This window comes from Bradyrhizobium sp. (assembly GCF_030654605.1).
GTDB lineage: Bacteria > Pseudomonadota > Alphaproteobacteria > Rhizobiales > Xanthobacteraceae > Bradyrhizobium.
This window is the reverse complement of the sequence record NZ_JAURXB010000258.1, coordinates 55,144-111,573: the sequence shown is the minus strand read 5'-3', so window position 1 is coordinate 111,573 and position 56,430 is coordinate 55,144. Positions and strand designations below refer to the sequence as shown.

The following is a 56,430-nucleotide window of genomic DNA, read 5'->3' as shown; positions in this document are numbered from 1 at the left end:
ACAATACAACCCTGCAATGTATAGAATTTACCGAAAGGAAACGGGTTAGCCGTTAAGTTCCCCGCGGGGAACTCCCTCCTGCCGGGGCGATTCAGCCAATCTTAGCGTTTTGGCCGCATATTGAGCGCATCGCGGCCGATTGCCCTGCGAGCCGATCGAACATGGACGGATCGCGACGGGCAACTCACTCGCGACCATCGTGACCGCAAACGGCGCCGGCACCGGTTCCAGCGTCAATTCACGTCGATCAACACGTCGCTGAAATGAGTAGATACCCCGCGAGGATTTACCTTTGTCAGTCGAAGCATTTCTCAAGCAGCGAGCCGTGAAGGTTGCCGTGATCGGCAACTACACCTTGCCGAACTGGTACGATCCCCAGGGCAAGCTGCGCACTTTCGCCTGCCGAACCACCCGCGTCTCGCCATTCCGGTTGATGGCCGATGTGCCTGTGGTCGGTAAGGTCGGAGACCGCCTCAGCGCCTATTTCCAGGATTTCGGTAAATTCGACGCCAGCGTCAGCGAGACCCAGACAGGTCGATTCCTGATCGAACTCGAGATGACCCGCCCGATGCGGGAAAAGTTTGCCAGCAAGCTCACCTGGCTGGAAAAGAAGCAGAAAGAGCCGGGCCTTGCCGAGCTGCGCAGGGACGCGCGCATCATCCCGACAACTCCCCATTCCATCATGACCCTGGCCGACGGCACCACGCAGCCATGCCTGGTGATCGACATGTCGCCGTCGGGTGTCGCGGTCTCGGCCCAGCTGCAGCCGCAGATCGGAACGCCGCTGGCGGTGGGCGCCTGCATTGGTCGCGTCATCCGGCTGCTGCCCGATGGCTTCGCGGTCAAATTCGTCGAACCGCTGAACCGCCACGAACTCGAGCGGCGGCTGGTCACACGATTTACCCCGCCGGCTTCGTCCGGCCAGGCCCCCGCGGTGACCCGCAGCAGCGGCGGCGTCTTGCTGGCCAGTGACTCCATCCTGGTCTAGCGCGCTTTCACGCCTTTCCGGTTGGCGCCGGGGCGGGCCAGACAGGCCTTTGATTTTAAGCATGTCCTTGGTAACGCTTTGATCCGGCTTGCTTTGCCTTGCCGCCGCCATATCGCTAGGGTATCGCCGCCGCCACGCGGGGATTGGCGTTGAGGCGGAATACGCGGATTGGCGCGCTCCATCGGGGATGGGATAACTCTAAGTGTCTGAATTATTTGATGAAGTCGACGAGGATGTACGTCGCGACCAGCTCAAGAAGATCTGGGACAAGTATTCGATTCTGATCATCGCAGGCGCGTTTTTGATCATCGCCGCGGTGGGCGGCTGGCGTGGCTATCAGTATCTGGAAGCCAAGAAGGCCGCCGAGGCCGGAGCGGCCTTCGACAAGGCCTCCGAGCTCTCCGAACAGAACAAGCATACCGAGGCGGAAGCCGCCTTTGCCGATCTGGCCGCCAAGGCGCCGTCGGGCTATCGCGTGCTGGCGCGGCTGCGGGTCGCCGCGGAGGCCGCATCGCGCGATCCGCAGGCGGCCGCGAAGCTGTACGACGACATATCGGCCGATCGCACTGTCGGCACGCCGGAGCAGGATCTGGCCCGGGTGCGCGCCGCCGGATTGCTGCTGGAAACGTCGACCTATCCCAACATGCTGCAGCGCCTCGAGCCGGCCACCGTACCGGGAGCGACCTTTCGCCATACCGCGCGCGAACTGCTCGCGCTGTCGGCCTGGCGCGCCAACGATACCGCCGCGGCGCGGCAATGGCTGGATGTGATTGCCAATGACGGCGAGACGCCGGCAAGCCTGCGCTCGCGCGCCGAAGCGCTGCAGGCGTTGCTTCCGCCGGTTGCCAAGAGCTGAGCCGAGAGCTGATGCCGAGAGCTGACGGCGGGAAGACAAGTTGAGTGAGAAACCGACCATGCGCCGCTCGCAACGCCTGATCGCCACCGCCGTCGTCATCGCCCTGTCGGGCGTGCTGGCCGGCTGCGCCGGCGGCATGAGCAGTTTCGACCCGTCCGATATGCTCGACTTCCTCGACACCAAGAAGAAGCTGCCGGGCGAGCGCAAGCCGGTTTTCCCCGACGGCGTGCCGGGCCTCGAGCAGGGCGTGCCGAAGGACTTGTACAAGGGCTCGCGCCAGGAGCAGATGGACCAGCAGAATGCCGCGGTAGCGGCCGCCGCCGCGCCGCCCGCGGAGGAGCCGAAGTCGAAGCGCGGCGCCAAATCCGCGAAAGGCAAGCCGCCGGCGACCGCCAGCCGCGCGCCGGAGCCTGCCGCCGATGCCGATGCGTTGCCTGAGGAAGAGGGCAGTACCGCCGCCGCGCCGCCGCCGCCCAAGCCGGCCAGGATCGTGCGCCGGCGCACCACCGCGCCGCCGCCGGACGCGCCGGCACAGCCTGCGCCATCGCAGCAACAATCCGCTTCACCGTTCCCGGCGCCATTGCCGAGCGGTACCTTCGCGCGCTGATTTGGTTTTTCATTTTATCGACACGCGCTTCCTAGACGGCGCAGGGATCGCTCATGTCTTTTACCATTGCTATCATCGGCCGGCCCAATGTCGGAAAATCCACGCTGTTCAACCGGCTGGTCGGGCAGAAGCTCGCGCTGGTCGATGACACGCCCGGCGTCACGCGCGACCGCCGCGAGGGGCAGGGGCGCCTCGGCGATCTCGAATTCACGCTGATCGACACCGCCGGCCTCGACGAGGGTGCCAAGGGCTCGCTGACCGCGCGGATGCAGGAGCAGACCGAGACCGCGATCGCGCTGGCCGACGCCCTGATGTTCGTGATCGATGCGCGGGCGGGCCTCACTCCGAACGATCGCGGCTTTGCCGATTTCGCGCGCCGCGCCAACAAGCCGGTGGTTCTGGTCGCCAACAAGAGCGAGGGCAAGCACGGCGAGGCCGGTGCGATGGAATCCTACGCGCTGGGCCTCGGCGAGCCGATCCAGATCTCCGCCGAGCACGGCGAGGGCCTCAGCGATCTCTACGACTCGCTGCGCGCGATCATGCCGGAGCCGGTCGAGGAGAGTGAGGAATTCGACGATGACGACGTCATCGAGACCGACGAGGAAATCGCGACGCGTCCCATCCGCGTCGCGATCGTCGGCCGTCCCAATGCAGGAAAATCCACGCTGATCAATCATCTGCTCGGCGAGGAGCGGCTGTTGACCAGCGCCGAGGCCGGCACCACCCGCGATTCCATCTCCGTCGAGGTCAACTGGCAGGGCCGGGATTTTCGGGTGTTCGATACCGCGGGATTGCGGCGGCGCTCGCGGATCGAGGAGAAGCTGGAAAAGCTCTCGGTGTCGGACGCGCTGCGCGCCATCCGCTTCGCCGAAGTCGTGGTGCTGATGATGGACGCGCAGAACAAGTTCGAGGAGCAGGACCTGCGCATCGCCGACCTGATCGAGCGCGAGGGCCGCGCGCTGGTGATCGCGGTCAACAAATGGGACCTGATGGGCAAGCAGTCCAGCCTGATCGCCGGCTTGCGCACCGACGCCGATCATCTGCTGCCGCAGGTCAAGGGCATGCCGATCGTGGCGGTATCAGGCCTGATGGGCGAGGGCATCGACCGTCTCATGAGTTCGATCGAACAGGCTTATGCGGTGTGGAACCGGCGGGTGCCGACGGCGACGCTCAATCGCTGGTTCGAGCAGGCGGTCGACGCCAATCCGCCGCCCGCGGTGTCGGGACGGCGGCTGAAACTGAACTACATCACCCAGGCCAAGGCGCGGCCGCCGAGCTTCATCCTGTTCTGCTCGCGCGCCGACGCGGTACCGCAGTCCTACCTGCGCTATCTCGTCAATTCGATGCGTGAATTCTTCGAACTGCCGGGCACGCCAGTGCGGATCAGCCTGCGCGAAAAGGCCAACCCGTTCGCCCACAAGCGCAAGCGCCCGTCATGAGCGAGGCGAAATCCGCGGATACCGCCGCCGCGCCTGCGGCGCGCGGCGGCGCGGTCGCCTTTATCTTCGTCACCATCCTGCTCGACATGCTGGCGCTCGGCCTGATCATGCCGATCCTGCCCAAGCTGGTGGAAAGCTTCGTCGACAACGATACCGCGACCGCAGCGCGATACTTCGGCCTGTTCGGCACCGCCTGGGCGCTGATGCAGTTTTTCTTTTCACCCATCCTCGGCGCGCTGTCGGACCGGTTCGGCCGGCGGCCTGTCATCCTGCTGTCGAATTTGGGGCTGGCGCTCGATTACGTGTTGATGGCGCTGGCGCCGTCGCTGCTTTGGCTGTTCATCGGCCGGGTGATCTCCGGCATCACCTCGGCCAGCGTTTCCACGGCATTCGCCTACATCGCCGATGTGACGGCGCCGGAGCGGCGCGCCGCGATGTTCGGCAAGATCGGCGTCGCGTTCGGTGCCGGCTTCATCCTGGGACCTGCGATCGGCGGCCTGCTCGGCGACATCGATCCCCGGCTGCCGTTCTGGGTCGCGGCGGGTTTGAGCTTTGCCAATACGTTATATGGCTTTTTTATCCTGCCGGAATCATTGCCAGCGAAACGCCGCTCGCCGCTGCGCTGGAACAGCGCCAATCCGGTCGGCGCGCTGCAGCTGCTGCGCTCCGATCGCGTCCTCGCGGGACTGTCGGTGGTCAATTTCGTCGCGCAGACCGCGCACGTGGTGTTGCCGAGCACCTACGTGCTCTACGCGACCTACCGTTACGGCTGGGATACCACCACCGTCGGCCTGACGCTGGCCATGGTCGGCGTCTGCGCGATGGTGGTGCAGGGTATGGCAATCGGCCCGATCGTGCGGCGCGTCGGCGAATGGCGGGCGCTGATGCTGGGGCTCGGCAGCGGCGCCCTTGGCTTCCTGATCTTCGGGCTTGCGCCGACCGGTCCGCTGTCCTGGCTCGGCATTCCCGTGATGGCGTTGTGGGGTGTGTCGGGCGCGGCGATCCAGTCGCTGATGACGCAGCTGGTTGCGCCGAACCAGCAGGGCCAGCTGCAGGGCGCCAACACCAGCGTGCAAAGCGTGGCGCAGATGGTCGGGCCGTTCCTGTTCACGCTGACGTTCGCGTATTTCATCGGCGCGCAGGCGCCGCTGCAATTGCCCGGCGCGCCGTTCCTGCTGGCATCGGCGCTGCTGCTGCTGGCGCTGGTGATCGCGGCGAAAACATTATCGTCCGCCCGGGTCCGGTAGGTTCCCGTCAAGGGTACATCCTGCCGGATCCCCGCGAATCGCTTATGCTCGAATCCCTGACGTCAGGAGGCCGACATGGTCGCAGACAGCAACAGCCAGATCGCGTGGCACCGGGCCCAGATCAGGAAGCATCGAGCGGCGCTGAGACAGATCGAAACCGCGCGGCATAATTTCGGCGAGATCGCGGGCTCGAAGACAACAGTTCAAACGCCAAAGACGGTCGCCGAACTGAAACGCAAGATCAGGGATTCCGAACGGATCGTCGCGGCTTACGAGCGGCAAACCCGACGGCCGCTGACGACCGATTTTGGAACGCTCGCCAGCGCTCCCTGGAGCAAGTGGAACGGCTCCGACTCGCCGAACCGGCGATAGAACGGGCGGCGTGCCGGGTTCGGGTCCGCCGACTCCTTCAGTTGAATTCGCTGTCGGCCGGACCCTTGCAGGTCCGGCCGGCCGCGTTTCTCTTTACTTCTTCACCAGCGGACACTCGCTCGCCGACAGCGGCTTGGCCGCGTCTTCCGCCGAGATCGTGGCGATCTGCTTGTAGTAATCCCAGGGATATTTCGACTCCGCGGGCTTCTTCACCTCGAACAGATAGGCCGGAATGATGCGGCGTCCGTCCGCGCGCAGCGGACCCTTGCCGAACAGGGGATCATCGGTCGGCAGTTCCTTCATCTTGGCGACGACCTTGGCGCCGTCTTTCGGATTGCCGCCGAGCGCTTCCATCGCCTTGAGATAGTGCAGCGTCATGGCGTAGGCGCCGGCCTGGGTCATCGACGGCATCGCGTTCTTGCTGGCCAGGGCGGCGAACCGCTTCGAAAAGGCGCGCGTCTGGTCGTTCATGTCCCAGTAAAAGGATTCCGTGAACGTCAGGCCCTGCGCCGTCTTCAGGCCCAGCGAATGCACGTCGTTGATGAAGAGCAGCAGTGCTGCGAGCTTCTGGCCGGCTGCCACGATGCCGAACTCAGCCGCCTGCTTGATCGCGTTGGTGGTGTCGCCGCCGGCGTTGGCAAGGCCGACCACCTTCGACTTCGAAGCCTGCGCCTGCAGCAGGAACGACGAGAAGTCCGAGGTATTGATCGGATGCTTGACGCCGCCGAGCACCTTGCCGCCATTGGCGGTCACGACCGCGGACGTATCGCGCTCCAGAGCGTGGCCGAAGGCGTAATCGGCGGTCAGGAAGAACCAGCTGTCGCCGCCCGCCTTGGTCAGCGCCTTGCCGGTGCCGTTGGCGAGCATGTAGGTGTCGTAGGTGTAGGAGATCGTGTTCGGCGTGCAGGCCTTGCCGGTGAGATCGGCGGAGGCGGCGCCGGAATTGAGCAGCACCGCGTTCTTTTCCTTGACGAGGTTGCTCACCGCCAGCGCCACGCCGGAGTTCGGCGTATCGGCGATGGCATCGACCTTGTCGCTGTCGAGCCACTGCCGCGCGATGTTGACGCCGACGTCGGGCTTGTTCTGGTGATCGCCGCTGACGACGTCGATCTTCCAGCCCTTCTTGAGGAGGCCGGAATCCTCGACCGCCATCTTGATCGCGACCACCGAATTGGGTCCGCCGATGTCGGCATAAAGGCTCGACATGTCGTTCAACACGCCGATCTTGACCGCCTTGTCCTGGGCGAAAGCCGGCGTGGCAAGGCCCAGCGCGGCGAACGCGATGAGCGCGGTGGTGCCCAGCGCGAGCGTTTTCTTCTTCATTGAATTCCTCCTGAGGTTAACACCCGGGAGGCTCTCTTTTCGGAGCCTCGCCAAGGGCTCCCGTTAGTACGTCCGGCCCCGCGCGGCAATGCACCTATGGTAGCGCGTCTCGGCGGCAGGTAATTGTCGCTGGCGGGTTCCTGAGCTAGGTTGGAACCATTATCAATCCAGGCAAGATCAATTTTGGGGGGTACTCGTGGGAATTTCAGGTTTTCCGGATTGGCCGTAGCGATCCTGTTGTTCGGGCTGACGGCCAATAGCCCGGCGGCGAATGCGAGCTGGGACGAGGCGACCAAGGCCTTTGCGAAGAAGCAATATGCGGCGGCTGCCAAACTGTTCAAGCCGCTGGCGGAGAAGGGCAATGCGCTGGCGCAATACCAGATCGCGCTGATGCACCGGATGGGCCTCGGCATGATCAAGGACCAGAAGGAAGCGAAGAAGTGGAGCCGGCTCGCCGCCAAGCAAGGCAATGCCGACGCCCAGCTGATGCTGGGCAGCCTTTACGCCAAGGCTGAAGGCGGAGAATCGGCCGACGTCGTCAATGCCTACATCTGGTACGAGGCATCGGCCAAGGAAGGCAACGCCGAGGCCAGGAAGGAACTGGTTTCCCTCGAGAAGGAGATGTCGCCGCAGCAGCTCACCGATGCGCGCGCCAAGGCGCAAAAATGCGTCACGTCCAAATACGAGCTATGCGACTGACCGAACGCGCCGGTGCTTAAGCCGGCGCGCGAAAGCTCTGCAGCGTCCGGGTCGGGTAGTCATACAGCCTGCCGGTCTCGGTCCAGGCAGGCGCGCACATCGGAAGGATCAGTTCGGCGACCTGGTCCGGCGTCTCCAGCGTCGACGGGTCCTCGCCCGGAAACACGGTCGCGCGCACGCGGGTCCGTGTCGGGCCGGGATTGAACAGGTTGACGCGCAGCGGCGTGCTGGCGGTTTCGTGCGCCCAGGCCCGCGCCAGCGTCTCCAGCGCGGCCTTCGAGGCGGCATAGGGGCCGAGATAGGCATTGGCCTGGCTCGCCGCGGCCGAGGTGATGAACACCGCGCGGCCGGCGTCGGACTGCCGCAGCAGCGGCTCCATGCAGCGGATCAGCTGGAAGTTGGCCGACAAATTGATCGCCATCACGTCGTTCCACGACTTCAGCTCGATATGGCCGAGCGGCGACGAGGGGCCTGCGACCCCGGCATTGCCGACGAGAATGTCGAGCTTGCCATGGCGCTCGTGCAGCGCAGCAGCGAGCCGGACGATGCCGTCGGAATCCGTGAGATTGAGTGGCACCAGCGTCGCACTGCCGCCGTCCTTGCGGATTTCATCGTCGAGTTCTTCGAGGCCGCCCTGCGTGCGCGCCACCGCGATCACATGGGCGCCGGCCTTTGCCAACGCACGCGCGGTAAAATAGCCGATGCCGCGCGAGGCGCCGGTGACGAGAGCGATGCGGGAGGAAAGGGGTTTTGTCATCGAAATAAACTCTATCGTCGTCCCTGCGAACGCAGGGACCCATACGCCGTGCAGGTTATGATGGGGGAAGGTGTCCGCGTCCAGCGGTGTTCGCAACAGGAACGCCGGTGGCTATGGGTCCCTGCTCCCGTGCGCAATTGCGCACTAGGCAGGGACGACACCGTTTATGCTGCCCGATCGCTAGCTCGCCTCCGCCAGCAACGACAATTGCCGCGGCTGCGGCTCGACCTGGGTCTGGTCGGTGAGGTGGGTGGGGTAGACGCCGGTAAAGCAGTGGTCGGCGAATTTCGGATTGGCGGGATCGCGGCCGGGCTCGCCCATGGCGCGGTACATGCCGTCGATCGACAGGAACGCCAGCGAATCCGCGCCGATGGCTTCGCGCATCTCTTCCAGCGAATGGGTCGCCGCCAGCAGGCCGCCGCGGTCCGGCAGGTCGATGCCGTAGTAGTCGGGATACAGGATCGGGGGCGAGGCGAGGCGGAAGTGCACTTCGCGGGCGCCGGCGTCGCGCATCATGCGCACGATCTTTTTCGACGTGGTGCCGCGCACCAGCGAATCGTCGATCAGGATGATGCGCTTGCCTTCGATCGCGGCGCGGTTGGCCGAATGCTTCATGCGGACGCCGAGTTCGCGCACGCTCTGGGTCGGCTGGATGAAGGTGCGGCCGACATAGTGGTTGCGGATGATGCCGAGTTCGAACGGCACCCCGGAGTGCTGGCTGTAGCCGACCGCGGCGGGCACGCCGGAATCCGGCACCGGCACCACGACGTCGACTTCGACATGGCTTTCTCGCGCCAGTTGCGCGCCAAAGGCCTTGCGGACGTCGTAGACCGAGCGACCGCCGACGATGGAATCCGGCCGCGAGAAATAGATGTATTCGAAGATGCAGGGCCGCGGCGGTTTCGGGGGAAACGGCTTGTGGCTCTGCGCGCCTTGCTCGTCGAACACGATGATCTCGCCGGGCTCGATGTCGCGGACGTATTTGGCGCCGATCATGTCGAGCGCGCAGGTCTCCGACGCCAGGATCGGACAGCCGTCGAGTTCGCCCAGCACCAGCGGGCGAATGCCGAGGGGATCGCGGGCGCCGATCAGTTTCTTGTTGGTCATCGACACCAGCGAATAGGCGCCCTCGATGGCGCGCAAGCTCTCGATGAAGCGATCGATGAAGCGGCCGCGCTTCGACTGTGCCACCAGGTGCAGGATCACTTCGGTGTCGGTGGTGGATTGCATCATGGCGCCGTTGCGCACCAGTTCGCGGCGCAGGCTCAGTCCGTTGGTGAGGTTGCCGTTATGGCCGACCGCGAAACCGCCGGCATTGAGCTCGGCGAACAGCGGCTGCACGTTGCGCAGGATGGTGGCGCCGGTGGTGGAGTAGCGCACATGGCCGACGGCGAGGCTGCCGGGCAGGCGCTCGATCACCTCGCGGCGGGAGAAGGTGTCGCCGACCAGGCCGAGCCGTCGTTCCGAGTGAAAGCGGGAGCCGTCGAAGGAGACGATGCCGGCGGCCTCCTGGCCGCGATGCTGCAGGGCGTGCAGCCCGAGCGCGGTGATGGCGGCGGCTTCCGGGTGGCCGAAGATGCCGAACACGCCGCATTCCTCGCGCAGCGTGTCGCCTTCCAGATCGTCCTGCATCTCGATCGCCGCAGCGTCGAGTTTCTCGATCGCGGTGGGGTTCAGGTCAAGGTGGTCGGCGGGATCGGAAGGGTTTTTCATCTCGTCCATCGCGCCTCTCTGTTGGCCTGTATCAACGCCCGACCTTGTCGATCTGCTTTTTCAAGCCGTCGCGGGCAGCCTTGCTATAGCCGTCGGCCGGGGCCGGCGTCGCCGGCTCCGCGTCAGTCTGCTCATCGTCTGGTTTATTCTTCTTGAATCTCTTCAAGATGGTGTTCTCGGGGTCATCCGGCAAGAGCGACATCAGCCATTGGCCGGTTCCATCCAGCACGGTCCGGGACTTCGCCGCGGTGACCCAGTCCGGCCTCTGCTTGTCCGGAACCAGCCAGATGAAGAACTGATAGGCGACGACCAGGATCAAAAGCCCCCGCGCCAGCCCGAACAGGAATCCGAGCGTGCGATCCAGCGCCCCGATCCGGGAATCCAGGATCATGTCGGAGATTCGCACCGTGACGATGGAAACCACGATCAGGGTGCCGATGAACACGCCGGCGACTACGGCGACGCTGGCGATGGTCTCGTTCTGGATATAGGTTTTCGCGGTCGGCAGCAGCTTGCCGAACGCATAGAGCGTGACCAGCGCCGCGGCGCCCCATGCCGCGATCGAGAGAATCTCCCGCATGAAACCGCGCACCAGCGCGAGCAGGCCGGAGATCAGCATCACCGCGAGCAGGATGAGATCGAGTATCGTTATCGGCATCGGCTGGTCAGGTCCGCTCGTAAGTCAAAACTGCGAATCGGCAACGTCGGTGCCACCCTAAGTGACGGTCATACCGGGCGCCCCGCAAGGCCGGAAATCGCTATTCCCACCCCGTGCGCGGGTTGTATAGCGGCGGGGGCAGGTGACGTCACGTCCGACTAGCCTTCCTGACGCCGGAATCTCGCCGGTGTGGCATTTTTCTCCACTGCCGCGCTCTCCCGGCCCTCACGATTTCGTTCCTGATTGGCTCTGGGCGTGCCGCGGGCGGCGATATCCGCCACCAGGCTGGTCAGGCCGCCGACGGTATTGAGCACCAGCCCGGCATCGCCGCCGACGTCGCCGCGCGCCGATTCGGGCAGCACGGCCCGGCCGAACCCGAGTTTGGCGGCTTCCTTGAGCCGGGCCGAGGTCTGCGCTACCGGCCGGACCGCGCCCGACAGCGAAACCTCGCCGAAATAGACCGCATCGGTCGGCAGCGGCGCATTGACCAGCGACGACACCAGAGCGGCGGCGGCGGCGAGGTCCGCGGCCGGCTCCTGGATCCGCAATCCGCCCGCGACGTTCAGATAGACGTCGTAGCCGGACAGTTTTACCCCGCAATGGGCCTCCAGCACCGCCAGCACCATCGACAGCCGGCTCGGATCCCAGCCCACCACCGCCCGCCGCGGTGTGCCCAGCGTGGTCGGCGCCACCAGCGCCTGCAATTCCACCAGCACCGGACGGGTGCCCTCGATGCCTGCGAACACCGCGGTGCCCGGACTGCCCAGATCGCGCTCGGACAGGAACAGTTCGGACGGATTGGAGACTTCGCGCAGGCCGAGGCCGGTCATCTCGAACACGCCGATCTCGTCGGTCGGCCCGAAGCGATTCTTGGCCGCGCGAAGAATCCGGAATTGCTGCGAGCCTTCGCCCTCGAACGACAGCACCGCATCGACCATGTGCTCGACCACGCGGGGGCCGGCGATCTGGCCGTCTTTTGTCACATGGCCGACCAGGATGATGGTGGCGCCGGATTTCTTGGCGAACCTTATCAGCGCCTGCGCCGAGGCGCGCACTTGCGTGACCGTGCCGGGAGCTGATTCCACCGTGTCGGTCCACATGGTCTGGATCGAATCGATCACGATCAGGCGCGGCACGGTGCCTTCCGAGAGCGTGGAGACGATATCCTCGACCGAGGTCTCCGCGGCCAGCTGCACCGGCGCATCGGCCAGGCCCAGCCGCTCGGCCCGCAACCGCACCTGCGCCACCGCTTCTTCACCTGAAATGTACACCACCCGATGCCCGGCCCGCGCCATCAGGGAGGTCGCCTGCGTCAGCAGCGTCGATTTGCCGATGCCGGGATCGCCGCCGACCAGCAGCACCGAGCCGCGGACAAAACCGCCGCCGGTGACGCGATCGAGCTCGGCCATGCCCGAGGACAGGCGAGGCGCCTCCTGGCTCTTGCCGGTCAGGGTTTCCAGCTGGAACAGCCGGCCCCGACGTTTCGAGCGGATCGAGACCGGCATCGAGGTGGCCCCGGTGGTATCCTCCTCCGCCAGCGTGTTCCACTCGCCGCAGGACTCGCACTTGCCCTGCCAGCGATTGAACGCCGCGCCGCAGTTCTGGCAGACGAAGGAAAGGGTGTTTTTGGCCATGGGGTGAGGTACGCCGGATTCGAGTGTTCTTATTTTGTTCTATAACCCATTAAGAATCGGTTCGCGACAGAAAACTCGTTTGTCGCTGTTGATGAAGGCCTCGTCCGGAGGAAAGGCGTGTAACCAAATCTAACCACTTTCCTGAGATTTTATCGGCACTTGAGGAGTTCCATGGCCGAAACATCGATCGAATGGACTGATGCAACCTGGAATCCTGTGGCCGGCTGCACGGTGCTGACCGCAGGCTGCACGAATTGCTACGCCATGCGGATGGCCTCCCGGCTAGAGGCGATGGGCGCTGAAAAGTACCGCGGCCTCACCCGGAAAAGCGGTGGGCGGGCTGTCTGGACGGGCAAAATTCGATTGGACGAGAAATCGCTCGATGCCCCGCGCGCCTGGTCAAAGCCGCGTAAGGTCTTCGTGAATTCAATGTCCGATCTTTTTCACGATGATGTACCGATTGAATTCATCGCTCAGGTTTGGGAGGTGATGAAGAGTACGCCTCGGCATACCTATCAAATCCTCACGAAGCGCCCCGAGCGCATGGCCGAGGTACTCGCCAAGCCTCCATTTTATATTCTGTCGAATGTCTGGCTTGGCGCCAGCGTTGAAGACGATCGCGTTCTGTATCGGTTGGATGCAATTCGGCGGGTGCCGGCTGCGATCAGGTTCGTCTCGCTTGAGCCGCTGATCGGATCGGTAGTTCGGGGCGATCTGACCGGTATTCATTGGGCGATTGTCGGCGGTGAGAGCGGTCCGCGTGCTCGCGAAATGAAGCCGGAGTGGGTCGACGAGATCGAGGCGATGTGCCGCCGATCAGGGACAGCATTCTTCTTCAAGCAGTGGGGCGGAAAAAACAAGAAGGCGGCCGGGCGCCTGTTGCGCGGCCGCACCTATGATGAACTTCCTGCCTTGAGTATGTGATTGCCGATCTTCGTCGCCAAACCTATCGCCTTCGGATCATTGTTCGATATGCACAGAAATAGTGAAAATCGTTGTGGTTTCTTGTGCAAAGGCAGAGGTAACGGCTTAAGCACCGTAGCGAAAATTGTCTCCAGTCGAGACCGTGCATAGGCTTCCAGGCCGGCTACGTCTGCCGAACGGCGTCGCGGCTCTTCGGAGATTCCGTCAAACAAGTCCTCTCGCATTGTCTTAGGATAGAGCTCTTGCTCCCAAGCATCGGATCCAAACATTCGGGTAAGGGCGGCGCGCTTGTGCTCGTCGATGTTAGATAGTTCCCGCGTGGCCTGTCGATAAAGGCCTGCCAAAGAAAACAGAAACCAAACGTCAATTGCCTTGGTCGCGGCAACCTTCTCTAGCGTGGACCATTCCAGTTGCATCCCGTAGGGATCAAGAAAGAGGACGGCTCTGGTAGATCGCCAACTATTGGCGGCGATGAGCGATTTCAGGGCATCGTTGGCGTCGTTCTTGATCACCACAATTCTTCGATTGAGATGGTTCGCAGCCAATTCCTGAAGCGCTTCAACGTATGAAGGCTTGCTCTCGATGAAAACAATAAAATCAAAGGGAGGCTTTACATCGACTGCGATTCTCGCTGACCCGCGTCGTTGTTCGATTCTTTCCGGCTCACCTGCGTCCAGGAGACCGGCTGCTCGTTCTTCATGGCGCACGGTGCGAGAGCCAGTCCCGGCGAATGCGTCTATGTACCAAAGTTCGTCGAATTTACCCCTAAGCGCGGTGGTGAAGAATTTTAGGTATTTTTCAACGATCGATAGCTTGAGCTCGGTGTGCTGGTCGCCGAACTCATGATCGATTGGCATCAACGCGCCTTTGCAATCTCAGAACAGGACGGTTCCGATGGTCCGCCAGACATTCCTGCGGCGGAGTTGTCAAAACGTGATTCTGCAACTTTTTAGCTTCCACAGATCGCGCTTACAAGATGCAGCCCTCGGCCTACGGCGGCGCGATCATAGGTGCCCGCCGCTCAGGCGGCGCCCAACCGCGTCGCCAGCACCTTGTCGATGCGCCGGCCGTCGAGATCGACGATCTCGAATCGCCAGCCGCCGGCCTCGATCTTGTCGCCGACGGCCGGAATGGCGCCGAATTCCTGCAGCAGGAAGCCGGCGAAGGTCTGATAGGGCTTTGATGGCGGCAGGACGATGCCGAGCAAGTCGGCGAATGCGACTGCCGGCATCCAGCCCGATATCAGATAGGAGCCATCGTCACGCTTCACGAAGGGAAGCTCGGCGGGGCCCTCTTCGGTGTGGAAGGAGCCGACGATCGCTTCAAGAATATCCGCACGGGTCACGACGCCCTGGAAGGTGCCGTATTCGTCGTGAATGAGGCCCATATGCACCGGCGAGTCACGCAGGATCGCGATGACGTCCCGCGCATCGACGGTCTCCGGGATGATCGGCGCGTGGCGGATCAACTGGCTGATATCAGGCGTCTTGCCCGACAGGCATGCGTCGAGCATATCCTTGGCGTTGACGATCCCGAGCACGTGGTCGCGGTTGCCGTCGAATACCGGGAAGTGGGAATGATTGCTGCCTGCGATGGTCGTCGCCACCCCGGCAATGGGATCGCTGACGTCGATCATGCTCACTTCGTGCCGCGGCGTCATCACGGCGCCGACCGGAAGGTCGCCGAGCCGCATCACGCCCGCGATCATTTCCTTTTCGCCGGGCTCCAGCACGCCGGCATTTTCGGCTTCGACGACGAGGGTGCGAATTTCCTCCTCGCTGACCCTCTCTTCCGCTGCGCCCCGCTGACCGAGCAGCCAGAGCAACGCCTTGCCCGAACGATCCAGCAACCACACCAGCGGCAGCGACACCGTCGCCAGCACGGTCATCGCCGGCGCGACCCGGACCGCGACCGCCTCGGGATCGCGCAGCGCGATCTGCTTCGGCACCAGTTCGCCGACGATCAGCGAAAAATAAGTGATCGCGCCGACAACGACGCCGACGCCGATCGCATCCGCGAGTCCCCGCGACAGCCCGATGTCCATCAGCCATGCGGACAGACGCAGCCCCAGTGTCGCGCCGGAAAGGGCGCCTGAGAGCACGCCGATCAGGGTGATCCCGATCTGCACGGTGGAGAGAAACTTGCCGGGATCGGATGCCAGCGCCAGCGCGCGGCGAGAACCGGGAACGCCCTTGGCGACCAGACCGGCCAGCCGCGCGGGCCGTGACGAAACGATGGCCAGCTCCGACATCGAGAGCAGACCATTGACGACGACCAGGACCGCTACGATCCCGAGTTCCAGATAGAGCACGATTCAGCCTTGTTGTTCCGCCTCGCCAAGCGTTCGGGCAGCAAGCCCAAGATAGGGATTGCCGGGCGAACTTGCCAGAATGACGATGGCGACGAATCTCGTCATGGCCGGGCGTGTCCCGGCCAGCCACGTCTTTCTTGCTTGAGTGAAGCCAAGACATGGATGCCCGGGACAAGCCCGGGCATGACGAGCCTGTACTTCATTCAGGCCCGCGTCCAGATGGCGACGGGCTGCTCGATGCCGCGGACCGCGCAGGCCGGCTTTTCGACCAGGTGCATGAAGTCGGCGTTCGCGCATTTGCCCTCGGCGCGCGCCCGCTGCACCAGATCGTGACTGGCCACCATCGCGCAGCCGAATTCGCGGGTCAGCGATTCCAGCCGGCTCGCCGCATTCACGGTGGTGCCGATGACGGCGAATTCGAGCCGGTTCAATCCGATATCGCCCAGCACGACCGGGCCGTAGTGCAAGCCCAGGCTGAGCTGGATCGGTGGCTCGCCGCGATGTTTTCGCTCGAGATTCAATTCGTCCATCGAGCCGATCATGGCCTGCGCGCAACGCAGCGCATTGCCGGCGTCGCGATCCCCGGTGAACGGGGTGCCGAACGTCGCCATCAATCCGTCGCCGAGATATTTGTCCAGTGTACCGTCATGGCGGAAAACCTCGCGCTCCATCCGCTCATGGAAGCGTCGCAGCGTGCCGATCACCTCGGTCGGACTGCGGCCGTCGGAATAGGCGGTAAAGCCGACGATATCGGCGAACAGTACCGCGACATCCTGGGTTCGGACCTGCTTCAGCGGATCGTCGTTCTTCGAAAGCTCCGCGACGACGTTGGGTGAGAAATAACGCGCGAGGTTGGTGCGCTCGCGTTCGATCCCGGCATGGCTGATCAGCAGCGCATTGGAACGGCGTGCCGCCAATGCCAGGATCATGGCGACGAGCAGGAAAACGACGATTTGCTGAAACCGCCCGCCGAATCCGATAGCTGAGGGGTCGATGATCTCGAACAGTCTGACGTCGGAACCCGTGGCGGCTCTGACACGTTCGGACAACGCGGCATGGGTTATGGGTTGCAGGTAAACCCAGGTGACGGCGACCGCCCACAGCGCCGAGGTCCCGAAGCCGATCGCCACCACGGTACGCCACGAATAGGCCATCGTCGCGGTGGCCAGGAAAATGAAGAAGTAGAGGAAGCTGTCGAACCGGAATTGCATCGCAAGCGGCCAGTCGACCGCGCTCCAGGGATTGGGCACGACGCTGAGGAAGGTCAGCAGCGCCAGATCGCAAAATATCAACACCAGCTCCGGGCTCGATCGGCCGGCGATCTTGCCGACCTTGAGCTGGGCCCAGCCATTCAACGCGAACAGGCCGAGCATCACGACGTAGTAGCTGACTTCCCAGGTCGGATTGATGATCGGCAAAGTGACGGCGGTCACCGCCAGCGCCACCCAGCGCGCGCGGACCGCCAGCAGCAGGCCCTCCCGCTTGCTGTCGGCAAGGGCCGCCTCCGCGAATTTCAGCGTGGCCTGAGCCTCGGTTCGTTCAACCGGCGCGCCGCGGGACTCGGGAATGTCGCTGGTATCCGCCAATACGCTCAAACCATTCACTCCTGATTTCGCACCGGAATCATGCGCCGATGAACGCGTTGATCAGCATCGCAGCCCCGGCAGCCAGCATGATACCATCCATCACCAGCCGAAACACGTCCGGCTCGAGCCGCAACACAAAACGCCGGGCGATGAAGGCGCCCGCCATCAGCGACGAACCGGCGATCAGGCCCTTCAGCGCGACATCGCCCGTCAGCGCGCCGAACCGCTGGAAGGTCAGGGATTTGCTGACATACAATCCGAGCGAGCTTGCGGCTTCGGTGGCGAGAAACGCGCCTTTTGTCAGCCCATGGAACAGAAACAGCGGCACGCTCAAGGGCCCGGTCGACACCACGATGCCGGTGATGTAGCCGATCACGGCGCCGCCGATGGCGAGGTGCCAGAGCGACACCTTCAGCTGGTAGCGGGCGAGCCAGTGCCGCACCGGCACCATCGCAATCAGGAACAGCCCGATCGAAACATCGACCGCGTGCGGCGGCAGCACCAGCAGCGTGCGCGCGCCGAGTGCTGCGGCCGGAATGCCGGTCACGGAGTAGGCGGCGCAGGCGCGCCAGTCGACCTCGCGCCACCAGGCCAGGATGCGTGAAAAATTGGCCATCACGGCGGCGACCGCCATGATAGGCACCGCCTGCTGCGGCCCGTATTGATAGACCAGCACCGGCATCAGCATGATCGACGACCCCGTGCCGACGATGCCGGAGATGGTGCCGGCGGCGAGCCCGACCACGAGGACGAAGAGGAAGTTCAAGGGGGGCTCCGCGACAGGCTGCCCCTCATCCTGATCAGGAGCCGCGCGCTTGCGCGGCGTCTCGAAGGATGGGGACGCGCACTCTGGCCAGATGGTTCGAGACGGCGCAAGAGCGCCTCCTCACCATGAGGGAGCGCGCGTTTCGGTCGCCTGCGGCCTGAGATGAACCGCTCCGTCGTCGGAGCGCATTTCAGGCACCTACGGATGCGGCCCCCACGGCGCCGCGAGCAGGAGCTTGACCTCCTGCGTCATGACCAGCGGGCGGAATTTGCCGGCGAAGTTCATGAAGTCGGGATTGGCGAACAGTAATTTCCAGGATTCGCGGCGATCGGCGTCGTCGTCGAATTTCCAGAGATGGACGATCTGGTTGATGGTGCCGACGTCGCTTTGAAAATAGCCGATCAGCTTCTTGTCGTGCTCACCCTTCTGCATCGCAGGAAATCCGATCTCCTGGTAAAGCTTCACGGCTTCGGACATCTTGCCGACATAGAGGGTGTAGGTGCGCAGCTCATAGATCGCCATGGCGTGGTTCCTTTCTTGTGAAAATGCGTTGGTGGACGTTGCGCACGATCGCGCCACACTCTCGGTCGTCATCGTCCGGCTTGACCGGACGACCCAGTATTCCAGAGACTTTCGCGATCAACCGAGAAGCCGCGGCGTACTGGATCCCCGCCTGAGCCTGGCATCGGGCTCGCCGAAGGCGAGACCCGGTGGCGGGGATGACAATCGGAGAGTTGTTGCCGCTCATCGCAGCACGACCCACGCCGGCGCGTGGTCGCTGGCGCCTTCCTCGCCGCGCAGCTTGCGGTCGACGCCGGCCTTTATCAATCGCGGCGCCAGCGCCGGGCTCAGCAGCAGGTGGTCAAGACGCAAGCCGGCATCGCGCGCCCAGCGGTTGCGCTTGTAGTCCCAGAAACTGAACATCGGCTCGTCCGGATGCAGTTCGCGGATCGCGTCGCACCAGCCTTGCGCCACCAGCTGTTTGAAGGCGGCGCGGCTCTTCGGCTGGATCAGCGCGTCCTTGTCCCACGATCTGGTCGGATAGATATCGAGCGGCGTCGGCGCGACGTTGTAGTCGCCCGCCAGCACCACCGGTATATCCTGCTTGATGAATTTCGCGGCGCGCAGCCGGAGCCGCCTGAACCAGTCGAGCTTGGTGTCGAATTTCGGCCCCGGCTGCGGATTGCCGTTCGGCAGATAGATGCTGGTGACGACGATGCCGTTGACGGCGGCCTCGATGTAACGCGCTTCGCGGTCGTCGGGATTGCCGGGCAGGGCGGTGCGGATAAGTACCGGATCGGTCTTGCGCGCCAGGATGGCGACGCCGTTCCAGGTCTTCTGGCCGCGCCACACCGCGCCGTAGCCCGCCTTGCCGATCGCATCGACCGGAAAGTCGGCGTCGGTGCATTTCAGTTCCTGCAGCGCGACGGCGTCGGGTTTAGCCTGATGCAGCCAGCGCAGCAGGTTCGGCAGGCGGCGGTTGATATTGTTGATGTTGAAGGTGGCGACTTTCATGGCCCGACGAAATCGTCAGGCCGGTATCACGGGAGCCGGTTGAGGGGCGGCCGTCCGTTCATCGGTCGCGATGCCGCCCTTGTAGATCCGGGCATACCGCGAACCGAGGCTGGTCAGCACTTCGTAACCGATGGTGCCGAAATGGTGCGCGAGTTCATCTACGGTGATGCCTTCGCCGATCAGCGTCACCATGTGGCCGCGGCGCACGTCTTTCTTGTCGAGGTCGGTGACGTCGATCGCCATCAGGTCCATCGAGATGCGGCCCGCGACCGGGCAGCGCTTGCCGGCGACCATCACCTCGGCGCCGCGGGTGCCGTCATTGCTGCTGCCGGCGCGGAAATAACCGTCGGCATAGCCTGCGGAAACGATGGCGAGCCGGGTCGGCCGCCGCGCGCTCCAGGTGCCGCCGTAGCCGACGCTGTCGCCCTTCTCGATATTGCGGATCTGCACGATGCGGGCCTTGACTTCGACCACGGGTTGCATCGGATTGTCGGCCTCCGGCGTCGGATTGACGCCGTAGAGCGCGCAACCCGGCCGCACCAGGTCGAACTGGAACGCGGCGCCGAGGAAACATCCGGACGAATTCGACAGCGACGCCGGCACGCCGGAAAACAGGCTGGCGATCTCGCGGAAGGTGGCGAGCTGCCGGGCGTTGGACGGATGGTTGAGGGTCTCGGCGCAGGCGAGGTGGCTCATGACCAGCGTAATGCCGTGATCGCCGGCGTTGATCCGGGGAATGATGCCCTCGGCTTCCACAAGGGTCAGGCCGAGCCGGTTCATGCCGGTATCGATGTGAATGGCGGCGCCGCCGGCCCAGCCGGTGCGGCGGCAAAACACATCCCATTCGGCGAGTTCGTTGAGGTCGCCGATCACAGGCCTGGCGTCGATCCTGGCGTAGGCCTCGCCGCTGTTCTGGAAAAAGCCGTCGAGCACGTAGATCGCCGCCGTCGCCGGCACCGCCGCGCGGACCACGCGGGCTTCGTCGAGGGTGGCCACGAAAAACGTCTTGCAGCCGGCGCCGGCGAGCGCGCGCGCGACCTGTTCGGCGCCGCAGCCATAGGCGTTGGCCTTGACCACGCCGGCGCATTCGGCCGGCACCGCCGATTTCTCGAGCTTGCGCCAGTTGGCAACGATGGCGTCGAGATCGACGGTGAGGACAGCGGTGGCGGTCGCCAGCGCAGCCGCCTGGTTGGCTTCAGCCGAGAGGATGGAGCCGGGCGGGGCCAGTTTCGGGTCGGTAATGATGTTCATGCCGCACTTTACGCGCAGGCCTGCCGCGGTTCAACCGGGCAAGATTCCCCGGATGCCGCGTCAGTAGCTCTGTGGCGTCAACTGGCCGTCGTCCGCCAGATTGCTGAACCGCGTGAATTGGCCCTCGAACTGCAAGGGGACAGTGCCCGTCGGCCCGTGGCGCTGCTTGGCGATGATGACTTCTGCCCTGCCGTGAGCATTATCCATTTCAATCTGCCACTTGCCATATTCTTCCGTGCCGGGCTTCGGCTCCTTGTTCTGCAGATAATATTCCTCGCGGTAGACGAAGAGCACGACGTCGGCGTCCTGCTCGATCGATCCGGACTCGCGAAGGTCGGACAATTGCGGATGCTTGTCATCGCGGCTTTCGACCTGGCGCGACAGCTGCGACAGGGCGATGACCGGAATATTGAGTTCCTTCGCCAGCGCTTTCAGGCTGGTGGTGATCTCGGTGACTTCCTGCACCCGGTTGTCGTTGCCGCGTTTGCCCGAGCCCTGCAGCAGCTGGATGTAGTCGACCACGATCAGATCGAGTCCCTTCTGCCGCTTCAGCCGGCGCGCGCGCGCCGTCAGCTGCGAAATCGAGAGGCCGCCGGTTTCGTCGACGAAGAGCGGGAGATGCTGAAGTTCGATTGTGTAATCGCGAATGGTGTCGAATTCGCTTTGGCTGATGCCGCCACGCCGGATCAGACTCGACGAGATGCCGGTCTGTTCGGCGAGAATACGGGTGGCGAGCTGTTCGGCCGACATTTCGCAGGAGAAGAAGCCGACGATGCCGCCATTGACGGATTTCATGGTGCCGTCGGCCTGCACCTCGGCTTGATGTGCCTTTGCGACATTGTAGGCGATGTTGGTGGCGAGCGCGGTCTTGCCCATGCCGGGACGGCCGGCGACGATGATCAAGTCGGAACGTTGCAACCCGCCCATCTTGGCGTCGAGGTCGCGCAGGCCCGTTGCGGTGCCCGACAGCTTTCCGTCGCGCTGATAGGCGTTCGCCGCCATATCCAGTGCGACCTTCATCGCCTGCGCGAAACCCTGGAAGCCGCCGTCGTAGCGGCCGGATTCGGCCAGTTCGTACAGCCTGCGCTCGGCGTCCTCGATCTGCGCCCGCGGCGCAAAGTCCACCGGCGCATCGTAGGCGACATTGACCATGTCCTCGCCGATCCGGATCAGGTCGCGGCGCAGCGCCAGTTCGTAGATCGTCCGCCCGTAATCCTGCGCGTTGATGATGGTGGTGGCTTCGGCGGCGAGGCGGGCGAGGTACTGGCCGACCGTCATGCCGCCGAGATCGGTCTCGGCCGGGACGAAAGTCTTCAGCGTGACGGGGGTGGCGACCTTGCCCATCCGGATCAGGCTGCCGGCGGTCTCGTAGATGGTCTGATGGATCGGCTCGAGAAAGTGTTTCGGCTCCAGAAAGTCCGAAACCCGATAGAACGCGTCGTTGTTGACCAGGATCGCGCCCAGCAGGCTCTGTTCGGCCTCGATATTGTGCGGTGCGCTGCGATAGGCCGGAGTTCCCGGATCGGGCGCGAGCTTGAGGACGTTCGAATCAGTGAGAGCCATGGTCGATTTGTGCTTCGGATTGGGTCGTAATTTTGGATTCGGGGGCGGGCAGCGATAAAGCGCCTGCCGCGGCGAAAGCGAAAGCGAAACATCGCCGCTTATGCACCGATCATTAAAAGAGTGGATGAATCCCGACCGCGCCAAGCCCGATGCTTGACGCGTTTTGGCCAACCGGGCTCGCCGATGCGCCGCTTCCTGCCACGGAGAAGTCTGGAAAATCCTCGCGCGGCCTGAACCTTGTTCCCCTGCGGGCACACTCATGCCAAGGGCGGCAAATGTTCCGAACCGCTACCCCCGGCTGATCAGATCAGGAGGAGATAGATCAGCGCAGCCAGGGCAGCGCCGACGCCGGTGGCGATCAGGGCGTAGTCGGTGCCGATGTCGGCCTGCGGATCGAACTGTGATGGGTAGGATTTCTGGGCCATTTCGGTCGTTTAGGGCAGCCCAGTCCAATCATCTGTGAAGCAGATCACATTCGGTTAATTTTCTCTTCGATAATTGGTCGCAAGGAACGGGTTGGCGGCGGCAGCATTGGTAACCGGGGTGGATTAGGAATAGGCGATGGGCCAGCAGCTTCAACGATGGCGATCGGCAGGCGGCGAGAAATTATGGCTGTCGATGCTGATCGACACCATGAAACAGGCTTCCCGTTCGGAACTGCGCAGCCAGCCCTGCGACCGGTCGGTCGTGGCCGCCGTGTTGGCGCAGCTTTCGCGTCCGGCGGCGCCTTATGTCCATCAGGGATCCGGTTTCAGCCTGCGTCACTAGAACTTTGACAGGACCTGAGAACTTCCTGGGATCGCAGGCCTATTCGCCCGCGATCTGCAGCCGAGGCCGCCGGCCACGCTCGACGCCGCGAAGCCGGGCTTCTTCGTCGCCGATGTAATCCCGGGTCATCGGCACGACGCCCTGGCGCCTGGTGAGCTGGATCTGGAAGTTCATCATGTTCTGTTTGCGGAACGACATCTCCGAGCACGCCAGGTAAAATTCCCACATCCGCGCAAAGCGCTCGTCGTAGAGCCGCACCGCCTCTTCCCGCCGCGCCATGAACCGTTCGCGCCACGCTTTCAGCGTTTCCGCATAATGCATCCGCAGGATTTCGATGTCGCATACCAGCAGGCCGGCGCGCTCGATCGCGCGCGTGACCTCGGATAGTGCGGGGATATAGCCGCCGGGGAAAATGTACTTGGTGATCCAGGGATTGGTGACGTCGGGTCCCTCCGAACGGCAGATCGAATGCAGCATCATCATGCCGTCGTCGGTGAGCAGCTCGGCGCAGCGCCTGAAATAGGTTTCGTAGAAATCGACGCCGACATGCTCGAACATTCCGACCGACACGATGCGCTCGAACGGGCCGGGAATGTCGCGATAATCCTCCAGGAAGAACCTGGCCGATGCCGCCAGGTTTTGCTCGGCGGCGCGGGCGTTCGACGCCTGCAATTGTTCGGTCGACAGCGTGACGCCGGTGAGGTTGGCGCCGGTCATTTCGGCCAGATAGAGGCCGAGGCCGCCCCAGCCGGAGCCGATGTCGAGCACGCGGTCGCCGGGCCGGATCAACAGCTTGGCGGCGAGATGGCGCTTCTTGGCAAGCTGGGCGTCGTCGAGTGTCGCGTCAGGCGATTCGAAATAGCCACAGCTGTACTGCTTGTCGGCATCGAGGAAGAGGGAATAGAGACGGCCATCGAGATCGTAATGATGCGCGACGTTATCGAGGGACCGGCGGCGCAGATTGAACTGCCTGGCATGCCTGACGAGATACCGCAGAAGCCATTGCAGCCTGGCCCAGCGCGGCACTATCTCGGGCTGATCCATCAGGATCGCCAGCGCATCCGCAATCGAGCCATTCTCGACGACGAAGGTTCCGTCCATGTAGACTTCGCCCAGCGCAAGCTCTGGGTTGAGGAGAACCCGGCGTTCGGCGTCGGTGGTCAGGAAGCGAACCGCGACCGGCTGCCCGGTCCCGTCGCCGCAGCTGAATTTGGCTCCGCTCGCGGTCGTGAAGGTCAACGCGCCGCGGCGAATGAACTGCTGCAGGAAGTAACGCAACAAACGGTCCATCGAAACCACCGAACTGAGCGATCCCAACGAGGCTGGCGTAGCGGCCATCACAGCCAGCGAAAACGGGGGTCGACTGGGTCCCCGCGCGCCGCCTCTCAATCATAATAGCGATGCGGCGATGGCGCTAGTGCGTTGTACACAAAGCGGATATTCGGAATTTTCGCGTTCACGCAGATGAGTTATATGTGCGCTTCCATTCGCGTCATAATCGGCTAAAAGGTGACCGCTGCCACCCGTGCCGGATTTGGGACGCTGGGAAGCCAATTCCGCATCTGGAGAACTCTGAGAATGTTGAGCCGAGCGCTCAGTTTAGCGACGGTGACGCTTCTGATCGGCTGTCTCGCGGCGATCCCGGTGCGGGCGCAAAATCTCGAGGCCGGCAAGAGCCCTTCCCAGATTTTTTCGGGCACCTGCACCGCCTGCCACAAGGGAGCGCGGGGCCTCCTGAAGACCGTGGCGCCTGGATCGCTGCCGGGCTTCCTGCGCCAGCATTATACCACCTCCAGCGAGATGGCCTCGCAGCTCAGCGCCTTTCTGATCGCCAACGGGGCGACGGCGCCCGATCCCCGCGGTGCCAAGCCGACCCAGCAGGCCAAGGATGTGAAACCCGCAGCCCCCGAGCAACTCGATCGCCAGGGACGCCCGGTACGCCCCGCGCCGGCGCCGGAGACCGCCAGGCCAGACGGTGAGCCGCAACAGGCCGCGATCGCGCCCGGGCCGGATGGCCGCAAATCCGCGACCAAGCAGAAGCTGAGCAAGCGCGGCAAGCCCGAAGAGACGCCCAAGGTCGATGCCACCAAGGATGAGCCGGCCAAAAGCGAGGCGGCGAAAGACGATACGGCCAAGAGCGAACCTGCCAAGGAAACTGCCAAGGAAACCGTCAAGGACGACGCAGCCAAGCCGCCTGGCGAGGCTAATTCGCAGTCGGCCCACATAGCTGCGCCGAAGCAGAACGGCGAAACCCCGGCGCTGCGGTCCGATCCGGTGCCGCCGGTCACGCCGGCGCCGCCAGCGATGTCGGCCGCCATCTCCAGCGGCACATCGGAGCCGGCGGCCACGCCTGCGCCGCCGCTGCTCATGCTGCCACGTCCTCCGGCCGTGACGGCTTCCGGCCCGCCATTGCCTCCGGTCCCCCCCGCGGGACCGCCGGCACCTCCCATCTCCCAATAGATTCCCGCGACCTCGCGGTTTTGACCCACGGCCGGGCTTGATCAGTTCTAGAGTAATGCTCTAGAGTAACGATCCAGACTCGAGGGAGTAAATCGTGGTCGCTGGCGCGCGAGAGGATCTGATGGCCGCGGGATTGGCGGTGTTCGACCGCGACGGCTTCGAGGGTGCGACGGTTGCGGCCATTCGCACCCGCGCGCGGGCTTCCAACGGCAGCTTCTTTCATTTCTTCAGATCGAAGAAAGAACTGGCGGGCGCGCTGTTTCTGGAAGTGCTGCAGCATTATCACGCCGCGGTGCTGGCGGCGCTCGATACGCCCTGCGGCGCGCAAGAGGGCATCGATCGCCTGATCCGCGCGCATCTGGACTGGGTGGTGAACAACCGGCGCGAGGCGCGCTATCTGTTCGAGATTTCCCGCAGCGAATGGACCGAAGAGGTCAGGGACGCGCAGCGGGCACAGAATTCGCGCCTCGGCGAGGGCGTCGAGCGCTGGCGCGCGCCGCTGATCGCCAGCGGCGAACTGCTGCCGATGACCGCGACGCTGTTCTTCAGCCAGATCATCGGGCCCGCGCAGATTTTCTGCCGCGCCTGGCTGTCCGGCCGCGACCGCAGCGATCCGAGGCTCCAGGCCGACGTCCTGATCGCTTGCGCTATTCGCGCGCTGGTGGCGCCGCAACCCATTGCAGACACCGGAGGCAAACCTTGACGGAGCAAGCCATGACGCAGGATCCCGATTTGAAGCCCGATCCGGATTTCGCGCCCATCGCACAACGAATCCGCGACAGCGTCGGCCGGCAGGGTTTTATGGGCCATGTCGGTGCCGAGCTCTCCGAACTGGCGCGCGGATCGTGCACGCTCGCAGTCGACCGGCGGCCGGAGCTGTTGCAGCAGCATGGCCTGTTCCATGGCGGCGTCACCGCCTTCCTGGTCGACAACGCGACCACGATCGCGGCGGCGACATCGCGCGGCCAGCCGGCGCTGACGGCGGAATACAAATTGAATCTGCTGTCGCCGGCATCCGGCGAGCGTCTGATCTGTCGCGCCCGCGTCATCAAGCCAGGACGGCAGGTCGCCGTGGTTGCCGCCGATGTGTTTTGTGTCATCGACGGAATAGAGAAGCACACCGCGACCGCGCTGGCGTCGATCGCGATGCTGCCGGATCAAGTAACGGCAAGAATCCGAGCTTGATTCCAGGCCCGGCCTGAGGCCGGGCCTGGTGGTGTGTGCCGCAAGGGCGACGGCGTTACTTGTCGGAAGCTTCTTCCTGCGGTTCGTCGTCGCGGCGGGCTTCCGGATCGAAGAATTCGCCAGCGGCGGCGAGCGCTTCGGCGGCCGCGTCCTGGTCTTCCTGACGCGTGGAGATGTCTTCGCCGCGGTTGATGCGCTCGGCCTCGTCGGCGCTGCGCGCGACCGTCACGCTGACGGCGACTTCGACTTCCGGATGCACGGCGATGGCGATGTTGTGCTTGCCGATGGTCTTGATCGGCGCGTCCAGCATCACCTGGCTGCGGCTGATGGTGACTTTATCGGCCTCGAACGACGCGATGATGTCGCGCACCGTCACCGAACCGAACAGCTGGCCGGTTTCGGAAGCCTGGCGCAGCACGACGACGTTGCGGCCGTCGATCTTCTCAGCCACCTTGGTGGCTTCGCCCTTGGCCTGCAGGTTGCGGGCTTCCAGATCGGCCTTCATGCCTTCGAACTTGGAGCGGTTATCCGCGGTGGCGCGCAGCGCCTTGTTGCGCTTCAGGAGGAAATTGCGGGCATAGCCGTCCTTGACGCGGACGACTTCGCCCATCTGGCCCAGCTTGGCGACGCGTTCCAGCAAAATGACTTCCATATTCGTTCTCCTTGTTGGTGATGTTGGATTGTGAAGTGACGTGAGTTGCAGATTTCAGGACGCGGGCAGGGGCGGCGGCCTCCCGTGCAGAAAGCGCTGGCGGAATTTGAAGAGCGCGTCGGCAATACCGAGAGCCGCCATCGCCAGGATGAGCCAGCCGCCGGAAAACACCATCATGGTGTAGCTGCAGGCCAGCCAGAGCCCGCGGCCCTTCAGTCCAAGCGTCAGCGTGTGCAGCACCGCGAAGCCGGTCACCGCGTAAGCCATCAGCAGCGCCGCGGTGACGGTCTGGCCCAGCATCGCAAGCAGCCCGCCGGAAAAACAGAACGCGAAGGCGGCCGACAATGCCGCGAGCGTCATCGGCGGCAACTCGGTGCTCTTCAGGTCGGGCCACGAGCGACGCAACCGTCCCGACATTGCCGTGATCCGGGCAGCCAGCCAGAAGTTGAGCATCAGCATTGTCATGGCGCTGGTGGCGAAGGCCGCGGGCAAGATGATCAACGCGACATCGATCCGCTGCTTGATCTCGTCACCCGAAGCCTCGACGCGGGGACCGAGAACACGCAGCAAGGCCGCCCGCAGGGTCTCGGTGATGGTGGCACCGTCGGTGCCCAGCGTGAGCAGGGTCGCCATGGTGGACAGCGTGCCAAAAGCGGCGATCCAGAGCAGGATGCGGCCGACCGGATACCATTCCATCGACGGCTGGGCCGACGGCGTCGCGCCTTCACTCGACCCGGCATCGGCAACCGGCCGTCCGAGCAAAGCCAGGTGCGCGAGCCACCAGGCAGGCAGCGCCATCATGACGACAAAGGGGATGGAAATGTGCAGGCCGAAGATCGCACCGAGGCCGGTGGCCGCTCCGATGCCGCCGATGGTGGCGGCGAGCGGACCCCATCCCAGCCCCGCCACCATCAACGGCAACGCGGTGAAGTAGAGCAGCACGATCGAGATCAGCGCGCCCGAGATGATCGAGGCGAACATCAGCGCCGACGCGCAGCCGGCCGCAATGGCGACGAGAACGATCATGGTCATCAGCTGTCCCGCTCCCTTCGAGCGGTTAGAGGTTCCCTGGAGAACCCCAACCATCGGCGACCGGACGACCCGGAAGCCTTATGAAGATATTGAAGATAACCCGATCCGCGGCGCGGACGCCGCGGATCGAAAGTTTTGTTACCTGATCACGTAGGGCAGCAGGCCGAGGAACCGCGAGCGCTTGATGGCGCGGGCGAGTTCACGCTGCTTCTTGGCGGAAACGGCGGTGATGCGGCTCGGCACGATCTTGCCGCGCTCGGAAACGTAACGCATCAGCAGCTTGGAATCCTTGTAGTCGATCTTCGGCGCATTGGGACCCGTGAACGGGCAGGTCTTGCGGCGGCGGAAAAACGGACGGCGTGCACCAGCTTCAGCCATGATTCTTACTCCTCAACCGCTGCTTCGGCGTCGTCACGCGGACGGCGCGGACCACGATCACCACGATAGCCACCGCCGCCACCACCATCACGATCGCCACGGAAACCGCCTTCGCGATCGCCGCGGAAGCCGCCGCCACGGTCGTCGCGATCGCGGTCGCGATCGGCCTTGCGCATCATCGCCGAGGGACCTTCCTCGTGCTCTTCGACGCGAACGGTGAGATAGCGGATCACGTCTTCGCTGATTCGCTCCTGCCGCTCGACTTCGGCGACCGCCGCCGAGGGGGCGTCGATGTTGAGCAGCACGAAGTGCGCCTTGCGGTTCTTGTTCATCCGGTAGGTGAGGGAGCGTACGCCCCAGCTTTCCATCTTGACGACCTTGCCGCCGAGACCTTCGACGATGCCGGTCATCTGGGTGGTCAGTTCTTCGACCTGCTGGGTGCTCGCATCCTGACGCGCGAGAAAAACATGCTCGTAAAGAGGCATGGGTGTCCTTTCCTAGTGTTGGCGCGGTTCCCGGCGGCAAGCCCTTCGAGACCTTCGGAAAGGACTCGGGATTAAGCTCAGAAGGCGGAAGCACGGGACGACGGACCGACTGGCCCTATCGCATCAAAATCGCCTGGAAGGTGAAATTGCTGAGACCGTCCGTTCAGCTCCCGGCCGGGATCCACGGATGGTGCGGTTTATAAGGATTTTGGCCGCGATGGCAAGGGAAAGCCTTCCGGTCGGCAGGCCCTGTCGCACGGTGGGGAACCCGTCCGGCGGCTTGACATAACCGGCCGCCGCGGTGTCTTTCGGCTCAACTTTGGGGATTTGGTACGTTCAGGGAGCGCCGATGACGGCAGCATTCACCTTTCCGGGGCAGGGCTCCCAGGCCGTCGGCATGGGCAAGGCGCTGGCCGAGGCATTTCCGGCGGCGCGCGCGGTTTTCGACGAGGTCGACGCGGCGCTGGCGGAGAAACTGACCGCCATCACCTGGGACGGCCCGGCCGAGACCCTGCAGCTTACCGAAAATGCCCAGCCGGCGCTGATGGCAGTCTCGCTCGCTACCCTGCGGGTGCTGGAGACCGAAGCCGGCTTCTCGGTCGGACGCGATGCCGCCTTCGTGGCCGGGCATTCGCTCGGCGAATATTCCGCGCTGGCGGCGGCCGGCAGCTTCAGCATCAGCGACACCGCGCGCCTGCTGCGCATCCGGGGCCTTGCCATGCAGAAGGCGGTACCGGTGGGGACCGGGGCCATGGCCGCGCTGCTCGGGCTCGATTATGAGGCGGCAGTAGCCGTTGCCGAGGAGGCTGCCCAGGGTCAGGTCTGTCAGGCCGCCAATGACAATGGCGGCGGCCAGGTCGTCATTTCCGGTGACAAGGCCGCGGTCGAGCGCGGGCTCGAGATCGCCAAGACCAGGGGCGCCAAGCGCGCCTTGCTGCTGCCGGTGTCGGCGCCGTTCCATTGCCGGCTGATGCAGCCGGCGGCCGAGGCCATGGCCGAGGCGCTGGCCGGCGTCACCATCCGGCAACCGGCGTCGCCGCTGGTCTCGAACGTGCTGGCCGCGCCGATTACCGATCCGGACGAGATTCGCCGCCGCCTGATCGAACAGGTCACCGGCACGGTGCGCTGGCGCGAATCGGTGGCGTACATGGCGAGCCACGGGGTGACGCGATTTTTCGAGATCGGCGCCGGCAAGGTGCTGAGCGGGCTGGTCAAGCGCATTGCCGACGGCGCGGTCGGAATTTCAGTGGGCGGCCCCGGCGATATCGCCGGCGCCAAGGACGCATTGGCCGCATCGCATTAGGCATTAGGTGGTGGCCGGGAGGAGATTTTGATGTTCGATTTGACTGGCAGGACGGCGCTCGTCACCGGCGCGACCGGCGGCATCGGTAACGCGATCGCCCAGGCGTTGCACGCCCAGGGCGCGACGGTGGCCATTTCCGGAACGCGGCGCGAGGTGCTGGACACCCTCGCCGGCAAGTTGGGCGAGCGCGTTCACGTGCTGCCCTGCAACCTTTCCGACAGCGCCGAAGTCGAGGCCCTGGTGCCCGCGGCCGAGGCGGCGATGGGGCAGGTCGATATCCTCGTCGCCAATGCCGGCATAACGAAGGACAATTTGTTCGTGCAGTTGCGCGATGAGGACTGGGACGAGGTCATCAAGGTCAACCTGACCTCGACCTTCCGCCTCGCCCGCGCCGCGACCAAGCTGATGATGCGCAAGCGGTTCGGCCGCATCATCGCGATCACCTCGATCGTCGGCGTCACCGGCAACCCGGGGCAGGGCAATTACACCGCGTCGAAGGCGGGGCTGATCGGCATGATCAAGACGCTGGGGGCGGAATACGCCAAGCGCAACGTCACCGCCAACTGCATCGCGCCGGGATTTATCAAGACGCCGATGACGGATGCGCTCAACGACAAGCAGCGCGAAATGATCCTGTCGAAAGTTCCTGCGGCGCGGCTGGGAACGCCCGAAGATATCGCCGCGGCGGCGGTCTATCTTGCCTCCAACGAAGCCGCGTACGTGACCGGACAGACGATTCACGTCAACGGCGGAATGGCCATGTTTTGAACCGGTTACCAGCCCTTATGTACCGCCCGGGTGGTTTCCGGCTGTCATCGAGGCTTGTGGTCAAGGCTTTGTAGTCAAGGCTTGGGAAGTATGATAACCGAACCACTAACGGATGGGCAAAGAACGCCATTGCAGGAATTTGAATCCCTGTATATTGGCGGGGCGGAGCCTGCCGTCGTTCGCCGGGCCTTCGTCTGACATGACGGGGCAAATCAAGACGATGCGCGATTGCGAAGGAAGTTTAACGACCACGATGGTCCGTAGCGTCTTGGGGACGACGGGTCACATGGAACAAGCACGAGGTTGAACGATGAGTGAGATTGGCGAGCGAGTTAAGAAGATTGTGGTCGAACACCTTGGTGTTGAACCCGAAAAAGTGGTCGATGCCGCGAGCTTCATTGACGACCTCGGCGCGGACAGCCTCGATACGGTCGAGCTGGTGATGGCGTTCGAAGAGGAATTCGGTTGCGAGATTCCCGACGACGCCGCTGAGACGATTTTGACGGTCGGCGACGCCACAAAATTTCTTGAAAAAAACGCGAAGAGCTGACGCCCCGCGCGGTGCCGACGAAGCCGGACGGGCCGTGGTCGAGCGGTCCACCGGTTTCTTGTTGTTGGCCGTGAATACTGGGCTGGAGTGCTGGATATGAGGCGGGTTGTCGTCACGGGCCTCGGCATGGTTACGCCACTCGGCTGTGGCGTCGAGCCGACCTGGAAGCGCATCCTCAACAGCGAGAGCGGTGCCAGGAAGATCGACACGTTCGACGTGTCCGATCTGACCAGCCGGATCGCCTGCGTGATTCCACGCGGCGACGGCAGCGGCGGCACCTTCAATCCCGACCAGTGGATGGAGCCGAAGGATCAGCGCAAGGTCGACGACTTCATCGTCTTCGCCATGTGCGCGGCGCGTCAGGCTCTCGATGACGCCAATTGGCATCCCTCTACCGAAGAGGAACGCTGCGCCACCGGCACCATGATCGGCTCCGGGATCGGCGGCCTGTCGGGCATTGCCGACACCGCGTTGCTGCTGAAGGAGCGCGGCCCGCGCAAGGTATCCCCGTTCTTCATTCCCGGCCGCCTGATCAATCTGGCTTCAGGCTATGTGTCGATCGAGCACGGCCTCAAGGGCCCCAACCATTCGGTGGTCACGGCGTGTTCGACCGGCGCGCATGCGATCGGCGATGCCAGCCGGCTGATCGTGCTCGGCGACGCCGACGTGATGGTGGCGGGCGGCACGGAATCGCCGATTTGCCGGCTGTCGATGGCGGGATTTTGCGCCTCACGCGCGCTGTCGACCGGCTTCAACGAGACTCCGGAAAAAGCATCGCGTCCCTACGACAAGGACCGCGACGGCTTCGTGATGGGAGAGGGCGCCGGCATCGTGGTGCTCGAGGAATACGAGCACGCGAAAAACCGCGGCGCCAGGATCTATGCCGAGGTGATCGGCTACGGGTTGTCCGGTGACGCCTATCACATCACCTCTCCGTCGCCCGACGGTGATGGCGCATTCCGCAGCATGAGTGCGGCGATGAAGCGCGCCGGAATCAGCGCTTCCGACATCGACTACATCAATGCGCACGGCACCTCGACGCAGGTCGGCGACGAAATCGAACTCGGCGCGGTGGAGCGCTTGTTGGGCAACGCCGCTTCCACGGTGTCGATGTCGTCGACCAAATCGTCGACCGGACACCTGCTCGGAGCCGCCGGCGCGATCGAGACCATTTTCAGCATCCTGGCGATTCGCGATAACGTCGCCCCGCCGACCATCAATCTGGATAACCCGTCGGTGGAAACGGCGATCGACCTCGTGCCGCAAACCCCGCGCAAGCGGGAGATCAATGTGGCACTGTCGAATTCGTTCGGTTTCGGGGGCACCAACGCATCCGTGATCGTGCAGCGGGTGACCAATTAGCCTGTGATTAGAGCAACTCCACCGTTTCGCCGCATTCGGCCATAACTCCAGGGGCTCGATCAGCAAAACCGGACGCCGGTTTTGCGTCCGGTCGCGCTCTAAACTATAAGATGCTCTAAATTAAAGAATACTTGGGCGTATACCATTGGCATGGCAGTGATTTGCCAGGCCACGATCAAACCGACAGGATTCAGGTTGCATCGATGAGTGAGAGGCCGCCCATTTCGCCACGTAGCCCGCGCGCCGCGCTGGAGCCCGAGCAGGTTCCGCCGCCGCCGAAGCGGTCCGATCGCGCCCGCAATCCGTTCGTCATTGTCGGCAACGCCATCATCACCGTCGTGCTGGTGGTGATGATCGGCGGCGCCGCCGCCTACGTCTATGGCAAGCAGTTGATCGAGGCGGCGGGTCCGCTGAAGGAAGACAAGATCGTCAACATTCCGGCGCGGGCCGGAAAAAGGGACATCGCCGATGTGCTGCAGCGCGAGGGCGTGATCGACGTCAATCCCTGGGCCTTCATCGGCGGCGTGTTCGCGCTGAAGGCAAGCTCGGAACTGAAGCCCGGCGAATATTCGTTCCAGAAGAACGCCAGTCTGCGCGATGTCATCGGCACCATCGTCGAAGGCAAGGTCGTGCAGCACGCCGTGACGATTCCGGAAGGGCTGACCTCGGAACAGATCCTCGCCCGCCTCAGCGACAACGATATCTTTGCCGGCACCGTCCGGGAAATACCGCGCGAAGGCACCTTGCTGCCGGAGACCTATAAATTTCCGCGCGGCACCCCGCGCGACCAGGTGGTCCAGCGCATGCAACAGGCCCAGAAACGCGTACTGGCGGAAATCTGGGAACGCCGAAATCCGGAGATTCCGGTCAAGTCGCCGGAGCAACTGGTGACGCTGGCTTCGATCATCGAGAAGGAAACCGGCAAGGCGGACGAACGCAGCCGCGTCGCTGCGGTGTTCGTCAACCGGTTGCGGCAGAAAATGAAGCTGCAGTCCGATCCGACCATCATCTACGGACTGGTCGGCGGCAAGGGAACGCTGGGCCGGCCGATCAAGCGCTCGGAAATCCAGCAGCCGTCACCCTACAACACCTACGTGATCGACGGCCTTCCGCCCGGACCGATCGCCAATCCCGGGCGCGCCTCGCTGGAGGCCGCGGCCAATCCGGCGCGCACGCGCGATCTGTTCTTCGTCGCCGACGGCACCGGCGGCCACACCTTTACCGAAACCTACGACCAGCATCAGAAGAACGTCGTCAAGCTGCGCGCGCTGGAAAAGCAGATCCAGAACGACACGGTCGAACCGGCCGTAGAGGAGGCCCAGCCGGCCGCGGCCGGCGCTCCGGCCGATACCAATCCCACCGCCACGACGACCAGGCCGGCCGCGCCGAAAAGGCCCGTGCGCGCCGCTCCGCCGGCCGCCCCGGCGACCACGCCCGCCGCTCCGGCCCGGCAGGGCGCGGCGCAATCGACGACGACGCCCCCGGTGGTTCAGCGCTAGCGCCGTTTCCGCGCCGGAACCGAATTCCACTTTGGCCGAAAACGTTTTAATGTCGCAGCTCAGGCTTGCGAATCCCGCACCTGCACTCCCGGAGAAATTCAAGCGATGGCGTTGTCGAGCATGACCGGCTTTGCCCGCAGCCACGGCGCCAGCGGCCCCTACGCGTTCGAATGGGAATTGAAGTCGGTCAACGCCAAGGGGTTTGACCTGCGCATGCGGCTGCCGCCCGGCTGGGACGAACTCGAGGCGCTGGCCAAGAAGCGCGCCGGCGAAGTGCTGTCGCGCGGCACCGTCTACGCCAATTTGAACGTCAAGCGTGCCAACGCGGTCTCGACCATCCGTATCAATGAGGACGTGCTGGCGTCGATCGTCAAGGTTGCAGGCGTACTGGCCGGCAAGATCGATGCGGTGGCGCCGAGCATCGACGGGCTGTTGTCGATCAAGGGCGTCATCGAGGTGGTCGAGCCCGAGAGCAACGAGGTCGAGGACAAGGCCGCGAGGGCCGCTGCCGCCGTCGCATTCGAGCAGGCGCTGACCGACCTCGTCGAGATGCGGCGCCGCGAGGGCGTGACGCTCGGACAGATCCTGTCGCAACGGATGGATGAGATCGAGCGCCTGGCCAAAAAGGCCGAGGCCGCGCCCGGCCGCAGGCCCGAGGCGATCAAGGCCCGGCTCGCCGAGCAGATCACGGCGTTGCTCGATACCTCCGACCGCTTCGATCCCGACCGGCTCAGTCAGGAAGCGATCATGATCGCAGCCAAGGCCGATATTCGCGAGGAGCTCGACCGCATCGCCTCGCATATCTCGCAAGCCCGCGAGATGATCGGCAAGGGCGGACCGGTCGGACGGCGGCTCGATTTTCTGGCGCAGGAATTCAACCGCGAGGTCAATACCTGCTGCTCCAAGTCGAACGATCTCGAATTGACCAATACCGGCCTCGAGATGAAGAACGTGGTCGAGCAGTTCCGCGAACAGGTTCAGAACCTGGAGTGATCATGACGGCGGGCGGCCACAGCTTCGACGGCGTTGAGCGGCGCGGACTGATGTTCGTGCTGTCGTCGCCGTCGGGCGCCGGCAAGACCACATTGTCGCGCATGCTGCTCGAAAAAGTATCCGGGCTGCAAATGTCGGTTTCGGCCACTACCCGGCCGATGCGGCCCGGTGAAGTCGAAGGCCGCGATTATCTGTTCGTCGACAGGCCGGGCTTCGAACGGATGGTGGAGCAGAACGAATTGCTCGAATGGGCCACCGTGTTCGACAATCGCTACGGCACGCCGCGCGCGCCGGTCGAAGCCGCATTGGCGTCAGGACGCGATGTGCTGTTCGACATCGACTGGCAGGGCACCCAGCAATTGCGGGACGGTGCCGGTGCGGACGTCGTCAGCGTGTTCATCCTGCCGCCATCGGCCGCGGACCTCGAGAAACGGCTCCAGACCCGTGCGCAGGATTCGGCCGAGGTCATCCGCGGCCGGATGGACCGTGCCAGTCATGAACTCAGCCACTGGGCCGAGTATGATTACATCGTCATCAATCACGAGGTGAACGAAGCCTTTGCGGAGGTGCAGTCGATCCTCAAGGCCGAGCGGCTCAAGCGGGCGCGGCGAGTCGGCCTGACCCAGTTCGTACGCGCTTTGCAGCAGCAACTCGAAAAATAGCTCCGGGCGGTCAGGTCGCGGCCCTTCGCGGCAGCCGCGAGAGCATTTGCGCGATCCGTTGGTCCGGATCATCCGCCGCGCGCAGCTCGCGGGGAAGACTACCCTGCGGCAGCAAGTCGAGCGCCCTCATCGATCTGGCGGCTCGCGCCTCATCCGATAGCGACGGCCGGTCGGTCCGCACCGAATCCCAGTTCACGCGCCGGTCGATGCGAATGTTGCTCCGTCGCCGGCTGAGCCTGAAAATCGCGCTCGCCAGCAGGCCCGCAAGCGCCAGTGCGCCAAGGATGGCGATCAGCAGCATCTGGACCGAGCCGGCTGGTTTTTCGGTCGACGATGCGTCCGCTGCGGCAAGCGGGAGCGCGGCGGCCGGTGGCGCGGCCTTCACTGGCGCTGGCGCGGCCGTGGAAGGCGTTGGCGCGGCCCTGGAAGCCGTGGGCGCAGCCCCGGGATTTGCCGGCGCGGAATTGGACGGTTCGGGGCTGGCCTGTGTACTGCTGGCCGCCAGTTCACCCCAACGCGAAGCGACGATCGATCTCCGGGCGCGGGCATCGTCTGCATTTGCACGCGGGTCGTTGTCCGGGCTGATCGCACCGGCGACCGTGGCCAGCGGGCGCGGCGCAGTGAAAACGCTGGTTTCCTGCTCGGCGCGCGATTGCGGCAACGGCAGTTCGGCGCGCGCGTTGGCGATTGAAGACTGCGTATTGGCGCTGCCCGGCGGCGAAGCGGAATTGGCCGCCGGCGGCGAAGTTTCCGGCGCGGCCCGCGCGATTTTTTCCGCTTTTTTTTCCGTGATTTTTTCCTTGGCGTCGCCGATGTACCAGCAGGCGCGCTTGGTGGAGCGGTCGACGCGATAATACCAATGACCGCCTGCGGGCGGGGCGCCTTTCGGTCCGGAGAGACATTTTTCGGCTTCGGCCGGCGCGCCATGCGATGCGGTGATGAGCGGTGCACAAGCGAGCAGGGTGGTGAAAATGGCGGACACCAATTTTGCGGTTCGACTGGACATTTTCATCTCCGGGGATGATACGCGACGCTTCACGCCCCCTATGTCGGCAAAGACTTGGGTGGCAATGAGCCGCAATTCCGGAGGGGATAGGGCTTAATTTAGGCTCGGATATTCAGCCTCGGCGCGGGCTAAATCGATCGAGTCTGGCTACTGTTTCGACGCCGTCCATCGTCCGGTACAACCGTCCGATCGCCTGAACGTCCCGGAGCCGCTGCGGCCCGAGAAGCGGCCCGAGCTGTTCCAGCTCACGCCGGAGGCGGACCCGCCCGACGTCGTCGAGCCATTTGGACTGACCTGGCCGGAACTGAGTTCTCCCGAAAGCCTGCCGCTGCTGATGATAAATCTCTCGGTCGCGGCGCCGCAGGTCGTACCCACGGAATGGGCCACCCATGCTCCGTCGAAATTGCCGCCACCGCTGCCAGCACCACCACCACTTTTTCGTGCGGCGCGGCGCGGTTCGCCGGCTTCGGGCTTGCTTCGCCGCGCCGGCTTTTCAGTCTCGACCGACCGCGGCGCCTGCCGTGAACCGGACACCGACTTTTCGTCGTTGCCGATGCTGCCACCGGCGCTGCCGGATTGCGCGAGCGCGGTGGCGGGGCCGATCCCGATGGCGAGGGCGCAAAGAAGGGCAATCCTGTTCGGGCGTCGAATGGGGTTTGGCATCAGCATCATTTCCAATGAATCAGAGTGTATTCAGCGGCCGGAGCCGTCGGCACACGCCGCTCCGATAATCCGGCAAGACTTGCCAGTCTTGCCGCACTCGTCAAGCGCCGCGTCCCTGGCCCGCTGGACGGTATCCCGCGCCACCAGCGACCATGATTTTCCTGAAATCGCGAAGGCTCCGCACCGCGTTCCGTAAAAACTCAGCTCAACCGGACATTTGCTTGTACCGCAGTTCGAGCGCGCATCTTCCACAGCGGCCCGTCGCGATGCGTGATTCCAGGAGATGCCCCATTTGTCGCTGTCGGGACCATAGACGATCGACCCCCACGGCTTCAGGTCCTCCATTTTTCGCAACCGCGTCAGCACGCCCTCGGTGGCTTCGCCTGTCGGCGTCATGCTGCTTTTTTCCTGAAACCTGGCGATCGCGAGCTTCATGCCGTTCTTGCTGTCGAGCGGCTCCGGATCGAAGTTGCGTTCATAGAGCCGGTCGCTCAGTTCCCGCAGCAGCACGGCATCCTTGATCGGGACCCGGTCTGGATCCGGACGCAGCGTATCGGACAGCCGGGGCGGCGCCACGGCCACCTGCGGCGAGGCCGCGGCTAGCGGTGCCACGAAATAGAAGGTGCCGTCGATCGGCGACGACGACACCCAGGGCTGTTGCGATCCGCCGGTCTGCCGCTTCACGGCGAGGCCGACCTGGTTGAAGGTCTGGAAGATGTCGAGCCCGGCCAGCCGAATGGTCGCCGCCAGGGCCCTGGTATAGGGGCTGTGGCCGTCGCTGCCATCCTGGGCGACGCTGCCGGGCTGCGTCGCGTAGGAGATCAGGGTGCCCTCCGGCGCCCGCATTTGGGCCAGGCCGCCATCGGACGCGCGCAATCCGCGGGCGCCGAACGGATTATTACGGCAGGCATCGAGGATCACCATGTTGAGCCGCGTGCCGGAACCCTGCATCTGGCGCAGCACGAGATTGACGTCCACCATCTGGAAGTCGACGTCCGCCTCGCGGGTTGGATTGGCGCCGACCGGCACCAGGTAATTCGAACCGCTGACCTGTACGCCGTGGCCGGCATAATAGAACAGCGCCACGTCGGCGCCCTGGATTTGCCGGCCGAAGTTCTGCACGGCGGTATCGAGCGATTGCTTGTCGAGGTCGAGCTGGGCGCGGCCACCGATCAGCGCGAAACCAAGGCCCGACAGCGTGTCGGCCATCAGCGTCGCGTCGTTTTTGGGATTATCGAGCCGCGTGATGTTCTGGTAAGCGGAATTTCCGACCACCAGCGCGATGCGTTTCTCTGCCGCGGCGGGGCCGGCAAAAATCGCCAGCAGCAGCGCACTCAGCGCCGCAAGTCCCAGACGTCCGCAATTGGCCGGCCGGCGCATCCCCAATGCATCCCCAAATATAATGGGAGCAGCCTAGCACCTGCCGGGCACCGCGAGAAGCGCTGCCCGGCAAGACCGTGTCAATTCTTCAGCACGATGCGCCCGACGACCTTGCCGGCCCGCAACTCGTCGATCCATTTCTGGACCTCGCCCATCGGCTCTTCCTTCATCGGCGTCGGCTTGATCTTGCCGGCACGGGCCAGCGCCATCAATTCCCTGGCTTCGGCCAGCGTTCCGACCATGAAGCCCTCGATGGTCATGCGCTTGTAGATCCACTGCACCATCGGCAGGCTGAAATTGCCGCCCATCAGTCCGGAGACCACGATCTTGCCGCCGCGCGCCACCGCGGCAACCGCAAAGGCCATCGATTTCTCGTTGCCGGCGAAATCCACCACCGCGTCAAAACCGCCCTCGGTTTCCTTGAGAATGCGTTTGGCGATGTCGGCCTCGGAAGGATCGTAGGCGACCGCGGCCCCGTTCTGCAGCGCGGCTTCGCGCGCAGCAGCGCTCAGATCGGCGACCGAAATCGGCTGCTTGAACATCGCCTGCGCGAACGACAGTCCCATCATGCCCACGCCGCCGAGGCCGATCAGCAGCAAATTGCGCTGCCGCGGCCGATCGACCAGCCGCTTCAGCGCGCCATAGGCGGTGACGCCGGAGCACATCAGGGTCGCGGCCTGATTGACCGGCAGCGGGTCGTAATCCAGGAGATATTTGGCGTCGGGCACCAGCACGTGGCTGGCGAAGCCGCCGTCGATGGAGACGCCGAGGAAACGCTGCTTGGCGCAGAGATTTTCATCGCCATTGAGACAGTCGCGGCACTGGCCGCAGCCGATCCAGGGGAAGACGGCTACCTTTTTTCCGATCAGGTCCTTCGAAACATCGGCACCTGTTTCCTCGATCACGCCGGCGATCTCGTGTCCCAGCGTGAACGGCAGCGTCATGCCGCGCGTGGTGTCGAGCTTCTTGCCGCCGCCGAGGTCGGCATAACCATCCTGGATATGCAGATCGGAATGGCACAGCCCGCAGCGCTCGATGCGGACCAGCACTTCGTTGCCCTGCGGCTTCGGCGTATCGACGATGGTTTCGCACAGCGGCGCATCGAATTTGACCAATGACTGGCGTTTCATCAGCGCCATGGCGTTTCTCTCCCTTGGAACGGTTTTGCTCAGGACGGTTTTGTCGGGCGTATATTTATCAATTCGCGGGCCATGGCAACAAAGCCGGAGACCGCGACGGTTTCGGCGCGCCGGGTCAGATCGACCCCGGCTGCGGCGGCCAGCCGGGCCGGATCGACACCTAGCGATTTGAGGCTCTGCCGCAGCATTTTTCGCCGCTGACCGAAGGCCGCCGCCGCGACCTGCTCGAGCGCCCGGCGGTCGCACGTTTCCGGCGCCGGGCGCGGCACCAGCCGCACCACCGAGGAAGTGACCTTGGGCTGCGGCACGAATGCCGCCGGGGAAATATCGAACAGGATCCTGGTTTCGGCGCGCCAGTTCGCGAGCACGGCCAGCCGTCCATAGGCCTCGTCATTCTCGCGTGCGACGATGCGCTCGGCCACCTCGCGCTGGAACATCAGCACCATCATGTCGTACCAGGGCGGCCACGGCTCGATCGACAGCCAGTCGATCAGCAGCGGGGTCGCGATATTGTAGGGCAGGTTGGCGACGATTTTCGCCTGCACACCGCCGAGCAATGGCCGTGGATCGAACGTCTGCGCATCGGCGCAGATGATCTCCAGTCGTCCCGGATAGCGTTTTGCAATTTCCTCGAGCGGCGGCAGCGCCCGCTCGTCGCGCTCCACCGCGATGACGCGCCGCGCGCCCAGCGCCAGCAGTGCGCGCGTCAGCCCGCCCGGGCCGGGACCGATCTCGATGACCGTGGCGTCTTCCAGCGGGCCCGCCGCACGCGCGATCCGGGCGGTGAGGTTGAGGTCGAGCAGGAAATTCTGTCCGAGCGATTTGCGGGCCGAGAGGTCATGCTGACGAATGACGTCGCGGAGCGGCGGCAGGTCGTCGATGCCGCTCATGTCGGCCGCGCCGCCGCCATGCGGTCGGCCAGCCGAAGCGCCGCGATCAGGCTCGACGGATTGGCGCGTCCGCTGCCGGCAATGTCGAACGCCGTGCCATGGTCCGGCGAGGTGCGGATGAACGGCAGTCCCAGCGTGACGTTGACCGCGTCCTCGAAGGCAATGGTCTTGATCGGGATCAGCGCCTGATCGTGATACATGCAGATCGCGCAATCATAGGTCTTGCGCGCGGCAGCGTGGAACATGGTGTCGGCCGGAAGCGGTCCCCGTGCGTCGATGCCTTCATTGCGCAGGATTTCGATCGCCGGCGCCACGATGGTCTGGTCCTCGAGGCCGAGCGAGCCGTCTTCGCCGGCGTGCGGATTGAGGCCGGATACCGCGAGGCGCGGATGGGCGAGGCCGAAGCGGGCCTTCAGATCCGCCACCGCGATGCGGGCCGTGCTGACGATCAACTCGCTCGACAGCTGCGCGATCGCCTCGCGCAGCGAAAGATGGATGGTTACGGGCACGACGGCGAGGGTGGGCGACCACAACATCATCACCGGCTGCGGCGTGCGACCGCCGCTTGTCGCGAGTTCGGCCAGAAATTCGGTATGGCCGGGATGCCGGAAACCGGCGCGGTAGAGCACGCTCTTGGCGATCGGGTTGGTGACGACCGCGCTTGCCCGCCCGGTGGCGACGTCGGCAACCGCCTGACGAATCGATGCCAGTGCCGCCGCCGCGCTGCTGTCGTCGGGCTGGCCCGGCCGCGCCGTTGCGGCATGGCGGGTGGCCACCACCGGCAAGGCGTCGGCGAATGCCGCGACTGCATCCTCGGGCCGGATGTCGGCTATTTTTACCTTCAGTCCGAGGCCTTCCGCGCGCTTGCCAACGGAGTCGCGATCGCCGACCAGATAGAATGCCGGTAGCTTCAGTTCATCGCGGCGCAGCCACGCCTTGATCGTGATGTCGGGCCCGATGCCCGCGGGTTCGCCTGAGGTCAGCGCGAGGGGCTTTGCCATGCATCAACGATATTCGATCATCGCGGCTTTGCGGACATCCTGCAGGTAGGCTTTCGACTTCGCCTCGTACTTCTCGACGTACATCTTGTCGCGGATTTCCTTTTTCTTCGGCGTGTCGACCGTGGTCGGCTTGCGTCCGCACAACGCCACCATCTCGACGCCCGCCTTCGTCTGCTCGGGCGCGGTCAGATGACCGATCGGGGTCTTGTCGAGTACCTCGCGCAGCACCTGCGGGAGGTCGGCCGACGTCTTGGTCACGACGGCGCGTATCGTGGCGTTTTGCATGGACTTGAACAGCGCGTTGGCCTCCTCGCAGGTCTGCACCCGGCTACGCAATGCTTCGGCCTCCTTGCGCCGTGCCTCGATGAGGGCGGGGGCTGATCCCTTCGGGACGATCAACACGACGGGCTGCAGCTGATATTCAAAGGCCTCGGCCTCGAGCTTCTCGTTGCCCGCGGCCTGGGCGGCGGCGGCAACGTCCTTTTCCCCGACCTGGAGGCTTCCCTTGAAGCGCCCGCGGACCAGGCTGGTCCAGACGATCTCGGCCTTCAGGCGCGACTTCAGTGTGTCAGGGCGAATGCCCTGGGCCTCGAGCGTCTTGTTGAGCTGCTCGGCGGGCATGCGCATCCGCGAAGCCATCTGCGCATAGGACTGATCGACATCGGTCGAAGTCGGCTCGACGCCGAATTTCTTGCCTTCCCTGATCTTGACCTTTTCATCGATCAGTTCGTTGATCACTTCCTGGCGGACCGGCGCCTTGCGCGTGGACAGGAAATTCAGCTTGCCGCGTTGTTCGATGTCGAAATTGGTGATGGGCTCGCCGTTGACCATGACCGCCACGGACTGCGCCTGCAGCGGCGACCCGCCGGCCATCAGGACCAGCGCCGCGGCGCAGCCCAGCACGAGCGATCGAAGGCGGAGGAAGGGCGTGGGGCTCGTCATGATCATCTTCGCTGTATCAACCCGGTTCGAACTGGATCCGCGATGGCGGCAATGGTCCGGCGGCATCGGATCCGGCTCTATTGTATACCGGCGGAGCTGCTCGTCGAGGACGTGGTGGCAAGCGTCCGCAGGCCGATCTGAAACATGAACGCGTGACTGAGCACCGGCGGCAAGGTGCCTGCCGAATAGCTGTAGGACGTCACGTAGTTGGCAGCCAGCACGAAGCAGTCGTCGACGTAGCCGGCACCGACGACGTACTGATTGATCTTGTTGGCTTCAAGATCCCACCGGGCGGCTCCCGTCACCACCCAGTTCGCGGCGACCTTGATCGATCCGCTGCCGAGCAATCCCTCGCGACGCGTCAGGTAACCGAGTTCCGGTTGCGCCGCGTAATTGCCGTACGTCAGGCCGACCGACCAGCGGTCGAAGCTGGCGCGGCCTTCAGCCTCGAAACGGTTGACATTGAGTGTGGCCTCGTCGACGCGCGTGCGCATGCTGACGGTGTAGGTTCTGTTGGGCGAATAATTGACGCGAGCGACATAGTCGGATCGCGTATCCTGCAGGCCGGAAGCAAGCCCGGTATTGGTCCCGTCAGCGACCGCGTACGAGTTCAGGCCGAACAGCTGGTAGGATTGCCCGAACAGCACATTGACTGAGCCGCCGCGGTCGAATTGCGTGGTCGCCTGGACGCCGACATTGGCGCGGCCACCGCCCTCGACGCGGTCGTAGCCGGAGAACTTGTCGACCGAGAACAGGTTGCTGGCGTCGAACACCATGCTCTGGGCGTCTTCGTTGGGCAGCTTGCCGGCATAGGTCTCATTGGGACGAAGGATGATCTGCGCGATCGGTTCGATCGTGGTGGAGCCCCAGGGCTGAACGTTGATGAAGGGGTAGCGATATTCGAGGCCGACGGTCGGCATCACCCGCAGTGCCTGGGTGTCGCCGACGGGCAGGAAATTCGAAACGCCCGGCTGGTTGGAAATCGAGGCGTCGATCGCATCGGCGCGGATGATGGCAAACGGCGTCCAGATCTGGCCGATCGGATCGGTGAACGACTTCCGCCATTGCGCCTCGACGGTAGCCCGCGTGTAGGTGCCGGGTACGCCGCGGAGCAGGCAGGCGTTGGGCATCCGGGCCAGCGGATCGGCCGACGTGTTCAGACACAGGCCCTGGGTGTTGGCCACCGTCGTGATCGGGTCGAACGCCGCGGTGCTCCGCGACAGGCTGGTCAGGTTCGTCTTGTAGCTTAACTCGCCGCCGAAGATCGGGCTGTTGATCACGTTCGAGTAATCGAGGACCGGGTGAATGACGGGGACCTTGTCCTGGTTACCCGAGAAGCTGAGGTAATAGATCGTGCGCAGGTCGAAGAAGCTGCGGTCGCCGACGCCGGTCAGGTAAAGCTGCGAAATGGCTTCGGTCGGCAGGCTCAGGAACGAGCCCAGGGGATCGCGGTACTGGGCCAGGCGGTAGTCGGTCATGAAGTAGTAGTCGGAGAGCAGGACGCCGTCCCAACCCCACACCCATTTATCGCTGATCGCGAACTGGCCCTTGGTTTCGACGCCGCCGCGGAAGTTGCGGTCGCCGGGCTGGCCGGCGTAGACGCCGGGGTCGAGCTGGTTAATGCCGTAGCCGCGGATCTGATAGGATCCGTTCATCAGGCGCTGGCGGAATTCGCCCTGGAACAGCACGCCCTGCCGGGTGGTGAAACGCGGGTTGAAAGTCGCGTCATAGTCGGGAGCGATGGCCCAATAGAACGGCGTCTCGACGCCGTACCCATAGCCCGTCAGCGAGCTGAAGCCCGGCATCAGGAAGCCGGTCTTGCGCTTCACGGTCGGATCGGGCGTCGAAAAATACGGCAGATACGCCATCGGAACGCCGAAGAATTCCAGCTGCGCATTTTCGAAATACAGCATCTTCTCGGTCTGGTCGTGAATGATGCGCGCGCCCTTGACCTGCCACAGCGGCGGCTTCTTCGGATCGTCCTTGCACGGTGCGCAGGCAGTATAAACCCCGTTCTCGAAAACGGTGTAGTTGCCGCTGGAGCGGTCCATCCGCGTCGCCGCCATTCGGGTGGCGTCGGCGGTATCGACGCGCAGCGAATCGACGAATCCATCGCGGTAGTCGTCGCTCAGATCCATGACGTTGGCGTAGGTGATCTTGCCTTCCGCATCGGTCATGCGGATGTTGCCCTCGGCGTGAAGCCGCTTGGTCTTCTGATCGTAGATGACCTTGTCGGCCTCGACGCCGGTGCCGTTGAAGAACATCTGCACGTTGCCGACCGCCGACACCCGCTGATTGTTGTAGTCGTAATTGACCTCGACCGCCTGGACGAGCATCTGCCCGTCATTGGCGGGTCGGGGCGGCGCCGGCTTGGGCGGGCGCGGATTATAGGTGAAGCCCTGCGCGTAGGCCGGCGCGGTGGTCGCGATGTCGAGCGCGGCGGCCAGAATCAGCCCGGCGGCCAGCGCCAGAACCGGGACGCCGGCTGCGGCCAACCGACTCCAGTGGCGGCGCACGAACGTGCGCCGCTGGAACGCGGACGACCTTTCCTGGCGGGCGGCGACAACGGCCACTACCCGTCCTCCTGGTACAGCAAGGCCAAAAAGCCGGTGAGGCCGCCCACAGACACAGGCAACCACGCCGCAGCGATCGGATGCATCAACTCAGCCTTGCTCAAATCCTCAGTTACTTTCGACAGAACGTAGAGCAGAAAGCCTGCTCCCACGCCACTCAAAACCATCTTCTGCACGCCGCCCATCCGGAAGAAGCGCAGGCTTACGGAGGCCGCCAACATGACCATGGCAGCCAGTAAAAACGGCTGTGCAATGAGCTTATGGTACTGCAACCGGTAGCCGGCGGTCGCGAATCCCGAGCTTTCCGAGGACCGGATATAGCCGGGTAGTTGCCAGAAAGACACAGTTTCGGGAGTGGAAAAACTGTTGCGGACCTGGGCGGGCGTCAGGCTGGTCGGAATGAAGAAGCTGTCCTGATCAACCGGGGGGGCGTTGAGGGAGAATCGGCGCGCCGATTTGAACGCCCAGCGGCCTTCCTCGAGTCGCGCCTCACGCGCCTCAATGCGTTCCTTGAACTGGAAGTCGTTGTCGAATTTGAACACCGTGAGCCCGGTGAGCAGGACGCCCTGCTGCTCGCTGCGGGCGGCGTTGATGATCCACTGGCCGTCGCTGGCGACCTGATTGAGCCAGAAGCCGGATGCGTCCTGAATTCCGCCGCCGGACGCGGATCCGAACATTTCCGCCTCCATGCGCTTGGATAGTTCGCGCAAATTGGCCGACATCGGATTGTAGGCGACGGTTGCCAGGAACCCGAGCGCAATCGCGCCTGCCAATGCCGGCGAAATGAACTGCCAGGCGGAAACGCCGGCGGCGCGCGCCACCACCAGTTCCAGCCGCCGCGACAGCGCGAGATAGCAGGTCATCGCGCCGATCAGGACGCAGAACGGCATCATTTTTTCGAGCAGCTGCGGCACCCGATAGATGGACGTCTTCGCCACCATGATGGCGGAAACCGAAGCCAGTCCGGACGTCTTCCGGACCATTTCGATGTAATCGACCAGCACCAGCAGCAGGAAGATGCTCGCGAACGCGCCCACCGCCGAGATCAGGAAGCGGCTGGCAAAATAGCGCCCGAGTGTGTTGGTCATCATGCTCATGCTGCGACCGGTCGTCCGAAGAGCCGCAGAATACGTTCGTTGTTCCGGTTAATGGCCTCCATCAGGGCCGCAGGCGGTTCGACCACGGTGCCCGTCAGGATCATCGCCACACCGCCGCCGATCGCGACGATCAGCATCAGGTACTGAACGAGGGCTGCGAGTGGCGACCTCACCGTCACGACCGAGCAGGCGAATCCCGCCATGCGCAGTCCGAACACGGCGAAAATCGAACCGCCGATCGCAAAACTGCGGCTCTGCCGCGTGGTGCGCGGCGTTCCCAGGAACGCGAATGTCAACGCCGCGAAGGCGAAGGGATAGATCGGCGCCATGAAGCGGTCGTGCAATTCGGCGCGGAACTGGCCGGGCAATTGCTGGTAAATCGGGTCCTCGTGAGACGGCCACAGCAATTCCCAAATGTAGCGTTCGCGGATGCCCAGCGTGACGTCGCGCCCGCTATTGGAGAATTTCGACATGTCGAATGCGTAACGGCCGAACGCCACCAGCGCCGGGTCGCGCTTGCCGGCCTCGAAACGCTGGAGATTTCCGTCTTCCAGTACCAGATACGAGCCGCTCTCGTTGCGCAGGATCGTGCCGTGGTCGGCAATGATGGTGACGCGTTCCTTGGGGTCGCGCCGATCATCGACGAAAATGCCGGCGAGAATGCCGCCGGGCTGACGCTCCCGAATGCGAATCGTCAGGTTCCGATCGAGCGAGGCAAAACGGCCGGGCTGCAGAATGTTGGTGAGCACGTCGGCGGTGATCTCGGCGTCCCACTGCTTGATCCGGCGCATGCCGTCGGGCGCCAAATAGGCCGCGATGAAGGCAACCAGAACCGACACCACGCAGGTGGCATAGAAGAACGGAAGGAACAGCCGGAACGGCGAGAGGCCCGCCGCATTCATCACGATGATCTCGGAGTCGGTCGCGAGCTTGTTGAGGGTGTGCGAGATTGCGATCATCAGCGCCATGGGCGCAATGATCAGCACCAGCGCCGGGATCACGAGGCTGGTGATGCCGAGAAAGGTGACGATGGTCTGGCCCTGGCTCGTCATCAGGTCGATGCCGCGCAACGCCTGCGTAATCCAGATCACCCCTGTCAGGCTCACCAGAATCAACGCAAACGACGCCAGCGTCGTTCGGAAAATATACTTGTCGATCGACCCCATCGTTACCGCACGATCCCACCTCACGAGCCGAAACCGCGGCTCACGACCAATCCCTGTTACGGGATCCCCATTGGTCGCGCCGCAGCTGTCCTGCCAGCTCACATTCTCACTACCATCCCTTTGATCCGTCAACAAAATGGCTGGGCCATGGCACCCTTGCCATATGGTTAATAATTCGCGCTATGTGGCTAATGAGCCACGGGGGCGCTTGGCATTGCAGCGGCTGGCAGGCCATAGTGTCCCGGACCCTGCTTTCCGCGGATGTGCAGCCACAGTCGATGAGATCATCCGAAACACCGCCCGGCCGGTTCCCGACCCAGCGACAGCCCTGAATTCTTGGAGGATTTGCCCATGTCCGACGCCGTCAAGGTCGGCTTCGTTCCGTTTTCCACCGCCCCGCGCGGGGTTCTGGTGGTCTTTTGCGACGATACGCTGAAATTCGGCGCGGCGACGCGCAAGGGGCTGGGGACATCGGCCGATGTCGTCAAGCGCGCGGCCGAAACCAACCAGTTCAAGGGCAAGAGCGGCTCGACGCTCGATATTCTGGCGCCGGAGGGTCTTAAAGCCTCCCGGCTGATCGTGGTTGGCGCCGGCAAGTTGTCGGCGATCAAGGACCATGATTTTCTCAAGCTTGGCGGCGCAGCCGCCGGCAAGCTGCTCGGCGGCAACGCGGTGGTGACGATCATGGCGGAATTGCCTGACGGTGCGATGAAGCCCGACCAGGCCGCCGCGGTGGCATCGGGCGTGCGGCTGCGAGCCTATAAATTCGATCGCTACAAGACCAGGAAGAAGGACGGCGAGGATGCCGCGGTGCGCGCCGAAGTTTCGCTCGCGGTCGACGACGTCGCCGCCGCGCGAAAAGCTTTCGCCCCTCGCGCTCACATTGTCGATGGCGTCATCATGGCGCGCGAACTCGTCAACGAGCCGCCGAACGTGCTCTATCCCGTGGAATTCGCGCGGCGCGCCGCGCAGCTGCGCAAGCTCGGCGTCGATGTCGAAATTCTCGACGTCAAGGCCATGACCAAGCTCGGCATGGGCGCGCTGCTCGGCGTTTCCCAGGGCTCGACGCAGCCGGGCCGCACCGTGATCATGCGCTGGAATGGCGGCAAGAAAGGCGAGCAGCCGGTTGCCTTCGTCGGCAAGGGCGTTTGTTTCGATACCGGCGGCATTTCGATCAAGGGCTCCGCCGGCATGGAGGACATGAAGGGCGACATGGGGGGCGCGGCTTGCGTGGTCGGGCTGATGCATGCGCTGGCCGCGCGAAAGGCCAGGGTCAATGTGGTCGGCGCCATCGGCGTCGTCGAAAACATGCCTGACGGAAATGCGCAACGCCCCGGCGATATCGTGACCTCGATGTCCGGCCAGACCATCGAAATCATCAATACCGACGCAGAAGGTCGTCTGGTTCTGGCCGACGTGCTCTGGTACGTGGCGAAGAAGTTCAAGCCGAAATTCATGGTCGACCTGGCAACGCTGACCGGCGCGATCATGGTGGCGCTCGGCACCGAATATGCCGGCATGTTCTCCAACAACGACGAACTGGCCGAACGGCTGACCAGGGTGGGGCTCGAGACCGGGGAACGGGTGTGGCGCATGCCGCTAGGCCCCGAATACGACAAGCAGATCGATTCGCAATTCGCCGATGTGAAGAACGCCGGCGTCCGCAATGGCGGTTCGATCACTGCCGCCCAGTTCCTGCAGCGCTTCGTCGACGACACGCCGTGGGCGCATCTCGATATCGCGGGAACCGCGATGGGTGCGCCGAAGTCCGAGATCAATCACAGCTGGGGCTCGGGCTATGGCGTGCGTCTGCTGGAGCGGCTGGTGGCAGAGTATTACGAAGGCAAGAAATAACTGAGGAAACAGCTGAAAATCCGATGACGGAAGTTCTGTTCTACCATCTGCAGGACATGTTGCTCGAGAACGTGCTGCCGCCGTTGCTGGAGAAGTCGCTGGAGCGTGGCTGGCGGGTGGTGGTGCAATCGACATCGGAAGAGCGCGCGGACGCGCTCGACGCCCATCTTTGGACCTATCGCGACGATTCGTTCCTGCCGCACGCCACCTGGCGCGCGGCCGACGCCGAGGACCAGCCGATCGTGCTGGCGGTGGAGGGGGGCAACCCGAACCGGGCCAATGTCCGGTTCCTGATCGACAACGCCGCGCTGCCCGCCGATTGCGAGGGCTACGACCGCCTGGTTCTGGTCTTCAATGGCGACGACGACAACGCGCTCGGCGCTGCGCGGGAGGCCTGGACCGACTGCAAGTCGCGGGGGTTCGAGGTCACCTACTGGCAGGCCGACGAGCGGGGCCGGTGGCAGCGGCGGAATTAGCGATATAAGGCAATTAATGATAATCTGCGGTTTCGGCGGGCGTCGGCCCCGTGAGCTTGGACATAGTCACGCTCATGCCGCAAAGTGATGGTGGGACAACCGCTTAGACGACAGGGTTGGGAATTCGGTCAATCGTGCGAGACAAAAACCTTCATCGCAAACGCCTGCTGGCGTGGCTCCTGCTGGCCCCCCTGATGGCGGGCTGCACGAGCGCGTTCCAGTCGGGCTCAGATCTCCTGTCGAAAGACGCGGAATGGTTTTCCCGTTCCGGCAGGCTGTTCATCCGGAACGTTTCGATCGAGACCTTGCCCTTGACCCCCGACAAGCCGGTGACGGCGGAAGATCTGGTGAGCGCGGATGGCGGCTGCCCGGGAATGGCGCCTCCGGGTTCGGATGCCAACGCCCTGACCGACGGCGCGGCCGGCGCGCCGGCGCCCTCGACCCGGGGAACGGTGGCGCTCGGCCATACCGAATGCGACGTCGTGCGCGGCATCGGCGCACCCGATAGCGTCAACCTCTCGAACAATGCGCGCGGCGACCGGGTGGCGGTGGTCAATTATTCGCGCGGGCAGCGTGCCGGAATTTACACCTTCACCGCCGGACGCCTGAGCTCGATCGAGCGCGGCGCCGAACCGGCCCCGCCGCCGCGAACGGTGAAGCCGAAGAAGAAGCCGGCCGCGACCTGATCGCTGGTCCGCACGCCGCGAACCGGCTCAGCCCGTCGCCTGATCGTATTGCGAGCTTGCCGCCAGCCACTCTTCCTCGGCGCGCTGCAGCGCGCTCTGGGCGCCGGCCCGTGCCTTGCCGAGCTGGGCCGCCTGCTTGGGATCGCGCTTGAACAAATCCGGCAGCGCCAGCGCGGTATCGATCTTGGCAATGATGCCGTTGATGCGCGCGATCTCGGCCTCGGCATCCGATATCTTCTGCTTCAGCGGGACGCGCTTCTCGGACTTGTTGCGCGCGGGCTTGTCGCGGCCGTCGCCGCGTTCATTGTCGCCGCGGTCGCGCGAATTGGTGCGCATGCCGCGCGCCGACAGCACCATGCGCCGGTAGTCGTCGAGGTCGCCGTCATAGGTCGTGACCGCGTGATCGGCGACCACCCATAATTGATCGGCGCAGGCTTCGATCAGGTAGCGGTCATGGGAGACCATGATGACGGCGCCGGGATAATCGTTGATCGCTTCGGCAAGCGCCGCGCGGCTGTCGATGTCCAGATGGTTGGTCGGTTCGTCGAGAATGATCATGTTGGGACCGAAGAAGGTCGCAAGTCCGAGCAGCAGCCGCGCTTTTTCGCCGCCCGACAGGCTTTTCACCTTGGTGTCACCGGCCTTGCCGGAAAAGCCGATCGCGCCGGTGCGCCCGCGCACCTTGGTTTCGGTGGCGTCGGGCATCAGCTTGCGGACGTGATCGTAGGGCGAGCCGTCGAGATTGAGTTCGTCGACCTGGTGCTGCGCGAAATAGCCGACCGACAGCTTTTCAGCGCGGGTGACGTGACCGGAGAACGGCACCAGCTTGTTGGCCAACAGCTTGACCAGCGTCGACTTGCCGTTGCCGTTGGAGCCGAGCAAAGCGATGCGGTCGTCGGTGTCGATGCGCAGGGTCACGCGATTGAGCACCGGCTTCTTCGGGTCGTAGCCGACCGAGACGTTGTCGACCGCGATGATCGGCGGCGACAGCATTTTCTCCGGCACCGGAAAGGAAATTTCGCGGACGTCCTGCGTCACCAGCGCGGTGACCGGCTTCATCCGCTCCAGCATCTTGACGCGCGACTGCGCCTGGCGGGCTTTCGAGGCCTTGGCCTTGAAGCGGTCGACGAAGGCCTGCAGGCGCTTGCGCTCGTCCATCTGCCGCTTGGCGTGCTTGGCGTCGAGCATCTCGCGGGTGGCGCGCTGCTCCTCGAACGACGAGTAGGTACCCTTGTAGAGCGTCAGCTTGGTGCGATCGAGGTGCAGGATCTGGTCGACCGAGGTGTCGAGCAGGTCGCGGTCATGGCTGATGACGATCACCGTGCGCGGATAGTTCGCCAGATGATCCTCCAGCCACAGCGTGCCTTCGAGGTCGAGGTAGTTGGTGGGCTCGTCCAGCAGCAGCAGATCGGGCGCGGAAAACAATGTCGCCGCAAGGGCGACGCGCATGCGCCAGCCACCGGAAAACTCCGAACAGGACCTCGCCTGATCGGCGGTGGAAAATCCAAGGCCGCTCAGGATCGCGGCAGCCCGGGCCGGCGCCGAATGTGCGTCGATGTCGACGAGCCGGGTCTGGATATCGGCGATGCGCGAAGGATCGTGCGCGGTCTCGGCTTCGGCCAGCAGCGCGTCGCGCTCCAGGTCGGCCTTCAGCACGACCGAAATCAAGCTCTCCGGGCCGTCGGGCGCTTCCTGCGCGAGGCTGCCGATACGCCAGCGGGGAGGGATCGAGATGGAACCGGTTTCGGTCGGCAGCTCGCCACGGATCGCATGGAACAGCGTCGATTTGCCGACGCCATTACGGCCGACAAAACCCACGCGTGCGCCGGGCACGATTTGAACCGAGCTGTTGTCGATCAAAAGCCGTCCGGCAATCCGGACCGAGATATCGGTGATTGAAAGCATGCGGGCTTTTCACCGGTGCCGTCCCAAAACGCAACCCGTTAATTGCACGAAATGGCGGCTGCGCGGCGGCTGATGCCGCAATGGGGCCTAATTCGGCAGCATTTGGCGGCCGCTGGCGTCCTGTTTGCGCAGTTCATTCATCAGATCCGCCAGATGGGAGGGCAGCTCGGATTCCAGCGGGCGGAGGCGTTGCTGCAACCGCTCGCCCACGGCATTGCAAATCGATCGGCTGGTCTTGCGATCGATCTGTTCGCTGTTGTCGGTGTGGCTGTTCATGAGGGTATCCAGCTTGGTAATCGGTTGTGGTGTTGCAGGACTAAGTCACCGGGCGGGAAATGGTTTCCCGCCGGGGGTGCATTGCATGGTCCCGCACATCGGAATGGTGTGAAAGCCAGCGCTGGTTCCGCTCTCGGGAACGCCGAATTCGCTCCGGGAGAGGGCCGGCCAGGGCTGTTTGCCGTGCGATCGGGACGATCGGGCACCGGGGGCTACCAGCCGTCGACGGGGCGACCCCACCACGTCGGGACCAATCGCCGCACGTAGCAGCCGACATAGCCACAGGCGGCGCGCGGGCGGTTAAGCGGGGACGCTCCAATAGCCGCATGCCAGCCATATCGACCACGTTGAGCGGGTGAGGCCGGTACCGGCACTGCCCGCGACATTTCGCCTGATTGCTTGCCGATTCCGCCCGGTCGCTTGCCGTTCCCCGACGGCGCCGATATAAGCGCCGCAACTCCCACCAGCGCTTTTTAAGGACGAGACTATGACGATTGAACGTACCTTTTCGATTCTCAAGCCCGACGCGACCGCGCGCAACCTGACGGGCGCGATCAACGCGCTGATCGAAAAGGCCGGACTTCGGATCGTTGCCCAGAAGCGCATTCGCATGACGCGCGAACAGGCCGAAACCTTCTATGCCGTCCACAAGGCGCGTCCGTTTTTCGGCGAACTGGTGGACTTCATGACTTCCGGTCCGGTCGTGGTCCAGGTGCTCGAAGGCGAGGGCGCCGTGCTGAAGCATCGCGACGTCATGGGCGCGACCGATCCTTCCAAGGCGGCCGACGGAACCATCCGCAAACTGCATGCGAAGTCGATCGGCGAAAACTCCGTGCATGGTTCCGATGCCGCCGAGACCGCAGCGATTGAAATCGCCCAGTTCTTCTCGGGCAACGAAATCGTCGGTTGATCGACAACCGAAACGGCAGACAATAGCCGCTCACAACGGCCGCAGGCCGGGGGGAATATGCTGTGAACTGGGTCATGCAAATCTTCGATCCCGCGATCATCTCGAACTTCTTAACCCAGTTTCAAGTCGAGATGCAGCAGCCGACCTTTTGGGTCGCGCTCGGCAAGATCATGTGGATCAACATCCTGCTGTCCGGTGACAACGCGCTTGTCATCGCGATGGCATGCCGCGGGCTGCCGTCACGTCAGCGGTTCTGGGGCATGGTCCTTGGCGCCGGCGTCGCCGTTTTCCTGCGCATCATCTTCACGGGAATCGTCGTGACGTTGATGGCGCTGCCCTTCCTCAAGCTGGTCGGCGGGTTGGCGCTGCTCTTCATCGCGGCAAAGCTGCTGGTACCCGAACACGAGGGCGAGGGCGACGTGGATGCGGCGGCACATCTGTGGGCGGCCGTGCGGATCGTGGCGATCGCCGACATCGTGATGAGCCTCGACAACGTCATCGCGGTTGCCGCGGCCGCCAATGGCAGTATTCCGCTGCTGGTGATCGGCCTTGCGATCAGCGTTCCCCTGATCGTTGCCGGTGCCGCGCTGATCATGGCACTGCTCACGCGCATGCCTGGTTTGGTATGGGCGGGCGCAGCCTTGCTGGGCTGGGTCGCCGGTGAGGTCATGGCGACCGATCCCGCGATCGTTCCGTATCTGAAGGCGTTCTTCAACGGTCCGGTCGGCGTCGCGCTCGACTCATTCCTCGCCCCGCTCAGGGTGTTCCCGCGCTTTGCCAATGACGGTCATGGCGCCGAGGTGGTCTTCGGGGTCATCGGCATCATCATCGTTCTGGTGGCGGGAGCGATGTGGCGGAAGCGCAAGCTGCAAAGCGAGGCGCATTCGGCGACGGCGGCTTAGGGCCGCTAGCGCCGCACGATCGAGCCGGCGCGGCCGACCAGCCGCGCCAGTTGCTTGAACCGGCTGCCGACGCGATCGGCGACTAGGTCGACCATCCTGTGTTCGAACACCAGCATCAGCTTGCGGCCCTGGCTTCGGAAGTGGGTCAGCGGCAAGACGCCGGGCCGTGCCGCCGATATCAGATGGGCGACGCGAAAGGCTGCGCCGAGCAGCCGCGCGCGCTCGACCATGGCCGGCGGCACCAGCTGCTGAATGATCGCGGGTGGTTCATTCTGTTCGCTCAGGCCGGCGTAGCGATAGAATACCGACAGCGCGACGAAAGCCCGGCCCTGATGGCTGATCGAGCCGAAATTGCCGTTGGTAATGAGATTGAGCGTCTGCTCGCCGCGATAGTCGGGATGCACCCGCCAACCAATATCCGACAACAGGCAGGCGGTATGACGAAGGCGCCGATCCTCTTCGGTTTCCTTCAGCCGGATGACCCGCACCAGGCGATCGGTCCATCCGATCAGTTCCTGGGCGTGCCGGGTGGAGCGCGACAGCAGTTCGTTCAGCGACTGCGCGGCGCAGATCAAGCCATCCTTGGAGCGCTCGGCTTGCGGCAGCTTCGCGTACAGCAGGCCTTCGCGCACGCCGAAGGTCGAGAATACGATGGTCTTCGGTTTGGCGACGTGAATGATGTGTTCGAGCACGAGGGCGGCATAGGCCAGCAACGGCCGGCGGGCGTCGGCGATAGCTTCGATATCGGCCAGCATGTCGGCCGCCGCCAGGCGGCGCAGCCGCTGCGCGAAATCGAGCGCATCCGCCGCCGGGACCGAATATCCATGCATGACCCGCAACGGATAACCGCTCTGGATGATGTGGATGCGGGCCAGCGCCCGCCACGTTCCGCCGACCGCATAGAAGGTGCGGCCGCTGCCTGCCTTGAGCTGGGCGACGCCGGCAAGATCTGCTTTGACGATGCGCTCGGCGCGCTTCACCGATTTCTGCGAAACGTCCTGCAACGCCAGGCTGCCGAGCGGCAGCGTCACGCCGCGGCGAACCCGGTTGCCATGCACGTCGATCAGTTCCAGCGAACCGCCGCCGAGATCGCCGACAATGCCATTCGGCTTGTGAATGCCGGAAACCACGCCCAGCGCCGACAGATAAGCCTCGCGGGGACCGGTCAGGATCTCGATCCGACAGCCGCAGATGCGTTCGGCCTTGGCGATGAAGTCGGGGCCGTTGCTGGCGTCGCGGCAGGCAGCGGTGGCGATCG

General features: G+C 64.1%; 56 protein-coding genes (1 of these 56 only partly in view). 24 read left to right on the top strand and 32 right to left on the bottom strand.

Annotated elements, in window-relative coordinates:
• Window positions 1–292: 292 nt before the first annotated feature.
• The 6 genes from Q7U29_RS23605 (at window position 293) to Q7U29_RS23580 (ending at window position 5,509) form a co-directional block, all read left to right on the top strand.
• Window positions 293–988, top strand: coding sequence for a PilZ domain-containing protein (locus Q7U29_RS23605; RefSeq protein WP_304745328.1), 696 nt, complete (start codon window positions 293–295; stop codon window positions 986–988).
• Between the two features lie 202 nt (window positions 989–1,190).
• Window positions 1,191–1,844, top strand: coding sequence for a tetratricopeptide repeat protein (locus tag Q7U29_RS23600; RefSeq protein ID WP_304745326.1), 654 nt, complete (start codon window positions 1,191–1,193; stop codon window positions 1,842–1,844).
• Between the two features lie 58 nt (window positions 1,845–1,902).
• Complete coding sequence (locus tag Q7U29_RS23595; protein WP_304745344.1) at window positions 1,903–2,451, top strand: hypothetical protein; 549 nt, start codon at window positions 1,903–1,905, stop codon at window positions 2,449–2,451.
• 53 nt (window positions 2,452–2,504) lie between these two features.
• Window positions 2,505–3,890, top strand: coding sequence for a ribosome biogenesis GTPase Der (der, locus tag Q7U29_RS23590; protein ID WP_304745324.1), 1,386 nt, complete (start codon window positions 2,505–2,507; stop codon window positions 3,888–3,890).
• A complete protein-coding gene (locus Q7U29_RS23585; protein ID WP_304745322.1) occupies window positions 3,887–5,137 on the top strand; it encodes a TCR/Tet family MFS transporter in 1,251 nt (416 codons plus the stop codon). The genes der and Q7U29_RS23585 overlap by 4 nt, the downstream gene beginning before the upstream one ends.
• Before the next feature lie 75 nt (window positions 5,138–5,212).
• Window positions 5,213–5,509 (top strand): hypothetical protein, encoded by a 297-nt coding sequence (locus Q7U29_RS23580; RefSeq protein WP_304745320.1) that lies wholly within the window; start codon window positions 5,213–5,215, stop codon window positions 5,507–5,509.
• Window positions 5,510–5,602: 93 nt separating this feature from the next.
• On the opposite strand, the gene Q7U29_RS23575 is transcribed toward Q7U29_RS23580, so the two are convergent.
• Window positions 5,603–6,832 (bottom strand): ABC transporter substrate-binding protein, encoded by a 1,230-nt coding sequence (locus tag Q7U29_RS23575; protein ID WP_304745318.1) that lies wholly within the window; start codon window positions 6,830–6,832, stop codon window positions 5,603–5,605.
• 219 nt (window positions 6,833–7,051) lie between these two features.
• On the opposite strand from Q7U29_RS23575, the gene Q7U29_RS23570 reads away from it, so the two are divergent.
• On the top strand, window positions 7,052–7,531 hold the full coding sequence (locus Q7U29_RS23570) for a tetratricopeptide repeat protein (protein ID WP_304745316.1): 480 nt from the start codon (window positions 7,052–7,054) through the stop codon (window positions 7,529–7,531).
• Between the two features lie 16 nt (window positions 7,532–7,547).
• Here Q7U29_RS23570 and Q7U29_RS23565 read toward each other — a convergent pair whose 3' ends face one another.
• From Q7U29_RS23565 to radA, 4 genes are all read right to left on the bottom strand, one after another.
• Window positions 7,548–8,288, bottom strand: coding sequence for an SDR family NAD(P)-dependent oxidoreductase (locus Q7U29_RS23565; RefSeq protein WP_304745314.1), 741 nt, complete (start codon window positions 8,286–8,288; stop codon window positions 7,548–7,550).
• Between the two features lie 180 nt (window positions 8,289–8,468).
• Window positions 8,469–10,010, bottom strand: a complete 1,542-nt coding sequence (purF, locus tag Q7U29_RS23560) for an amidophosphoribosyltransferase (protein WP_370691818.1) — start codon at window positions 10,008–10,010, stop codon at window positions 8,469–8,471.
• 22 nt (window positions 10,011–10,032) lie between these two features.
• Window positions 10,033–10,659, bottom strand: coding sequence for a CvpA family protein (locus Q7U29_RS23555; protein ID WP_304745312.1), 627 nt, complete (start codon window positions 10,657–10,659; stop codon window positions 10,033–10,035).
• Window positions 10,660–10,817: 158 nt separating this feature from the next.
• Window positions 10,818–12,293: a DNA repair protein RadA gene (gene radA / locus Q7U29_RS23550; protein ID WP_304745310.1), complete on the bottom strand. Its 1,476-nt coding sequence runs from the start codon at window positions 12,291–12,293 to the stop codon at window positions 10,818–10,820.
• A gap of 171 nt (window positions 12,294–12,464) precedes the next feature.
• Here radA and Q7U29_RS23545 point away from each other — a divergent pair, with 171 nt between their 5' ends.
• Window positions 12,465–13,217: a DUF5131 family protein gene (locus tag Q7U29_RS23545; RefSeq protein WP_304745308.1), complete on the top strand. Its 753-nt coding sequence runs from the start codon at window positions 12,465–12,467 to the stop codon at window positions 13,215–13,217.
• Here Q7U29_RS23545 and tcmP read toward each other — a convergent pair.
• From tcmP to Q7U29_RS23500, 9 genes are all read right to left on the bottom strand, one after another.
• Window positions 13,187–14,074: a three-Cys-motif partner protein TcmP gene (gene tcmP, locus Q7U29_RS23540; RefSeq protein ID WP_304745306.1), complete on the bottom strand. Its 888-nt coding sequence runs from the start codon at window positions 14,072–14,074 to the stop codon at window positions 13,187–13,189. The two genes, Q7U29_RS23545 and tcmP, sit on opposite strands and share 31 nt — an antisense overlap.
• Window positions 14,075–14,238: 164 nt before the next feature.
• Window positions 14,239–15,528 (bottom strand): hemolysin family protein, encoded by a 1,290-nt coding sequence (locus Q7U29_RS23535; protein ID WP_304745304.1) that lies wholly within the window; start codon window positions 15,526–15,528, stop codon window positions 14,239–14,241.
• Between the two features lie 203 nt (window positions 15,529–15,731).
• A complete protein-coding gene (locus Q7U29_RS23530; protein WP_304745302.1) occupies window positions 15,732–17,123 on the bottom strand; it encodes an adenylate/guanylate cyclase domain-containing protein in 1,392 nt (463 codons plus the stop codon).
• Window positions 17,124–17,151: 28 nt separating this feature from the next.
• Window positions 17,152–17,880: a sulfite exporter TauE/SafE family protein gene (locus Q7U29_RS23525; RefSeq protein ID WP_304745300.1), complete on the bottom strand. Its 729-nt coding sequence runs from the start codon at window positions 17,878–17,880 to the stop codon at window positions 17,152–17,154.
• Between the two features lie 198 nt (window positions 17,881–18,078).
• Window positions 18,079–18,402, bottom strand: coding sequence for an NIPSNAP family protein (locus Q7U29_RS23520; protein WP_304745298.1), 324 nt, complete (start codon window positions 18,400–18,402; stop codon window positions 18,079–18,081).
• A 222-nt stretch (window positions 18,403–18,624) separates the two neighbouring features.
• Window positions 18,625–19,395 (bottom strand): exodeoxyribonuclease III, encoded by a 771-nt coding sequence (locus tag Q7U29_RS23515; RefSeq protein WP_304745296.1) that lies wholly within the window; start codon window positions 19,393–19,395, stop codon window positions 18,625–18,627.
• A gap of 15 nt (window positions 19,396–19,410) precedes the next feature.
• Window positions 19,411–20,646: an alanine racemase gene (alr, locus tag Q7U29_RS23510; RefSeq protein ID WP_304745294.1), complete on the bottom strand. Its 1,236-nt coding sequence runs from the start codon at window positions 20,644–20,646 to the stop codon at window positions 19,411–19,413.
• A 60-nt stretch (window positions 20,647–20,706) separates the two neighbouring features.
• Window positions 20,707–22,209 carry a replicative DNA helicase gene (locus tag Q7U29_RS23505; RefSeq protein WP_304745292.1) on the bottom strand — a complete coding sequence of 501 codons (1,503 nt, stop codon included), beginning with the start codon at window positions 22,207–22,209 and terminating at the stop codon, window positions 20,707–20,709.
• Window positions 22,210–22,511: 302 nt separating this feature from the next.
• Window positions 22,512–22,634: a hypothetical protein gene (locus tag Q7U29_RS23500; protein ID WP_304745291.1), complete on the bottom strand. Its 123-nt coding sequence runs from the start codon at window positions 22,632–22,634 to the stop codon at window positions 22,512–22,514.
• 136 nt (window positions 22,635–22,770) lie between these two features.
• On the opposite strand from Q7U29_RS23500, the gene Q7U29_RS23495 reads away from it, so the two are divergent.
• Window positions 22,771–22,977, top strand: coding sequence for a transcriptional regulator (locus tag Q7U29_RS23495; RefSeq protein ID WP_304745289.1), 207 nt, complete (start codon window positions 22,771–22,773; stop codon window positions 22,975–22,977).
• 39 nt (window positions 22,978–23,016) lie between these two features.
• Here the strand turns inward: Q7U29_RS23495 and Q7U29_RS23490 are convergent, their stop codons facing one another.
• On the bottom strand, window positions 23,017–24,267 hold the full coding sequence (locus Q7U29_RS23490) for a cyclopropane-fatty-acyl-phospholipid synthase family protein (protein WP_304745287.1): 1,251 nt from the start codon (window positions 24,265–24,267) through the stop codon (window positions 23,017–23,019).
• 288 nt (window positions 24,268–24,555) lie between these two features.
• Here Q7U29_RS23490 and Q7U29_RS23485 point away from each other — a divergent pair, with 288 nt between their 5' ends.
• From Q7U29_RS23485 to Q7U29_RS23475, 3 genes are all read left to right on the top strand, one after another.
• Window positions 24,556–25,437: a hypothetical protein gene (locus Q7U29_RS23485; protein ID WP_304745285.1), complete on the top strand. Its 882-nt coding sequence runs from the start codon at window positions 24,556–24,558 to the stop codon at window positions 25,435–25,437.
• A 121-nt stretch (window positions 25,438–25,558) separates the two neighbouring features.
• Complete coding sequence (locus Q7U29_RS23480; RefSeq protein ID WP_304745283.1) at window positions 25,559–26,140, top strand: TetR/AcrR family transcriptional regulator; 582 nt, start codon at window positions 25,559–25,561, stop codon at window positions 26,138–26,140.
• A gap of 11 nt (window positions 26,141–26,151) precedes the next feature.
• The gene (locus tag Q7U29_RS23475; RefSeq protein ID WP_304745281.1) at window positions 26,152–26,622 is read left to right on the top strand and encodes a PaaI family thioesterase; all 471 of its coding nucleotides are present in this window, start codon (window positions 26,152–26,154) and stop codon (window positions 26,620–26,622) included.
• A gap of 55 nt (window positions 26,623–26,677) precedes the next feature.
• Here Q7U29_RS23475 and rplI read toward each other — a convergent pair whose 3' ends face one another.
• From rplI to rpsF, 4 genes are all read right to left on the bottom strand, one after another.
• Window positions 26,678–27,274 carry a 50S ribosomal protein L9 gene (gene rplI / locus Q7U29_RS23470; protein WP_304745279.1) on the bottom strand — a complete coding sequence of 199 codons (597 nt, stop codon included), beginning with the start codon at window positions 27,272–27,274 and terminating at the stop codon, window positions 26,678–26,680.
• A 54-nt stretch (window positions 27,275–27,328) separates the two neighbouring features.
• Window positions 27,329–28,306: a hypothetical protein gene (locus Q7U29_RS23465; protein WP_304745277.1), complete on the bottom strand. Its 978-nt coding sequence runs from the start codon at window positions 28,304–28,306 to the stop codon at window positions 27,329–27,331.
• 138 nt (window positions 28,307–28,444) lie between these two features.
• Window positions 28,445–28,684: a 30S ribosomal protein S18 gene (gene rpsR / locus Q7U29_RS23460; RefSeq protein ID WP_002711478.1), complete on the bottom strand. Its 240-nt coding sequence runs from the start codon at window positions 28,682–28,684 to the stop codon at window positions 28,445–28,447.
• Between the two features lie 5 nt (window positions 28,685–28,689).
• Complete coding sequence (gene rpsF, locus Q7U29_RS23455) at window positions 28,690–29,169, bottom strand: 30S ribosomal protein S6 (protein WP_304745275.1); 480 nt, start codon at window positions 29,167–29,169, stop codon at window positions 28,690–28,692.
• Between the two features lie 349 nt (window positions 29,170–29,518).
• Between rpsF and fabD the strand changes: the two genes are divergently transcribed.
• The 7 genes from fabD (at window position 29,519) to gmk (ending at window position 36,306) form a co-directional block, all read left to right on the top strand.
• Window positions 29,519–30,472: an ACP S-malonyltransferase gene (fabD, locus tag Q7U29_RS23450; RefSeq protein ID WP_304745273.1), complete on the top strand. Its 954-nt coding sequence runs from the start codon at window positions 29,519–29,521 to the stop codon at window positions 30,470–30,472.
• Window positions 30,473–30,502: 30 nt separating this feature from the next.
• The gene (gene fabG, locus Q7U29_RS23445) at window positions 30,503–31,240 is read left to right on the top strand and encodes a 3-oxoacyl-[acyl-carrier-protein] reductase (RefSeq protein WP_304745271.1); all 738 of its coding nucleotides are present in this window, start codon (window positions 30,503–30,505) and stop codon (window positions 31,238–31,240) included.
• Window positions 31,241–31,550: 310 nt separating this feature from the next.
• Window positions 31,551–31,790 (top strand): acyl carrier protein, encoded by a 240-nt coding sequence (locus tag Q7U29_RS23440; RefSeq protein ID WP_006020277.1) that lies wholly within the window; start codon window positions 31,551–31,553, stop codon window positions 31,788–31,790.
• Window positions 31,791–31,886: 96 nt separating this feature from the next.
• Window positions 31,887–33,152, top strand: coding sequence for a beta-ketoacyl-ACP synthase II (gene fabF, locus Q7U29_RS23435; RefSeq protein WP_304745269.1), 1,266 nt, complete (start codon window positions 31,887–31,889; stop codon window positions 33,150–33,152).
• A gap of 203 nt (window positions 33,153–33,355) precedes the next feature.
• Complete coding sequence (mltG, locus tag Q7U29_RS23430; protein WP_304745267.1) at window positions 33,356–34,651, top strand: endolytic transglycosylase MltG; 1,296 nt, start codon at window positions 33,356–33,358, stop codon at window positions 34,649–34,651.
• A 105-nt stretch (window positions 34,652–34,756) separates the two neighbouring features.
• Window positions 34,757–35,644, top strand: coding sequence for a YicC/YloC family endoribonuclease (locus tag Q7U29_RS23425; protein WP_304745265.1), 888 nt, complete (start codon window positions 34,757–34,759; stop codon window positions 35,642–35,644).
• Between the two features lie 2 nt (window positions 35,645–35,646).
• The gene (gmk, locus tag Q7U29_RS23420; RefSeq protein ID WP_304745263.1) at window positions 35,647–36,306 is read left to right on the top strand and encodes a guanylate kinase; all 660 of its coding nucleotides are present in this window, start codon (window positions 35,647–35,649) and stop codon (window positions 36,304–36,306) included.
• A gap of 10 nt (window positions 36,307–36,316) precedes the next feature.
• Here gmk and Q7U29_RS23415 read toward each other — a convergent pair whose 3' ends face one another.
• The 10 genes from Q7U29_RS23415 to lptF all read right to left on the bottom strand — a co-directional run bounded on the left by Q7U29_RS23415 (window position 36,317) and on the right by lptF (window position 48,163).
• Window positions 36,317–37,387 carry a hypothetical protein gene (locus Q7U29_RS23415; protein WP_304745261.1) on the bottom strand — a complete coding sequence of 357 codons (1,071 nt, stop codon included), beginning with the start codon at window positions 37,385–37,387 and terminating at the stop codon, window positions 36,317–36,319.
• 72 nt (window positions 37,388–37,459) lie between these two features.
• Window positions 37,460–37,975: a hypothetical protein gene (locus Q7U29_RS23410; protein WP_304745260.1), complete on the bottom strand. Its 516-nt coding sequence runs from the start codon at window positions 37,973–37,975 to the stop codon at window positions 37,460–37,462.
• Between the two features lie 30 nt (window positions 37,976–38,005).
• Window positions 38,006–39,355 carry a caspase family protein gene (locus tag Q7U29_RS23405; RefSeq protein WP_304745259.1) on the bottom strand — a complete coding sequence of 450 codons (1,350 nt, stop codon included), beginning with the start codon at window positions 39,353–39,355 and terminating at the stop codon, window positions 38,006–38,008.
• 80 nt (window positions 39,356–39,435) lie between these two features.
• The gene (locus tag Q7U29_RS23400) at window positions 39,436–40,494 is read right to left on the bottom strand and encodes an alcohol dehydrogenase (RefSeq protein ID WP_304745257.1); all 1,059 of its coding nucleotides are present in this window, start codon (window positions 40,492–40,494) and stop codon (window positions 39,436–39,438) included.
• 29 nt (window positions 40,495–40,523) lie between these two features.
• Window positions 40,524–41,384, bottom strand: coding sequence for a 16S rRNA (adenine(1518)-N(6)/adenine(1519)-N(6))-dimethyltransferase RsmA (rsmA, locus tag Q7U29_RS23395; RefSeq protein WP_304745255.1), 861 nt, complete (start codon window positions 41,382–41,384; stop codon window positions 40,524–40,526).
• Entirely contained in the window at window positions 41,381–42,385 is a 1,005-nt protein-coding gene (gene pdxA / locus Q7U29_RS23390; protein ID WP_304745254.1) for a 4-hydroxythreonine-4-phosphate dehydrogenase PdxA, read from the bottom strand. The genes rsmA and pdxA overlap by 4 nt, the downstream gene beginning before the upstream one ends.
• Window positions 42,386–42,388: 3 nt before the next feature.
• On the bottom strand, window positions 42,389–43,327 hold the full coding sequence (locus Q7U29_RS23385; protein ID WP_304745252.1) for a SurA N-terminal domain-containing protein: 939 nt from the start codon (window positions 43,325–43,327) through the stop codon (window positions 42,389–42,391).
• A gap of 77 nt (window positions 43,328–43,404) precedes the next feature.
• A complete protein-coding gene (locus Q7U29_RS23380; protein WP_370691817.1) occupies window positions 43,405–45,900 on the bottom strand; it encodes an LPS-assembly protein LptD in 2,496 nt (831 codons plus the stop codon).
• A complete protein-coding gene (lptG, locus tag Q7U29_RS23375) occupies window positions 45,900–46,997 on the bottom strand; it encodes an LPS export ABC transporter permease LptG (RefSeq protein ID WP_304745250.1) in 1,098 nt (365 codons plus the stop codon). The genes Q7U29_RS23380 and lptG overlap by 1 nt, the downstream gene beginning before the upstream one ends.
• Entirely contained in the window at window positions 46,994–48,163 is a 1,170-nt protein-coding gene (gene lptF / locus Q7U29_RS23370) for an LPS export ABC transporter permease LptF (RefSeq protein ID WP_304745248.1), read from the bottom strand. The genes lptG and lptF overlap by 4 nt, the downstream gene beginning before the upstream one ends.
• Before the next feature lie 351 nt (window positions 48,164–48,514).
• Between lptF and Q7U29_RS23365 the strand changes: the two genes are divergently transcribed.
• The 3 genes from Q7U29_RS23365 (at window position 48,515) to Q7U29_RS23355 (ending at window position 51,179) form a co-directional block, all read left to right on the top strand.
• Complete coding sequence (locus Q7U29_RS23365) at window positions 48,515–50,017, top strand: leucyl aminopeptidase (protein ID WP_304745246.1); 1,503 nt, start codon at window positions 48,515–48,517, stop codon at window positions 50,015–50,017.
• A 23-nt stretch (window positions 50,018–50,040) separates the two neighbouring features.
• Window positions 50,041–50,493, top strand: coding sequence for a DNA polymerase III subunit chi (locus tag Q7U29_RS23360; protein ID WP_304745244.1), 453 nt, complete (start codon window positions 50,041–50,043; stop codon window positions 50,491–50,493).
• A 134-nt stretch (window positions 50,494–50,627) separates the two neighbouring features.
• A complete protein-coding gene (locus Q7U29_RS23355) occupies window positions 50,628–51,179 on the top strand; it encodes a hypothetical protein (RefSeq protein WP_370691816.1) in 552 nt (183 codons plus the stop codon).
• Between the two features lie 27 nt (window positions 51,180–51,206).
• On the opposite strand, the gene Q7U29_RS23350 is transcribed toward Q7U29_RS23355, so the two are convergent.
• Window positions 51,207–53,084, bottom strand: a complete 1,878-nt coding sequence (locus tag Q7U29_RS23350; RefSeq protein ID WP_304745243.1) for an ABC-F family ATP-binding cassette domain-containing protein — start codon at window positions 53,082–53,084, stop codon at window positions 51,207–51,209.
• Window positions 53,085–53,171: 87 nt separating this feature from the next.
• Window positions 53,172–53,360, bottom strand: a complete 189-nt coding sequence (locus tag Q7U29_RS23345; RefSeq protein ID WP_304745241.1) for a hypothetical protein — start codon at window positions 53,358–53,360, stop codon at window positions 53,172–53,174.
• A gap of 487 nt (window positions 53,361–53,847) precedes the next feature.
• On the opposite strand from Q7U29_RS23345, the gene ndk reads away from it, so the two are divergent.
• Both ndk and Q7U29_RS23335 read left to right on the top strand, forming a co-directional pair.
• Complete coding sequence (ndk, locus tag Q7U29_RS23340) at window positions 53,848–54,270, top strand: nucleoside-diphosphate kinase (RefSeq protein WP_304745240.1); 423 nt, start codon at window positions 53,848–53,850, stop codon at window positions 54,268–54,270.
• A gap of 62 nt (window positions 54,271–54,332) precedes the next feature.
• Window positions 54,333–55,172, top strand: a complete 840-nt coding sequence (locus tag Q7U29_RS23335) for a TerC family protein (protein ID WP_304745238.1) — start codon at window positions 54,333–54,335, stop codon at window positions 55,170–55,172.
• A gap of 5 nt (window positions 55,173–55,177) precedes the next feature.
• Here the strand turns inward: Q7U29_RS23335 and ppx are convergent, their stop codons facing one another.
• Window positions 55,178–56,430 carry the 3' portion of an exopolyphosphatase gene (gene ppx, locus Q7U29_RS23330; protein ID WP_304745236.1) on the bottom strand. The gene runs 250 nt beyond the window's last position, so the window shows 1,253 of its 1,503 coding nt (coding positions 251–1,503); its start codon lies off the right edge, out of view — the gene reads right to left on this strand; it ends in the stop codon at window positions 55,178–55,180.

Coding starts and splice junctions, on each gene's coding strand:
- Q7U29_RS23595 (WP_304745344.1), top strand. CDS start 1,903: ATGCGCCGCTCGCAACGCCTGATCGCCACCGCCGTCGTCATCGCCCTG.
- der (WP_304745324.1), top strand. CDS start 2,505: ATGTCTTTTACCATTGCTATCATCGGCCGGCCCAATGTCGGAAAATCC.
- Q7U29_RS23585 (WP_304745322.1), top strand. CDS start 3,887: ATGAGCGAGGCGAAATCCGCGGATACCGCCGCCGCGCCTGCGGCGCGC.
- Q7U29_RS23580 (WP_304745320.1), top strand. CDS start 5,213: ATGGTCGCAGACAGCAACAGCCAGATCGCGTGGCACCGGGCCCAGATC.
- Q7U29_RS23575 (WP_304745318.1), bottom strand. CDS start 6,832: ATGAAGAAGAAAACGCTCGCGCTGGGCACCACCGCGCTCATCGCGTTC.
- Q7U29_RS23565 (WP_304745314.1), bottom strand. CDS start 8,288: ATGACAAAACCCCTTTCCTCCCGCATCGCTCTCGTCACCGGCGCCTCG.
- purF (WP_370691818.1), bottom strand. CDS start 10,010: ATGGACGAGATGAAAAACCCTTCCGATCCCGCCGACCACCTTGACCTG.
- Q7U29_RS23555 (WP_304745312.1), bottom strand. CDS start 10,659: ATGCCGATAACGATACTCGATCTCATCCTGCTCGCGGTGATGCTGATC.
- radA (WP_304745310.1), bottom strand. CDS start 12,293: ATGGCCAAAAACACCCTTTCCTTCGTCTGCCAGAACTGCGGCGCGGCG.
- Q7U29_RS23545 (WP_304745308.1), top strand. CDS start 12,465: ATGGCCGAAACATCGATCGAATGGACTGATGCAACCTGGAATCCTGTG.
- tcmP (WP_304745306.1), bottom strand. CDS start 14,074: ATGCCAATCGATCATGAGTTCGGCGACCAGCACACCGAGCTCAAGCTA.
- Q7U29_RS23520 (WP_304745298.1), bottom strand. CDS start 18,402: ATGGCGATCTATGAGCTGCGCACCTACACCCTCTATGTCGGCAAGATG.
- Q7U29_RS23515 (WP_304745296.1), bottom strand. CDS start 19,395: ATGAAAGTCGCCACCTTCAACATCAACAATATCAACCGCCGCCTGCCG.
- alr (WP_304745294.1), bottom strand. CDS start 20,646: ATGAACATCATTACCGACCCGAAACTGGCCCCGCCCGGCTCCATCCTC.
- Q7U29_RS23505 (WP_304745292.1), bottom strand. CDS start 22,209: ATGGCTCTCACTGATTCGAACGTCCTCAAGCTCGCGCCCGATCCGGGA.
- Q7U29_RS23500 (WP_304745291.1), bottom strand. CDS start 22,634: ATGGCCCAGAAATCCTACCCATCACAGTTCGATCCGCAGGCCGACATC.
- Q7U29_RS23495 (WP_304745289.1), top strand. CDS start 22,771: ATGGGCCAGCAGCTTCAACGATGGCGATCGGCAGGCGGCGAGAAATTA.
- Q7U29_RS23490 (WP_304745287.1), bottom strand. CDS start 24,267: ATGGACCGTTTGTTGCGTTACTTCCTGCAGCAGTTCATTCGCCGCGGC.
- Q7U29_RS23485 (WP_304745285.1), top strand. CDS start 24,556: ATGTTGAGCCGAGCGCTCAGTTTAGCGACGGTGACGCTTCTGATCGGC.
- Q7U29_RS23480 (WP_304745283.1), top strand. CDS start 25,559: ATGGCCGCGGGATTGGCGGTGTTCGACCGCGACGGCTTCGAGGGTGCG.
- Q7U29_RS23475 (WP_304745281.1), top strand. CDS start 26,152: ATGACGCAGGATCCCGATTTGAAGCCCGATCCGGATTTCGCGCCCATC.
- rplI (WP_304745279.1), bottom strand. CDS start 27,274: ATGGAAGTCATTTTGCTGGAACGCGTCGCCAAGCTGGGCCAGATGGGC.
- Q7U29_RS23465 (WP_304745277.1), bottom strand. CDS start 28,306: ATGACCATGATCGTTCTCGTCGCCATTGCGGCCGGCTGCGCGTCGGCG.
- rpsR (WP_002711478.1), bottom strand. CDS start 28,684: ATGGCTGAAGCTGGTGCACGCCGTCCGTTTTTCCGCCGCCGCAAGACC.
- rpsF (WP_304745275.1), bottom strand. CDS start 29,169: ATGCCTCTTTACGAGCATGTTTTTCTCGCGCGTCAGGATGCGAGCACC.
- fabD (WP_304745273.1), top strand. CDS start 29,519: ATGACGGCAGCATTCACCTTTCCGGGGCAGGGCTCCCAGGCCGTCGGC.
- fabG (WP_304745271.1), top strand. CDS start 30,503: ATGTTCGATTTGACTGGCAGGACGGCGCTCGTCACCGGCGCGACCGGC.
- Q7U29_RS23440 (WP_006020277.1), top strand. CDS start 31,551: ATGAGTGAGATTGGCGAGCGAGTTAAGAAGATTGTGGTCGAACACCTT.
- fabF (WP_304745269.1), top strand. CDS start 31,887: ATGAGGCGGGTTGTCGTCACGGGCCTCGGCATGGTTACGCCACTCGGC.
- mltG (WP_304745267.1), top strand. CDS start 33,356: ATGAGTGAGAGGCCGCCCATTTCGCCACGTAGCCCGCGCGCCGCGCTG.
- Q7U29_RS23425 (WP_304745265.1), top strand. CDS start 34,757: ATGGCGTTGTCGAGCATGACCGGCTTTGCCCGCAGCCACGGCGCCAGC.
- gmk (WP_304745263.1), top strand. CDS start 35,647: ATGACGGCGGGCGGCCACAGCTTCGACGGCGTTGAGCGGCGCGGACTG.
- Q7U29_RS23410 (WP_304745260.1), bottom strand. CDS start 37,975: ATGCCAAACCCCATTCGACGCCCGAACAGGATTGCCCTTCTTTGCGCC.
- Q7U29_RS23405 (WP_304745259.1), bottom strand. CDS start 39,355: ATGCGCCGGCCGGCCAATTGCGGACGTCTGGGACTTGCGGCGCTGAGT.
- Q7U29_RS23400 (WP_304745257.1), bottom strand. CDS start 40,494: ATGGCGCTGATGAAACGCCAGTCATTGGTCAAATTCGATGCGCCGCTG.
- rsmA (WP_304745255.1), bottom strand. CDS start 41,384: ATGAGCGGCATCGACGACCTGCCGCCGCTCCGCGACGTCATTCGTCAG.
- pdxA (WP_304745254.1), bottom strand. CDS start 42,385: ATGGCAAAGCCCCTCGCGCTGACCTCAGGCGAACCCGCGGGCATCGGG.
- Q7U29_RS23385 (WP_304745252.1), bottom strand. CDS start 43,327: ATGACGAGCCCCACGCCCTTCCTCCGCCTTCGATCGCTCGTGCTGGGC.
- lptG (WP_304745250.1), bottom strand. CDS start 46,997: ATGAGCATGATGACCAACACACTCGGGCGCTATTTTGCCAGCCGCTTC.
- lptF (WP_304745248.1), bottom strand. CDS start 48,163: ATGGGGTCGATCGACAAGTATATTTTCCGAACGACGCTGGCGTCGTTT.
- Q7U29_RS23365 (WP_304745246.1), top strand. CDS start 48,515: ATGTCCGACGCCGTCAAGGTCGGCTTCGTTCCGTTTTCCACCGCCCCG.
- Q7U29_RS23360 (WP_304745244.1), top strand. CDS start 50,041: ATGACGGAAGTTCTGTTCTACCATCTGCAGGACATGTTGCTCGAGAAC.
- Q7U29_RS23350 (WP_304745243.1), bottom strand. CDS start 53,084: ATGCTTTCAATCACCGATATCTCGGTCCGGATTGCCGGACGGCTTTTG.
- Q7U29_RS23345 (WP_304745241.1), bottom strand. CDS start 53,360: ATGAACAGCCACACCGACAACAGCGAACAGATCGATCGCAAGACCAGC.
- ndk (WP_304745240.1), top strand. CDS start 53,848: ATGACGATTGAACGTACCTTTTCGATTCTCAAGCCCGACGCGACCGCG.